The organism is Burkholderia sp. WTPI3, assembly GCF_021483755.1.
GTDB lineage: Bacteria > Pseudomonadota > Gammaproteobacteria > Burkholderiales > Burkholderiaceae > Burkholderia.
Map to the genome: position 1 here is coordinate 57,672 of NZ_JAGIXF010000009.1, position 56,472 is coordinate 114,143.

Consider the following 56,472-nt stretch of genomic DNA (forward strand, 5'->3'; position numbering starts at 1 on the left):
CGTCGTCACGAGACCGCCAACGGCGCCCGTGACCGGGGCGAGCGGTGACAGCGGGCCGCTGCCGAGGCTCGAGACCAGGGTGCCGGTTTGCGTGACCGCACCGCCGAGCTGGTTCACGACGGCGCCCGTGCTGGCGACCGTGATGCCGACAGGGTCCTTCACCGCGCCGAGCTGGCCGAGGCCGTTGCCGAGGCCATTGCCGAGCGCGGTGACCGCGCCGCCGACGTTCTGCACGATGCCGCCTGCTGCTTGTGTCGTGGCCGGGTTGACGCCCGGCAGCGACTGGCTGGCGACGACGCTGCCGAGGCCCGATACGGTTCCGCCGAGACTGGTGACGATATTGCTGCCGCTTGCGAGGACATTTCCTACCGGGTTCGCCGACACACCAGAGGTGCCGCTCGTACCGCTGGTCGTTCCGCTTGTCGTTCCGCTGGTGGTGCCGCTCGTCGAGCCACTCGTGCTGCCGCTGGTCGAGCCGCTGGTGCTACCCGACGTGCTGCCGCTCGTCGAACCGGACGTGCTGCCCGAGGTGCCGCCGTCGGAGGTCGAGATGGAGTCGCCGCCGCCCGAGCTCGAGCCGCCGCCGAGCCCCTGGCTGATTGAACCGGAACCGCCGCACGCGGAGAGTGAAAGCATGGCTGCCACGGTGGCCGCGATCATAGTCGCCCGGAACGTGCCATGAGGGATAACCTGAATGTCCATTTCGTCCTCGCATTGAAGCTGTGTTGTGTTGAGTAATGCGAGGTCTACTCTGCAACTGTCGTGCCACTTCGATGGTCGACAGTTCGACGATTGCCTTTAAACGGGGTAATTCCTTGTTGGAAAAGGAGTTCGCGGAAATTGAAAGAATGTTGAAATTATTTAAAAGCGGTCAGATGAGAACGGTTTCACCTGTTTCGTAACGTAACGTCACAACATTGGCGTTACGCGTGCGGCGTAACGTCGGGTTTATGCGGGGGAGCTGCAGGCTGGGCGGGCGATTGTTTTACTGGTGGATTGGATGTGCACATCTAACCTAGCGTAAGTCCTTATGTGTAAGGCGTACCGAAACGCCGTACAAATATGCTGTGCTTACGGAAAATATTTCGATCCCGATCGCTAAAAAGGGGTTGGAAATTGGAGAGAATCAGAGATAAGATTCAGGTCAGATGTAAGCAAATGTACAGATCGGTACACGACGTTCGAGGAGGGTTCCTATCGCGAATGTTAACTTGCATCAAATTGTGATACATGCCCCTCGGGGCGAACTATAAAGAAAGCGCACCTGGTCGTCGTTGCAGCAAATGTGACGAACCGACGCGGGGCAAGCGGCCAGATATGCGAGGATGTACGACGTATAAAAGGCCAAAAAACGTTATATAGGCACGAGGAAACAAAAATGAAAGCACTCATCAAGCGCTTCCTTAAGGAAGAAGACGGGGTTACCGCGATCGAATATGGGCTGATTGCGGGTCTTATCGCTGTGGCCATCATCACTGCCGCCGGTACGGTGGGCGGTAATCTCAGCAGCACCTTCACGAAAATCGGAACTTGTGTGTCGTCGCCCAGCGCAACGTGCTGGACAACTACGGGCGGCACTACTGGCGGCACTACGGGTTCATAAAAAAGCGCCGGTTCCGAATATCGTCTTGCGGCTGTGCGGCGGGCGAATTATTAACGTAATTCGCCCGCTGTCTCGGTCGAGGTGGATCGCTACGCGATGGCACGTCTTATTTTCATCGGGGTATTCCTCGGCTGGACTGCATTTGTTGCAGTCAGCGACATCCGCTTTCGGCGTATTGCAAATTCACTCGTCTTAACGGGGCTCGTCTGCGGTTTCGGTTGTGCTTTTTTGCGCGCGAATCCGTTTGATGTTTTACCGGCCCAGGCGTTGACAGGCATGTTGGCCGGACTGATCGTTTTTTTCCCGTTCTTTCTGCTGCGTGTGATGGGCTCTGCGGACGTGAAAGTCTTTGCGGTGCTCGGCGCGTGGTGCGGTGCGCAAGCGTTGCCGTGGCTTTGGGTCGTCGCCAGTCTGGCCGGGGGCGTTCATGCGCTCGTTCTGATGTTGCTGGCGCATACGTCGTTCGACGCGTTGTGGCGGCGTGGCGAACCTTCGTTGATGCTCGGCGGTCGTCGTGCAACGCCATACGCGGCGTGTCTCGTTGTACCTGCGGCCGTATGGCTACTGTATGTCGTTGCAATACGAGGTGTGAAATGAAGCGAGCGTGGCGACCGCGAGGGGGGCAGCGTCAACATGGCGCGACGGCGGTTGAGTTTGCGATCGTGTTTCCGCTGTTCTTCCTGGTTTTCTACGGAATCATCAGTTTTGGGATGATTTTCGTCATTCAGCAGAGTCTTACGTACGCCGCGAGCGAAGGAGCACGTGCCGGGTTGGTGTACGCCTCGACTCTCGGTTCCGGTCTCGGTTCGTCGGGTGCGTCGGGATCGGCAAGCGTTTCGTGTACATCTGCGTCGGTTTCCACCACGCGCACGCAAAACGCATGCAATACATCGCTGGGTGCGCTGGGTTGGCTGACCGGCAATGCGCAGCAATTGGCGGTAGTGGTGACGACGCCGTCGTGCGGATCGCTATTCAATAACAATTCGACGTCGACATGCCTGACAGTCACGATAAATTATTCCCCCCAGCAATGGATGACGACGATGCCGTTGCTTGTGGGGAAGGTGCTGAATGGACCGCTTACGAGTACGGCAGTCGTGCAGATCCCGCTATCCATGCAATGACACGCGCGGCATGAATCTCGCGACATAAGAATTCATTGGGCTTTTATCCCAGCATCGATATTCCAACATGGCCAACAAATTAACAAAGATCATCGCGGGGCTGCTGATTGCGATCGCAGTAATACTGGGGATCTACGCATGGATGCTCGGGCGTAGTTCATCGCATCCGGTTGCGCCGGCGGGACAGCCGATCGCGGCGAGTCCGATGCCCGTTGTGGTCGCGACACGCGCATTGGTTGCAGGTCAGCCTATTTCCGCAGATGCATTGAAAATTCAGCCGATCGCGCCTGCGCCAGTGGGGTCGTTCAGCGATCCGTCCGCAGTCGTGGGGCGCGTGCCGGCAAGCGATATTCCCGCGTCGTCGCCGGTGGTTGGCGGTGCGCTGGTGTCCGGGCTCGCGGAAGACGTGCAACCGGGCGAGCGTGCAGTCGCCATTCGCGTCGATGAGTCGAATGCGGTGGCCAACCGGCTGCGCCCGGGCAATTTCGTCGACGTGTTTCTGAATCTGAAGCGCGATCCCGGAGGCGCGATGCTCGACAGTGAGATTGGACAGACGCAGGCGCGGCTGCTGCTGTCCAAGGTGCGCGTGTTGTCGTTCGGTGATGCAACGCCGGATCGCGATGCCGGTGCCGCGAACGGCAATAACGGTCAGCCGACTGGTGTTCGGATTGCAGTCCTGGCCGTGCCGACGCCGCAGGTCGACGCGCTGACGCTCGGGGAAGGGAGCGGGCGGTTGACACTCGCATTGCGCAATCCGCGCGATGACGAAATGGCGGCGCAAACGGTCGCGGTGCGCACCACGCAGGCGAATCTGTCGCCATCTGCCATTGCGGCCACCGGCGTATCTCTGCAGCAGTTGTCGGGTACGCACGGCGGTAGTGTCGCGCCGAATCCGAGCGTGCCGCCGCTGCCGAGGTTGACACCGGCGGTGCGTCCGAGCGGTGGCGGTGGGATCGAGGTGATTCGCGGTGGCCGATCGGAAACGGTTGTGTATTGAGTGGCATGGACGGTCATCGACAGCAGCGACGGAAAGAGAACGGCCGCACGAGGGGCTTCAGAACAATGACAATGAAAAACACACTGATTGCATTTGCGATTGCTATCTGGACCATGACATTCGCATCACTGGCGAGCGCGAGCAGCACGATCGAGCTCGCGGTCGGCGCGCAGCGGCAAATTTCCGCCGGCCGCGCGTTGCAGCGGGTCGCCGTCGGTGATCCGACGGTAGCTGACGTAATGATCATGAAGGGCAGCCGTTCCGGTGCAGTCCTGGTGACCGCGAAGGCGCCGGGCGCGACGAACGTGATGTTGTGGGAGCGCGGGCACGACGAACCGACGATCTGGAATGTCGAGGTCGTCGACGCAGCCGCGCGCGCGGTGCTGGATAGCTCGACGCCGAGCGTAAACGCGTACGGAGGTACGGCGGTGCTGAGCGGCGCGTCATCGTCGCTCGAGGCACATCAGCGTGCCGTCAGCATCGGCAAGAACATGAGCGCGAAAGGCGTCGTGATCGACCGTTCGACGCTGGGTGGAAAGAGCGTCGTGCAGGTCGATGTGCGCGTTGTCGAGTTCAGCCGCTCGGTACTCAAGCAAGTCGGCCTGAACTTCTTCAAGCAGAGCAATGGCTTTTCGTTCGGCTCATTCTCGCCAGGCGGTGTGCAGTCGTACGGGAGCTCGAGCAACAGCACCGGGCCGACGGGGCCAGGCACTGCCTCATATATTCCGACGCTCGGCAACCCTGTTGCATCTGCGTTCAACCTCGTCGTGAACGCGGCTGGCCGCGGAATCTTCGCCGACCTGTCTCTGCTCGAGTCGAACAACCTGGCGCGCGTGCTCGCGGAGCCGACGCTTGTCGCATTGTCCGGCCAGAGCGCGAGCTTTCTCGCAGGCGGCGAGATTCCGGTTCCGTCACCGCAAGGGCTCGGCTCGACCGCAATCCAGTGGAAGCAGTATGGCGTCGGGCTGACGCTGACCCCGACGGTACTGAGTCCGCAGCGGATAGCGTTGAAGGTTGCGCCGGAGTCCAGTCAGCTCGATTTCGTGAACGGTGTGACGATCAGCGGTGTTACGGTGCCGGGCATTACGACGCGCCGCGCGGATACCACGGTCGAGCTTGGAGACGGAGAGAGCTTCGTAATTGGCGGCCTGATCGATCGCCAGACGACGTCGAACGTGAGCAAGGTGCCGTTTCTCGGCGACCTGCCGGTTATCGGCACGTTTTTCAAGAATCTGAACTACCAGCAGAATGATCAGGAGTTGCTGTTCATCGTGACGCCGCACCTCGTCGCGCCGATCGCGAAAGGGGCAGCGCTGCCTGCAACGCCGGGTGAGTTGTCCGAGCAGCACAATGCGCCGGTCTGGCAGTCGTATCTGGGCGGTGCCGCGGTGCCGGACGCCGTGCCGGGGTTTTCAAAATGAAGTATCGCACGTCGCGATACTTCGGCATACGTAGTGTAATCGGGGGTGTTCGACATGAACGCGCGAATCCAATCATTGTGTGAACCCGCCGTGACCGACTATTTTGTTTGTGCGTCTCAGAAGGAAGCGCATGTGCGCTGGTTGACCGATACGCTCGTGTCGGCCGGGGCAGTCGAGGCGTCGTCGCTGGAACCGACCCCGCTTGCGCAGCGCATCACGGGGCTCAATCCGGCGCTTGTATTTATCGATTTCTCCGAACGCAGCGAGGCGGCGAGCGTTGCAGTCGCCATGGTACGGGCCGCGCATCCGGGACTGCCGATCGTGGCGCTCGGCTCGCTCGCTCAGCCGGAGAGTACGCTTGCAGCGTTGCGCGCAGGCGTGCGTGACTTTATCGACGTATCGGCGTCGGCCGAAGATGCGCTGCGGACGACGCGTGGATTGCTGTCGCACGTCAGCGAACCGGCGAGCCGTCATGGCAGGGTCGTCGCATTGCTTGGCGCGCGCGCCGGCATGGGTGTGAGCACGCTCGCCGCGAACCTCGCCGTGTGGCTGCAGAAGCGCGCGCTCGGCCCGGGGGCGGCCGGTGTTCTGGACGGCGGCGCGCCGGCTGGGCGTCAAACCGCGTTGATTGATCTGGGACTGCCGGCTGGCGATGGTGCGCTGTTCCTGAATACGCGCTGCGAATTTCATTTCATCGACGCGGTGCAGAATCTGCGTCGCATCGACCGCACGTTCGTCAACACCGCGTTGAGCAGGCATCAGAGCGGCGTCGCATTGACAACGCTGCCGCAGGACCTTGGCGCGCTGCGCGACGTGTCGTACGCGTCATGTATCGGTTTGCTGAACCGGTTTCGCTCGTTCTTCGATCAGCAGGTCGTCGACCTCGGCGGATTCTCGAACCGTGAGTTCGTCACGCAGATTTCGGCGGCAGTCGACGAGGCGTGGCTCGTCTGCGATCAGGGTGTCGCGTCGATCGTGTCAGCGGCAGACCTGCTCACCGGATTGCGTGATGCGGGTGTCGACACCGACCGGGTCAAGCTCGTGGTGAACCAGTACGATCCGGCGCTGGACCTGATGCCGGGGCAGATCGCCGAGCGTCTCGGGCTATCGCTGGTCGGCACGTTGCCTGCGCGCCGCGTCGCAATTGGTCATGCAGCGAACCAGGGCCGGCTCATTGTCGATGCCGCGGAGCGCGATCCGTATGTACGCGCACTCGAATCCCTTGGTGCGCGCCTGCCTGGCGTGTCGGGCACGGTGAGCACGTCGCGCACCGCACCGGGCCTGCTTGCGCTCAAACGTTTCATTCAACCCTCGTCCAAGCGGTCGTAACCGATGGCACACGACATTCAATTCGCCGACGGCGCAGCGCCGTTCGCCCAGACGCAGCAATTCCACGACATCAAGAATGCGGCGCACGAGCACCTGCTGACCCGCATCGAAGAACTGGGAGCCGAGTTCGGCCGATGGTCCCGCCAGGCAATCAATCAATTCGTCGATCTCGAGATCGACAGTTTCGTGCGCCTGCGCCGGATTCCGCTCAACGAGAATGAGGTGCGTGCGATTGCCGAAGCGCTGACGAAGGAACTGGCGGGCTTCGGGCCGATCGAAGACCTGCTCGCAGATCCGGCGGTCGAAGACATCCTGATCAATGGTTACAACGACGTGTACGTGTCGCGTCACGGGATCCTCGCGAAGTTGCCGGTGCGCTTCACCGACAACGCGCATCTGCTGCGGATCGTGCGACGGATTCTCGCACCGATCGGACGCCGTCTCGACGAGTCGAACCCGATGGTCGACGCACGGCTGCCCGATGGCGGGCGCGTCAATGTAGTGATCGAGCCACTGTCGATCGACGGCCCGATCGTGTCGATCCGGAAATTCCGCAAGGATCCGCTCAAGCCGTCGGACCTGCTTGGTAACGGCACGTACAACGAGGAGATCGGTGCGCTCCTCGAGGCAGCAGTCGAGGCGCGCTGCAACGTACTCGTGTCCGGCGGCACGAGTTCGGGCAAGACCTCGCTCCTCAACGCACTTGCATTCCACATTCCGGAGGCCGAGCGTGTCGTGACGATCGAGGATACGGCCGAACTGTCGCTGAACCACCCGCACGTCGTGCGGCTCGAGAGCCGACCGGGTGGGTTTGACGGCACCGGGGTCGTGACGATTCGCGACCTGCTGCGCAACACGCTGCGGATGCGTCCGGACCGGATCATCGTCGGCGAAGTGCGCGGTGGCGAAGTGCTCGAGATGCTGCAGGCGATGAATACCGGTCACGACGGTTCAATGGGCACCGTGCACGCAAGCTCGCCGCGCGAATGTCTGTACCGCCTTGAGATGCTGGCAGGGTTTTCGGGCTTCCAGGGTACCGAGTCGAGCTTGCGGAGGCAGATCGCGAACGCAATCGACTTCATCGTGCAGATCGGTCGCCTGTCAAACGGGCGGCGCCGGATTTTGTCGGTCACCGAAGTTACCGGGCTCTCTGACAACATCATTGCGACGCAGGAGCTTTACCGCTACGAAGCGCGCGTGACGCCGGAGGGCGAGGAGATCGATCACTGGGAATCGCTGGGCATCCATCCGCATTCGCCCAAGCTTGCGCGCTTCCGCCAGGTATTGACGAGCGCCGGGTTTGGCGGCGGCGGATTTGGCGGTGGATTCGGCCGTGGCGGCGGAGGCTTCAATGTATAGCGTGATGGCCGCGATGCTGGCGTTCGCGATGCTGTGCGTCGCGGCGGCGCTGATGCTCTGGCGGCACGCGGACGTCCGGCGCGTGCGCGGGGATACACAGCGCTTCATCGACAGCCGGATTGAGCCGGGCGCGCGCACGTCGGTGACCACGCAGGCAATGCCGGCTGGTGCCCCGCGCGTGGCGCCGCCGCCCGGAGGCGTGTCACGTAACCCCGCAACCAGTTCGACCTGGATGCGTTGGCGTGCGACGCTCTCTGAATATCTGACCAATCTCATGAGCCGTGCCGGGATCGATGGCGTGCGCGGCAAGATGCTGGTCGCGCTCACGGCGCTGGTTGCGGTTGCAGTCATCGCTGGCAGTCAGGGAGGCGTGCTCGCGTGCGTTGCGGCGCTCGTCGGCGGCGCGGCGTTGGTCGGGTTTTGGCTCGTGTCGCGAATTCAGCGCAGGCGGGTGAAGATCGTTCAGCAGATTCCGTCGTTCCTCGACGGGATCGTTCGTCTCGTCACGCTAGGCAACAGTGTGCCGGCCGCATTCCAGGCCGCATTGTTGACGACGGAAGCGCCGCTTCGCGGTTGTCTCGATCATGTATCACGGATGTTGCGCAACGGTGTCGAGATTGATCGCGCGATGATGCACATTGCCGCGATCTATCAGACCAAGGAGTTCGAACTCGTCGGGTCGGTACTGCGGTTGTCGGTGAAATACGGTGGCCGGGCAGACGTCATGCTGGAACGCATGGCGGTATTCATGCGCGATCTCGAGCAGGCCGAGCGCGAGCTGACTGCCATGTCGGCCGAAACGCGGTTGTCCGCGTTCGTGCTGGTGCTGTTGCCGATCGGTATCGCTGCATTCGTTATCGCGACGAATCCGTCGTATCTGCACGGGATGTGGCATGACCCGAGCGGTCGGCGGATGCTGTTTTTCGCGTTCGTGATGCAGATCGTTGGCAGTGCTTGGTTGTATCGAATGGCTCGGCTCAGGTGATGTGATGACAGCTACTTTACTAGGATCGATTGCCTTGATTCTTGGCGCAGTCGGAGCGTTGCTGCTGGGATTGATCTCGTTGCAGCGCGCGAGCGCAGCGACACGGGCGGAGCGAGCGCTGCGCGATGCGCTCGACCGGCGCGCGGCTGCACTTGAGGCTGCGAAGCTGCGGGGCGCTCAGGAGGGCAGTGCGACCTCTGCGGAGTCGGATGCGCCACGTACCGGGCGCATTGCGCATTTTCTCGAGCGACTGTCGGCGGCTGGCATGCGCTGGCTCGATACGGGGCTCGGTCAGTACATCGTCGCGGACGAGGATCGTCGTTTGCTGGAACAGTGTGGCTATGTCGATACGCGCACGCGCGGGCTGTTTCTGAGCGCACGCGTCGCGTGCGCGATCGTGCTGCCGGCCTTGTTCATGCTGGTCGCGAGCGGGCGGATCGCAGGGGGCAACTGGGTACTCGGCGTGTTTGCCGCATTCGGTATTGGCTTCATGCTGCCGAAGCTGTACGTGCGGCGCCGAGCGGTGGACCGTCAGCAAAGCGTCATCGACGAGTTGCCGCTGCTCGTTGACATGTTGCGTCTGCTGCAGGGTGTCGGGTTGTCGCTCGACCAGAGTCTCCAGGTCGTGACGAACGATTTTCGCGGGATGATGCCGGTGCTGTCGTCGGAAATGGGAATCGCACAGCGTCAGTTCGCGGCGGGCCGCACGCGCGAGCAAGCGATGCAGCGGCTTTCCGGGGCGTTCGACAACGAGGATTTACGTGCGATCGTGCGGCTGATGATCCAGGTCGACAAGCATGGCGGCGCGGTGCAGGAGCCGCTCAAGCAGTTCGGCGACCGGTTGCGGGAGAGCCGTCGCTCGATGCTGCGCGAGCGGATCGGTCGATTGACGGTGAAGATGACGGGCGTGATGATTCTGACGCTGTTGCCTGCGTTGCTGATCGTGACCGCGGGACCCGGGATACTGTCGGTGGTGCGCGCGCTGTCGGCGATGAATCAGCACTGATGGACCGAAGGAAAGGCAGATCATGAAGCGAATCGGTGAAATCGTGGGGCGTGTCGGCACGGCGGCGATCGTGCTTGCGCTCGGCGCGTGTGCGACCAAGGAGGGCGGATACGGCGTCAGCGCACAGGCCGAGCGTGTGGCGTTGATGCAGGCGGCCGATCAGAAGCAGGCAGTGCCCGATACGCCAGCGATGTATCTCGGGCTGATCCAGCGGATGCAGTCGCAAGGGCTGTATTACGCGTCGCTCGCTCATATCGATGCATACGACACGAAGTACGGTGCATCGCCGGACTCGATTCTTCTACGCGCGGATGCGTTGCGGATGACCCAACAGCCGGCCGCGAGTGCGGCCGAGTACGCACGGTTGCTGAAGACGCCGCTCGCCGCGCGCGGTTACCGCGGACTTGGGCTGCTCGCGGGTGCGGCCGGCGATTTCAGCGCTGCGACGCGGGCGTTCGCGCAGGCGTCGGAGCTTGCGCCGACCGATGCGTCGATGCTGTCCGACCTCGGGTACGCCATGCTGCGGAGCGGCGACGTCGTCGGCGCGCGCGTGCCGCTGATGAAGGCAGCAGAGCTTGATCAACGCAGTCCGAAGATCGTCAGCAACCTCGCACTTTATCTGTTCGCGGCCGGCCGCACGCAGGATGCGCAACGGTTGATGACGGCGGAACAGTTGCCGACCGAGATCCGCAATGACATCAAAGGTGACGTGGCGAAAGTGATCGCCGCGTCACGCGCCCAGCAGCGCGCGGTCGCGATGCCGCCGGTGGTTTCGCGTGGTGGAGCGGCTACGCCAATCGCACCGGTTGCGCCGATGGCGAACAACCTTGGCTACGATTCGACGGCGCCGCTGCTGCAGCGGTTCGCACAATGAGAAGACATCGGGGAACGATATGAACGACAAGAATCAACGCATTGCACGCGTGGGCCGAATCGCGGCAGTCTGCGCAATCGTAGGTGCTGTGTGCGGCACGACGGCTGCGTACGGGCAGAACAGGACATTGGGCGCATCCGACGTCGGCCGCTCGACGAACGAGTGGCTGGCGCTGCAACGCGACAATCGTGCGGCCGCTCCGGCGCAGCCGGTGCTCGGGGATGTCGCGACGCTTGCCTATCAGCGTTATCTCGACTCGTTCAAGAGCAAGATTCCGAGTTCGATGAATTCGCAGATCGGGGCGGGTGGCGGGCAGGCGGCTCAATAACCGAGATGGCGATGAAGGCAGTTCGACCAAACCCGGCTCGGGCGCACCGTTTCGGTCTCTCGGCACCGCGCCGGGAGCGTGGCGCCGTTGCGATACTCGCGGCGATCTGGGTATCGATCGCGATCATCGTGCTTGCATCGATCGACATAGGCCATTTCTATGCCGAGCGGCGCCATATGCAGGCATCTGCCGATCTGGCCGCGCTTTCGGCCGTCACCACACTTGCGGTCGACTCGACGTGTGGCAGTGCTCAATCCGTTGCATCCGGCATGGCAAACCTCTCAACGAATCGTCTGCCGGCAAGCGCGACCGTTTCGGTGACGTGCGGCGTTTGGACTGCCCCGACGGCAACCGCGAATGCATTGTTTACGCCGACTGCCGGGGCATCGACGACCAATGGACAATGCGGTGGCTTATCGGCGGGAACGGTCGCGAGCGGTCAGCTTCCCAATGCCACGTGCGTAACCATTTCGGAGCCCGTTACCGGGCTCTTCCGCAGTGGCATCACGGTCAGTGCGTCGGCCATTGCCAAGAGCACGCCTTCCGACAGTTTTACGCTTCTCACGTCGCTTGCTACGTTGCAAGGTGGATTGGTCAATCAGTTGCTCACGACCCTCACCAATTCCCCGAATCCGTTGACGCTATCGGTAGTCGACTATCAGGGCCTGGCGCAGGTCAACCTCAACATGGCCGGTATTCTCGCCAATTTGCCGGTGGGTTCCAGCTCGTCCGTGCTGTCGGGGACCGTGACACTCGGTCAACTGCTCAATGCCGAATTGCAGGCGGCGACGCAACAGAATGTAGCAGGTGCGAACCTGACCGTTCTGAGCACAATCGTTGCCGCGATTTGTCCCAATTCCCAGAACTGCGGTGGTCCTTCCGTCTCGCTTGGCAATCTCGTTCAAACCGCTGTCTCCAGTGGAACGAGTGCGGTCAATGCCAGCGTCAATGCGCTTGGATTGTTGACGACGGCGTTGCAAGTCGCAAACGGCACGACACCGGTCAGCATTAATTCCATAACGGTCCAGACCCCGACTGCGCTCGCGCCGCTGCTGAATGCGACCGTGCAAGGTTCCGTGTCGCTTGCCGGCAATCAGCCATCTACGGCGAGCGGTCCACCCGGTCCGGCGAATTGCGGGACGACGGATTGCACGACTCATGCAACGGCTTCGCAGGGGACGATATTCCTCAATACGTCGCTGTCGCTGCTGACGACATGCTCCGATGGATCGTTGGTCTACGGTAACAATAGTTGCAAGACAGGCACCGCGACCTCTTTGGCGACCGTGCAATTGCCGATCACCATCTACGTAGCACCGGCGACGGCGGGTTTGCAGTCCGTCTGTAGCACCCCAGGCCAGAAAACCGCGGTAGTAAACGTTCAGACCGGCGTACTTGCCGCCTATCTGGGCGGCTCATCGAGCGGGCCAGCGCCGATCAAACTCACTGCTCCGACGGGCTATGTTCCCGACGGCAGCGGAACGACCCCGTTGATGACCGTCAATTTGCAGAGCCTGCTCAACCTGCTTAGCAGTCAGCCGAGTCTCGCCGGCTTGACAAATTTGACCTCGGTGCTGGGTACGCAATTGGGAGGCGGGGGCTTACTGTCTGGTTTGCTGTCGCAACTCGTGTCGTTGCTGGTTCCGCAGATTTCGGTCACTGTCGGACTGAAGTCCGGACAACTATCGGTTCCCGTCGCAAATCAAAGCGTGACGCCGCTTACGTTCACGGCATCCGATACGGCACCATATCAGCAGGCCTCGGTCACAACGACGCAGTTTTTGGCGCCCGCCGTGCAGGGAATCGTAAATAGTGGCCTCACGCTATCGCTACAGGTGAGCGGCGGTGTCACCGGAACATTGCTGAACTTGTTGAAGATATTGGGACTGGACGTGAATGCGATATTGAGCCAATTGCTGACCACGTTGACCGGCCCGCTTTTGACCGCTCTCGGGAACACGATCGTTCCGCTTCTTTTGCAACCGGTCGATTCGATCCTGAGCTCGATTACAGGCGTTCTGGGGCTCGGTCTGGGTAACGCCTATGTCGCAAATTCGCCGCTCGCGATCAAATGTGGCGACCCTATGCTCGTTCATTGAATTGACTGCGATACCACGCAACTCGCCACTAACTGAAGCTGCTCCCGAATCATGAGACCCACCCCCGCAATCGCAGAACTCGACCTCTACGTCTGGGAAGGCAAGGCGGACATCGTCGACCGCGTTGCCCGGTGCATGGCGAGCTTCGACGTCGAAGTGATCCGTGCGGACAACGCGGAGATCTCGCCCGAGCGCGCCGCATTGCGGCCGTCGCTCGCGATCATCAGCGTGACGATGATCGAAACCGGCGCGGCGTTCCTGCGCGACTGGCAGGCCAACATCGGCATGCCGGTCGTCTGGGTCGGCGCGGCGCGCGACCACGACGCGTCGCAGTATCCGCCAGACTATTCGCATATCCTGCCGCTCGACTTCACGTGCGCCGAACTGCGCGGCATGGTCGGCAAGCTCGTCACGCAGTTGCGCGCACACGCGGCCGAAACGCTGCAACCGTCCGAACTCGTTGCGCACTCCGAGTCGATGCAGGCGCTGCTGCGCGAAGTCGACACGTTCGCCGACTGCGATACCAACGTACTGCTGCACGGCGAAACCGGTGTCGGCAAAGAGCGCATCGCGCAACTGCTCCACGCAAAGCACTCGCGTTACCGGCAGGGCGAATTCGTGCCGGTCAACTGCGGTGCGATTCCGGACGGCCTGTTTGAATCGCTGTTCTTCGGACACGCGAAAGGCTCGTTTACCGGCGCGGTTGTTGCGCATAAAGGCTATTTCGAGCAGGCGGCGGGCGGCACGCTGTTCCTCGACGAAGTCGGCGACCTGCCGTTGTACCAGCAGGTCAAGCTGCTGCGCGTGCTCGAGGACGGCGCCGTGCTGCGCGTCGGCGCGACGACGTCGATCAAGGTCGATTTCCGTTTGGTCGCGGCCAGCAACAAGAAGCTGCCGCAACTCGTGAAGGACGGCCTGTTCCGTGCGGATCTTTACTATCGGCTCGCGGTGATCGAGCTTAGCATTCCTTCGCTGGAAGAGCGGGGCGCGGTCGACAAGATCGCGCTGTTCAAGTCGTTCGTCGCGGAGGTGGTGGGCGAGGAGCGGCTCGCGCAGCTATCCGACCTGCCTTACTGGCTCGCGGATGCGGTCGCGGACAGCTATTTCCCCGGCAACGTGCGCGAATTGCGCAACCTGGCGGAGCGCGTCGGCGTGACTGTGCGGCAGACGGGAGGCTGGGATGCGGCGCGATTGCAGCGGCTGGTCGCGCATGCGCGCAGCTCGGCACAGCCGGTGCCGGTGGAGAGCGCGGCGGAAGTCTTCGTCGATCGCAGCAAATGGGATATGAACGAGCGCAGCCGCGTGATCGCAGCCCTCGACGCAAACGGTTGGCGGCGTCAGGATACGGCGCAGCAACTTGGTATCAGCCGCAAGGTACTGTGGGAAAAGATGCGTAAATACCAGATATTCGACGAGGAGCCCGAGACGCGCGAAAGCGAGTAATTAATGAGATAAAATCGCGCTGAATTACAACGACACGGGCGGGTATCAAAATTGATGAGCCATATGACGGGGTTGGGGCGGGCGTGTGCGTTGCTCGCCGTGGTAGGGGGCATGCAGGGCGCGCTCGCGCAGGGGCTGGCAGGCAACGGGACGCCGGCAGTACAGCAGGCGTCCGCGCCGGTGGCGGCGATTCCGGTGATCGATCAGCAGGATCAGACGTCGGTGCAGCCGCAGGCAGGCGAGACGACCGGGCAGAGCACGGTTGACGAACTGCAGCGCCAGATCCAGGCGCATTCGCTGACGGAAATGCGCACGAACTATAACGGCAGTTATGGCGCGAGCCTGCTTTTCAGCGTCAAGGACGGTTCGTATTTCGTCGCGCTGTTCCAGCAGAAGGCGTTCTGGCGTGTGATCAAGACTTACGACGAAACGCGGGCGGAAGCGATCTATCGCGATTTCTCGCGTCAGGCCGAACGGCTGGCGGTCAACGAGTTGCGCGCGGCGAAGCTGGAATCGCAGAAGGTGCAAATGGACCAGCAGATCGAAGTCACGCAGGAGCGGGCACGACGCCTGCAAGCCGACATCTCGATCGCGCGTCAGCAGCAGGCAGCGGTCGCGGATCGCCAGAAGACGGTGCGTAACGAAACGGCGGCATTGCAGGCGCAGCAGGCGGAACTGCAATCGCAGTTGCGTGCATTGCAGCAGCAGGTGCGTTCCCTGCAGCGCGAGGCCGACGCAGGCTTGCCGACGACGGCACGCTGAGCAGAAACGGGATGGGGCAGGTGCGGCGACATGCCGCGCCGACCGACAAGAAAAAAGGGCAAGCCGGTTGGCTTGCCCTTTGTTTTACTGGCCGTCCGGCACGATTCGCCGGCGGCGCGTGACGATGACCGGCCCGTTGCCGCCGCGTGCATCGGACGGCGACGGGCTACTCGATGCGTCGCCGGCGTCGCGCGGTGCGCCGTAGCTTTCGCGCGGTTCGCGCGGGGCATAGCCTTCACGGGGTTCGCGCGGCGCGCCATATCCCTCGCGCGGTTCGCGGGAGCCGTAGCCTTCGCGCGGTTCACGCGAACCATAGCCGCCGCCGTCGCCGCGCGACTCGCGGGAGCCGCCGTGCGAGCCGTACGGGCTGTGGCCACCGCCTTCGCGACCGCCCGGCCGGCCGCCGGTGCGCGGACCGCGCGGGCCGCCGCCGCCGGGGCGCGAGCCGCCGGTGTCGAGCTGGATCGTGGAAATGGCGCGCTTGTAGATGCCTTGCAGACCCACGGGGGTGCGCAGCATCACCAGATACTGGTCGAACGACTCGATGCAACCCGTCAGACGAATGCCGTTGACGAGATAGATTTCAACGCGCTTACGTTCCTTGCGCGCCGCATTGATGAAGTCGTTTTGCGGATGGGATTCTGCGGGATTGGCCATTGAGGTGCGGCAGGAGCCTGCGTCAGAGAATATGTTGTGCGTGTGTGTGGCGTGTTCGCCCACCAAGTGTTTGGCGAGATTTTACCCTGTTCGTTCCGCCAGCGCGCGGTCGTGATTGTGTCGAACCGTAACCCACTATAGACGTTCCCGCGCGTTTTCGCGATTCGGTCGAATGGCTAAGTGCCCGTTCCATACGGTGCGTTACGAATCTCGCAGCAGCGCAGCACCTGACGATGCATATCGCGATTAAAGTCGTCGCGCAAGTCGGGCAGGCCTGCAGATCAGGGATACGGGACATGAGCACAAAGACAATCGAGGGATGGCCCGGGAGCGCAGCGTTGCTTGCTTCCGGCAGGGCAATGGCAGGGCACGTCGGCCTGTCGGCTGGTATCGGCGTGCCGGTCGCGCCAGTCTATGCCGAGACGGCACCGGTCTATGTGGCGCAGCAGCCGGCGGTGGTCGCGTAGCCGGATGACGGATACGGCTATTACGGCGACGATCGCTACCGGAAATGGCGCTGGCACCATGAGCGGCACTGGCGCGAGCATCGCGACGACGACTAAGCCGATTGTGCGTGTTGCCGGAGCACGGCCGGGATCGTCCCGCCGCGTCCCGCCCGGCTCGCTTAACCTTGCTTCCCGGCCTTGATCCTGGCCATTTCCTCGTCGCGCAGCGCGCGGCGCAGGATCTTGCCGACGTTCGTCTGCGGCAACGCTTCACGGAATTCGACGAATTTCGGCATCTTGTAGCCGGTGAGATTCTTGCGGCAGTGCGCGAGCACGTCCTCGACGGTCAGCGCGGGATCGCGGCGCACGACGAATACCTTGATCCGCTCGCCCTGTACTTCGTCAGGGATGCCGATCGCCGCCGCTTCGCTGATGCCGGGATGCATCACGAGCACTTCCTCGATCTCGTTCGGATACACGTTGAAGCCCGAGACGAGGATCATGTCCTTCTTGCGGTCGATGAGGCGGATGAAGCCGCGCTCGTCCATCACGCCGATGTCGCCGGTGCCGAGCCACCCGTCGGCATCGATCACCTTCGCGGTCTCGTCCGGCCGCTGCCAGTAACCGCGCATCACTTGCGGGCCGTGCACGCAGAGCTCGCCCGGCTCGCCGATGCCGGCCCAGGTGCCGTCCTCGCGTCGAAAGCGCACGACGGTCGACGGTGCGGGCAGACCGATCGAGCCGCTGAACGCGGCCATGTCGGTCAGGTTCACCGGATTCATCGTGACGATCGGCGAGCATTCGGTGAGCCCGTAGCCTTCGACGACCGGCCGGCCCGTGACCTGGTGGAAGCGCTCCGCGACCGCGCGCTGCATCGCCATCCCGCCCGCCATCGCGAGCTTGAGCTTCGAAAAGTCGCGCTTGCGGAATTCCTCGTTGTCGAGGAAGGCGTTGTACAGCGTATTGATGCCGGTGATCCCGGTGAAGGTCTCGTGGCGGATGATCTTCATCACCATGTTCGTATCGCGCGGGTTCGCAATCAGGATGTTGCGCCCGCCGAGTCCCATGAAGATGAATGCGTTCACCGTCAGCGAATAGATGTGATAGAGCGGCAGCGGTGTGAGCACCGTCTCGACGTCGCCGGTGACCTGGTCGGCGATCCAGGCCTTCGCCTGCAGCAGGTTGGCGATCAGGTTGCCGTGCGTGAGCATCGCGCCTTTCGCGACGCCGGTCGTGCCGCCGGTGTATTGCAGGAACGCGAGGTCGTCGCGCGTCATCGGCACCGGCTGCGGCTTGCCGCGCATGCCGAGCGCGAGTGCGGAGCGCAGCCGGATCGCCTGCGGCAACTGGTAGGCGGGCACGAGCTTCTTCACGTGCTTCAGCACGAAATTGATCAGGCGTCCTTTCGCATTGAAGCCGTCGGCGAGCAGGTCGCCGAGCGCGGTGACGATGATGTTCTTCACCTGCGTTTCCGGCAGCGCGTCCTGCAGCGTGCGCGCGAAATTCTCGAACACGACGATCGTCTGCGCACCGCTGTCCTTCAACTGATGCGCGAGTTCGCGCGCGGTGTAGAGCGGATTGACATTGACGACGATCGCGCCGGCCTTCAGCGTGCCGAACAGTGCGACCGGGTACTGAAACGAGTTCGGCAGCATGATCGCGACGCGATCGCCCGGCTTCACGCCCGTGCCTTGCAGGTACGATGCGAACGCGTCGACTTTCTGCGCGAGCGTGCGGTAGGTCATCGATGCGCCTGCGCTTACGTAGGCGACGCGTTCGGCAAAGCGGGTCGTGCATTCGTCGAAGAATTGCACGAGGGACGCATATTGCGTGACGTCGATCTCGTGCGGGACGCCGGGCGGGTACGACGCGTACCAGATGCCGTCGGTGTTCGGCGGGAGCTGGGCCGCTGCGGTGGCTGCGGATGCTGACATGATGGTTCTCCGGTGTCTCGGCGAGAGTGAGCGCGTCGGCGCTTGTTCCTGCCCGATATTGTGCAGTCGACGAAAGCCCGCGCGCCGGCACGGCGCCGCACGACATTCGTTCGGCCCGGGCCTGCGCGTGAACGCGGGCCGCATACATGGGCGCCGAACCGGCACGAACGCTTGCATGTCCGCGCGATCCCGCACCCCGCAAGTCATCGATGAAATGCCGCCTGCGCGGCCGTCGGTGGGATCAGTTCGTCGGGTGCAGCGTGACCGTATCGGCGCCTGCCATACCCGGTATCAGCCCGAATGCCTCGCTCGCGCCCGCATCGTCGAGCACTGCGGCGAAGATCGACAATTGCGCGCTGTCGGGCATCGGGGCCTTCAGCGCGGCGACGATCAGCGAAGACAGCCGCGCGATCATCTGCACGTCGTTCATCGTGCGGCCTTGCGAGAATTCGTCGATCAGGCTTTCGGTCTCGGCACCGGCGAGCGCGCCGGACAGCGCGCCGATCGCGAAGTGCAGCCGCCAGCCGAGCTCCGTGCGCGGCAGGTGCGGCAGCGCACGCTGGAACGCGTCGAAGAAACGGCCCGCGACGCTTGCGTAGTGGGCGGTCAGGAAGTTGCGCACGAATGGCGACGGGTCGGTGTACGCGCGGCCGATCAGCCGGAGGAACGCGGGGCCGCCGCGTTCGGGGTCGCGCGATGCCTTCAATGCGGGAATGAACATCGCGCCGAGCACGTGCTCGCAGGTGATGTGCTCACCGAGCTGCGCATCGAAGCGATCGAGGATGCCGAGACGTTCCTGGTTGAGCTGATCGAGCCGTCGAGACAGCATCGCGTGGATCAGCGCTTCCTTGCTGCCGAAATGGTAATTGACCGCTGCGAGGTTCACCGCCGCGCGCGACGTGATCTGCCGCATCGACATTGCCTCGAAGCCATGTTCGATGAACAGATCCTCGGCCGCATCGAGAATCCGCGCCTTCGTCCCGCCGGCCTGTCGAGTGCCGGATGACCGGCCGCCGGACGGCCGTCCGGCAGACGATCGCCCCTCCTGACTTACTGCCATGTTCCGCCTCCCACGCCGGTTTCCCGGCCGCGAACTGGTGATTTGATTATCTGATTCAAACAGCCGTTTTTATTAAGATAAAAAAACGCGGGCGGAGCGGGCAAGCGGGGAATCTGGACAAATTCCTCTAGTTCGATGTGCAGGTGCGGAAAGTCATTCGCGCGCCCCCGGCGGGACGGGGCGCGCGCGATGATGCGATGCGGCAATGCGTGCGATCAGTTCACGGTGGTACGCGTATTGACCGATTGCGTCATGTCGATGCCGCGCCGCTCGCGGCTGAACAGGATCAGCACCGCGATCACGACGGCCACGATGCCGGCGACGAGCGCGAGCGCGTAACCGTAGTTGTTGCCTTGCGAAACCGCGAACGACGCCTGCATCGTCGCGTTACCCGACGCAAGCAGGTTGCCGAGCTGATAGACGACACCGGGGAAGGTCGCGCGAATCTCGTCGGGCGAAATCTCGTTCAGGTGGACCGGGATCACGCCCCATGCACCCTGCACGGAAATCTGCATCAGGAACGCGCCGGCGGCGAGCGCGACCGGGCCGCTCGAGAATGCCCACAGCGGCAGCACCGGCAGCGCGATCAGTGCCGCGATGAAGATCGCGCGGCGGCGGCCGATGCGCTCCGAGATCGCACCGAACGACAGGCCGCCGACGATGGCGCCGATATTCAGCACGATCGTGATCCACGACACGGTGTGCGGATCGAAATGGTGTTGTTCGCGCAGGAAGGTCGGGTAGAGATCCTGCGTGCCGTGCGAGAAGAAGTTGAACGCGGTCATCAGCACGATCGCGTAGATCGTGAGCTTCCAGTTCTGCTGCAACGTGGCCCAGAGACTCGGCCGCGCACGCTTTTCCATCTGCTTCCAGGCCGGCGATTCGGGCACGTGCGTACGCACGTACAGCACGAGCAGCGCGGGCAGTACGCCGACCATGAACATCCCGCGCCAGCCGATGTACTGGTAGAACAGGCCGAACACGATCGACGCGAGCAGGTATCCGCTCGGATAGCCGGCCTGCAGCAGGCCCGACACGATGCCGCGTGCATGGGTCGGCACGGTTTCCATCGTCAGCGCGGAGCCGACGCCCCATTCGCCTCCCATCGCGATGCCGAACAGCGCGCGCAGTACCAGCAGGGCGGTCAGGCTCGGCGCGAAGCCGGATGCGAGTTCGAGCACGGAGTAGCACGCGATGTTGACCATTAGCGTCGGACGGCGACCGAAACGATCGGCGAGCCGGCCGAAGATCAGTGCGCCGAGCGGGCGCATGGCGAGGGTCAGCGTGAGCGCGAAGGCGACGGCGGGGATCGTCGACGCGAATTCGGCGGCGATGTCCTTCAGCACGAAAACCATCAGGAAAAAATCGAACGCATCGAGCGTCCAGCCCAGATAGGCGGCGATCGTGACGTTGCGTTGTTCGCGGGTCCAGCTCATGTCCGAAGTCTCCTCGTTGGCTAGCGCGCTTACGATGTGCAGAGGGACGCCGACCCGGCTGCGCGCGGCGCGGGGGCATGGATCGAGTGTAGGCCGCAGCGTCGTGCGATGTGGGGCGCGATAACGTCGAATCGGGAATAATCCCTACGAAATGAACTGTTGCGAAAGCGAAAACGGAGGGCGGCGAGCAAAGCGACAGGCGGATGTATCATTGTGGAAGGCTTTTTGTATCAATTATGTAATGTGCTCGATGCACATCGCCGTCGAATCAGGAGTCCGGATGACCGAACGTTGTGCTGTTGCGTTGCCCGTGTTCGAGACCGAGAGGCTGTGGCTGCGTCCGCGCGTGCTGGCCGATCTCGACGCGAGCATCGCGATGGATCGCGATCCCGAAGTCACGCGGCATATCGCGGGTCCGTGGCACGATCCGGTCGAGCATCGTCGTTTCGTCACGCACCGGATCACGCGCGACTATCCGCCCGGCCTCGGCTACTGGTCGATCTTCGAGAAGCACGCGCCCGACGTGTTCGTCGGCTGGATCCTGCTGATTCCCGACTATGCCGACGGCGCCCGCGATGTCGAGATCGGCTGGCGGCTCGTGCGCGCGGCGTGGGGGCGCGGCATCGCGTGTGAAGCCGCGGCGGCCGTCGTGCGTCACGCGTTCGACACCGTGCGGCTGCCGCGCGTGATCGCCGATATCGCCGAGGCGAACACGGGTTCGCTGAACGTCGCGCGCAAGCTCGGCATGCGTCGCGTGAATGTCGTGCACGACGGGATTCCCTACGTTCGCCACCGTCTCGAACGCGACGATCTGCGCGCGTAATTGCCGTGTGCCGGCGCGGCCGGTTGTCAGAGATGGTCAATCACGCGCGCATCGAGGTCGTGACGTATTAACGGCTCGCAGGATCAGGAGTATCGTTGCCGGAAATCAGCAACATGGGGTACGACCATGGCACTCGGCAACGACGTTCATCTCATTCCCCTCAGGCTCGACGCGTTGCGTCCCACGCAGATGACGGTCGGCTATCGCGAAGTGAAAGCGAAGCGCAAGCACTGGAAGGCGCTCGACAAGCGCGCGCGCAAGGCCGCAATCGAATCGCACTGGTTCCCGGCCGTCCTCGGCCCGGACGGCCTGCATTACATCACCGATCACCATCATCTCGGCCTCGCGCTGATCGAGGAAGGGGAGTCGCGCATCAACGCGATGCTGCTGAAGGATCTGTCCTGGCTCGACGACACGATCTTCTGGCGGATGATGGAACACAACCAGTGGGTGCATCCGTTCGGCGCGGACGGCTCGCGTCGCGACTACGCGCATCTGCCGAAGGCGCTCACGGGGCTAGAGGACGATCCGTATCGCAGCCTCGCGGGCGAACTGCGCACGGCGGGCGGTTACGCGAAGGACGCGACGCCGTTCAGTGAATTCCTGTGGGCCGACTACCTGCGCCAGCACGTCACGCTCGACCAGATCCGCAAGAATTTCGCGAAGGCGCTCGACGTCGCGCTGCATCGCGCGCACGACCAGGACGCGCGCTATCTGCCCGGCTGGTCGGGCGTCATCGCCGTCAAACCCTGAAACGCGCACGGTGCCCATCGCTCCATGACGACCGTCCCGATCCGCCCGGATGCCGGCCCGCAGCATGCCGACCATTTCGCTGCAGTCGTTGCGGCGCCGCCACCTCCGACGCAGCGCATCGGCCTCGATGCGCTGGCCGGCCTGTCGATCGCGGGCCTGCTGATTCCCGAGGCCGTCGCGTATGCGGGCCTTGCCAACCTGCCGCCGCAGGCGGGCCTCATCGCGCTGCTGTCGGGGCTCGTCGTCTATGCGCTGACGGGCAGCAGCCGTTTTGCGATCGTGTCGTCGACGTCGTCGTCGGCAGCTGTGCTTGCGGCGACGGTGCTGGCCGAGTCGGGGATGGCGCTTGCCGCGCAGCTCGCGCTGGCAGCTGCGCTCGTCGCGATGACGGGCGTGCTATTCATCCTCGCGGGTGCGGCGCGGCTCGGCGGCATGTCGGACTTCGTGGCACGTCCGGTCCTGCGCGGCTTCACGTTCGGGCTGGCGCTGACGATCGTCATCAAGCAGTTGCCGAAGATTCTCGCGATCTCCGTGCAGCATAGCGATGCGCCGCGCGTCGCGCTCGATCTCGTCACCGGAGCGCCGCATGCGAACCTCGCGAGCGTTGCGCTCGGCGCGGCCGCGCTCGCACTGCTGTTCGTGCTCGGGCGCCGCTCGCGCGTGCCCGCGACGCTCGTCGTGATCGTGCTGTCGATCGCGGCCGGCTACGTATTTGACTGGCAGCACTACGGGATCGCGATCGTCGGGCACATCGACTTCCGGCACCTCGAATTCGGGTTGCCGCACCTCGACCGCAATGCGTGGATGCAGACGGTCGAGCTCGCGTTCGCGTTGATGCTGATCCTGTATGCGGAATCGTACGGATCGATCCGCAACTTCGCGCTGAAGCATGGCGACAGCGTGTCGCCGAACCGCGATCTCGTCGCGATCGGGTGTGCGAACCTCGTGTCGGGATTGCTGCACGGAATGCCGGTCGGCGCCGGCTATTCGGCGACGTCCGCGAACGAGGCAGCCGGCGCGCAATCGCGTTTCGCGGGGCTGTGGGCCGCCGGCGTGGTCGCGCTGATCGTGTGGTTGCTGCTGCCGCAGCTCGCACGCACGCCGGAGCCCGTGCTCGCGGCGATCGTGATCTTCGCGGTCAGCCATTCGCTGCATCCCGCGGTGTTCCGGCCGTATTGGGTGTGGCATCGCGACCGGCTCGTCGTGATTGCCGCGCTGCTCGCGGTGCTCGTGCTCGGCGTGCTGCACGGGCTGCTTGCGGCAATCGGTGTGAGCCTGCTGCTGACGTTGCGCAAGTTGTCCGAGCCGAATGTCAGCGTGCTCGGCCGGTTGCGCGACGGTCACGACTTCGTCGACGTCGCGAACCATCCGGATGCGAAGCCCGTGCCGGGCGTGTTGATCGTGCGGCCCGAAGCGCAACTGTTCTTCGCGAATGCGGACCGCATGCTCAATCGCGTGCGTGCGCTGATGAAGGCCGCACCCGATACGCATGCCGTGATGCTGAGCCTTGAGGAAACGCCGGACGTCGACGGCACGACGATCGAGTCGTTGCGTACGTTCGCGGCCGAATGCGCGGCGCGCGGGCTGCTGTTCTCGATCGTGCGGCTCAAGGAGCACGCGCTGCATGCATTGCGTCGTGCGGCCGACGATACGCTACGCGATGATGCAATGTCCGAACTGAGTGTCGACGAGAGTCTGCAGGTGCTGCAGGCGGGCGGCAACGGCGCGAAGGGCGGTGCGTGACGATGCGGCGAGCGCCGCGTAGTGCCGCCCAGCGCCGTCTAGCTGGATAACGCGGTGTCGGCCGGTTCGACGGCAGCACGGTTCGCGATGACGTCGGCCACCTCGGCGGCCGTCGGCGCATACGCGCCTGCGTGCGCACAGGCGACCGCGGCACAGGCTGCCGCATAGCGCAGATGCCCGGCAGCCGTTGCGTCGGGGCAGGCGAGCTGGCTGGCGAGCCAGCCGCCGATGCTGGCGTCGCCGCAGCCGACGGTGTCGGCAACCTCGGTCGCGAACGCCGGCTGAAACAGCACGGTATCGCGATGCAGCAACTGCATGCCGGACGCACCGCGCGTGACCAGCACGGCCGCATCCGGCGCCCACGCGCGCAATTGCGCGAGCGCGGCGGCTTCGTCGAGTTCGGGGAACAGGCCGCGCAGATCCTCATCGGATACCTTGATCCAGTCGGCGAGTACGGCCAGCCGGCGCAGCGTGTCGCGATACGACGGCGCGGCCATCGGTGCCCGGTAGTTCGGGTCGAACGAGATCCGCTTGCCGGCTGCGCGCGCGGCCTGCACGAGCTCGATCAGCCGCGCCGCGAGCGGCTCGCGCACGACGCCGAGCGAGCCGACATGCACGATCTCGGCCGCCTCCAGCGCACCGTCGGGCAGGTCGGCCGGATCGAATGCGAGATCGGCGCTGTGCTCGCCGATGAAGAAGTAGTCAGGCGGCTGCTTCGACACGACCATCGCGAGTAGCGGCGCGCGCTCGACCTGCCGGATGAAGCGCAGGTCGAGCCCGGCATCGGCACTCTTGCGCACCAGTTCATCGCCGAAGATGTCGCTGCTGACCGTGCCGGCGAATGCGGTCGGCACACCGAGCCGCGCGCCGACGCGCGCCACGTTCCAGCACGAGCCGCCGGCGACGCTGCGCCAGTGCTGCGCGTCGTCGCGGATGAAATCGGTCAGCGCTTCGCCGAATACGATCAGGCGGGGAAACGTCGTCGTCATGTCGAAACCTTGTGCCGCGGCGTGTCGCACGGCACAGCAGCAGTTGAGGTGAACGGGCGCGCGCCGACGTGTGGCGCGGCCCGGTACGGCGGGCACGTGGCGCGATCAGCGCGGGCTGCTCCAGCCCTTGTAGCTCTTCACGTTGTCGCGCGTGATGAGCGTCGGCTCGATCAGGATCATCGGATTGGCCGGTTTCTGGCCGTTCATGATCCCGTAGCCGACGTTCACGGCCTGCTGCGCCATCGCCCACGGATCCTGGCTCGCCGACGCTTGCACGAGCGTATTGGACTTCAGCGCCACTTCGATGTCGGGCGCGCCGTCGACCGACGTGATGACGATACCCGGGCGGTTCAGCTGTTTCGCCGCGAGATCGCTGCCGATCGCCTGCGGATCGTTGATCGTGAACACGCCGTCGAGCTTCGGAAAGCGCGTCAGGTAGCCCTGCATCGCATTCATCCCGCCTTCGCGCGAGCCCTTGCCGTCCTGGTCGCTCGACAGCAGCTTGATGCCGGGGTTCTTCGCGAGCACGGCCTTGCAACCGTTCACGCGGTCGATCACGGCCGACACCTGCGGGCCGTTCTCGATGATCACGTTGCCACGGCCGTTGAGCTTCTTCGCGAGGAAGTCGCACGCGAGTTCGCCGGCCTTCACGTTGTTGGTCTGCACAGTCGCGTTCGCGCCGGCGGCCGCGACGTCGACCGCGACGACCGTGATGCCGGCCGCCTGCGCCTTCTTCACCGCCGGCTCGATCGCCTTCGGGTCGGTCGCGTTGAGCAGGATCATGTCGACGTGCGCGGAGATGAAGTTGTCGATCTGCGTGAACTGCTTGTTCAGGTCGTAGTCGGCCGACACCGCGGTGACCTTGGCGTTCGGATTGATCTGCTTTGCGCGCGCTTCGGCGCCTTTGACGATCGTGACGAAGTACGGATTGCCGAGCGACCCGACCGTGACGCCGATCGATTTCAGCGGCTTGTCGGCTGCGTGGGCGGCGGCAGTGCCGAAAGCGAGTGCGCAGGCGACGGCGGTCAGGGCGGCTTTGTGCTTGAACATGTCGTTGTGTCTCCGGATGGTTGTTTGGCGGACGGGCGCGGGAGGATCGGCCTGCGTCCCGGGGTTGAATGGTGAGGAAACGATGTCAGGTGCGGGCGGAGTCGCGCTGGCGATAGCGGTCGAGCGCAACGGCGCCGATGATCACGAGGCCCTTGATGATGTATTGCCAGATATCGGATACGCCGAGCAGCACCAGGCCGTTTGTCAGCACCGCGATGATCAGTGCGCCGATCAGCGTGCCGACGATCGAGCCGACGCCGCCGACGAAGCTCGTGCCGCCGAGGATTACCGCGGCGATCGCGTCGAGTTCGTACGACTGGCCGAGCTGCAGGCCGTTGGCCGCATAGAGCCGTGCAGCGGACATCACCGCGCCGAGACCGGCGAGCAGGCCCGACGCCGCATACACGAACAGCTGGATCGCGCGCACGTTGATGCCCGACAGCCGTGCCGCTTCCGGATTGCCGCCGACCGAGTAGATCCGCATCCCGAGCACCGTGCGGCGCAGGATGAACCACGACAGCGCGATCACCGCGCAGGCGATGACGACGAGCCACGGCACGCCGAGGATTGTGCCGTTGCCGATGAACGCGAACGGCAGTTGCGGATTGAAGATGGTCGTGTCGTTGCCGATCAGTCGGGCGACGCCGCGCACGGCGGTCATCGCGCCGAGCGTGACGATGAACGGGGGCAGGCGCAGGAACGAGATCAGGCCGCCGTTGATTGCGCCGAACACGAGGCCGACGACAAGTGCGAACGGCACGCCGAGCCAGCCCCAGCCGGGAATGGTCGACGCGAGCAGGGCGGCGACGGCCGACGCGGCGAGCACCGAGCCGACCGACAGGTCGATGCCGCCCGTCAGGATCACGAAGGTCATGCCGGCGGCGAGCACGATGTTGATCGATGCCTGCTGCGTGACGATCGACAGGTTCTGCAGCGTGAAGAAGCCGTCGGTCATGAACCCGAAGCCGATGCACAGGACCAGCAGCACCGGCAGCATGCCGGCGGTGCGCATCAGCGACTGCATGCGAGCGCGATGATCGGCGCCGCGCATCAGGGGGGTACGGTTGGCGACCGGATGGGCCGTCGCGGAAGCGAGATTCCGCTGCTTGGTCGGGTTGATCATTTCGGTACCTTGAATGAAGAGGGAAATGAAGGGGGCGTGGTCAGTGCGCGTCGGCGAGTTCGGCCTGCGAGCCGGTCGCGAGCGCGATGATCGCTTCCTGCGTGATGGGGGTATGCGTGTGGCCGCCGAGTTCGCCGGCGATCTCGCCTTCGCGCATCACGAGCACGCGATCGGCGACGCCGATGATTTCCGGCAGTTCGCTCGAGATCACGATCACGCCCACGCCCGCGCGGGCCAGTTCGTTGATGATCCGGTAGATCTCGGATTTCGCGCCGATGTCGACGCCGCGGGTCGGCTCGTCGAGGATCAGCACGCGCGGCTTCGTCTCCAGCAGGCGCGACAGCAGCACTTTCTGCTGGTTGCCGCCCGACAGCGCGCCGACGTTCACGTTCGCGTTCGGCACGCGGATCGACAGCGATGCGATCGCGTCGCGCGCGCGTTCGGCGCCGCGTGCGAGATCGAGCGCGCCGAGGCGTGCATCGCGGTTGCACACGGAGATGTTGATGTTGTCGCGCACGCTCATGTCGAGGAACAGGCCCTGGCGCTTGCGGTCTTCCGTCAGGTAGACGAGGCCCGCGTCGATCGCGTCGCGCGGCGAATGCGCGCCGAACGTGCGATCGACCAGCTTCACGTCGCCGCGTGTGCGCGGTTCCGCGCCGAAGATCAGCCGTGCGAGCTCGGTGCGGCCCGCGCCGACGAGCCCCGCGATGCCGAGCACTTCGCCGGCATGGAGATCGAGGCTGCAGCCGCGCACGCGCTCGCCGTCGGCGATGTCGCGGACCGATAGCAGCAGGTGGCCGGGGTCGTACGGCGCATGTTCCTTCTTGTAGAAGCCGGAGATGTCGCGGCCCACCATCATCGCGACGAGCCGCTCGGCCGACAGCACGTCGCGCTCGAGCGTGCCGACGTAGGAGCCGTCGCGCAGCACCGACACGCGATCGGACAGTTCGTAGATTTCCGCCATCCGGTGGCTGATATAGATGATCGCGAGGCCTTCCTCGCGAAGCTGGCGAATCAGGCCGAACAGGTGCTCGGTTTCGCGCGACGATAGCGGCGTCGTCGGTTCGTCCATCACGAGGATGCGTGCACGGGTGTGCACGGCGCGCGCGATTTCGACGAGTTGCTGCTCGGCGATCGACAGCGTGCCGACGAGCGTGCCTGGGCCGAAAGGTGCGCCGAGACGCTCGAGCACGTCCTGGCAGCCGCGCGCCATCGCCGCGCGGTCGATGGTGCCCCAGCGCCGGTTGCCGCGGCGCAGTTCGCGGCCAACGTAGATATTTTCCGCGACGGTCAGGTTCGGCGCGAGGCACAGCTCCTGGTAGATCACGGCGACACCGGCATCGCGCGCGGCGAGCGGGCCGTCGATGTCGATGCGCTCGCCGTCGATCAGGATCTCGCCGCCGGCGTCGGCACGATAGGCACCCGACAGAATCTTCATCAGCGTCGATTTGCCCGCGCCGTTCTCGCCCATCAGGGAGTGGATCTCGCCCGGATAGACGGTCAGGCTGACGTTGTCGAGCGCGCGCACGGCCGGGAACGTCTTGCTGATCCCGCGCATCTCGAGCAGCGGCCGGGGCGACTCAGATCGCGACATGGTTGACCTCCTGCGATTCGGTGCGGGCGCCCTTGAGGATGCCGGCCCGCGGAGAGAAGTTGAAAAACATCGGCAGCGTCGCGGCGCCGATCGCACCGGCGTCGGCGCCGAACGTGCCGCGCACGAGTGTCGGCGTGCCGCGCGCTTCCGGGGCGGTGGCGACGAGTGCGGCGCGCAGGCGGCTCGTCACTGCATCGAGCAGGCCTGCATCGGTGTCGGCGTCGAGCACGACCACCGGCGCATCGACGACGCACAGCACCGCGCGCAAGGCCGGCGCGAGCGCATCGACACAGTCGTCGATCCATTCGTCGACTGCCGGCAGGCCGCGATGCAGGCCTCGAGATCGGCGTTTCGACCGTCTCGCCGTGATGGTGCAGGTGACGCAAATACGCATGCAGCGACGCGCGCGAGCAGGATGTCCCACGGGTCAAGCGGCGGGGCGCCGACACGAGCCGGCTCGGCGGCACCGGAATCACGGCGATGTCGCCGGCGTTGCCGGTCACGCGCAGGCAGTCGCCGTCGATCGCGATGCCGCCGCCGATCGCGGGTCCGATGAACAGGTAGACGGTCGTCGCACTGCCGGCTGTATCCGTAAACAGTTCGGCGATCGCGGCTGCGTTGCCGTCGTTTTCACCGAACACGGGTAGCGACAGCGTGCGCCCGAGATCGCTCGCGTAGTCGACGTCTTCCCACGCACGGAACGTGTCGGGCGCGAGGCCCAACTCGCGCATCCATGCGCCGAGGTTGTAGGGCTGGGCGACGCCGACACCCGTCAGGCGTGCGCGCTCATGGTCGGGCAGCAGGTCCTGCATCGCGTCGATATCGCGCCGAACGATGTCGAGCACGTCGGCGGGCGGGGGGAGCAGCGTGTCGTGCGAGCGGCGGCCGAGCACATCGCCGGCGAAATTGACGAGCGCCGTTTCGATGCGCATCCGGTCCAGATGGACGCCGATGCCGAACGCGCCGCGCGATCGAGACGGATCAGCGACGGGCTGGCTGCGCTGGCCTCGGTGCGGCCGGCGAATGATCAGCTCGCATCGGCGAAGCGTACGGCGATGATGCTGCCGACCGCTGTGCCCGTCATGTTCGCGAGACGCGTGAGGTCGGTTTCTCGACGCGCTGCCGGCACGGCGCAGCGTCTTCAGCAGCAGGCGCTCGTTATAACGGCGCACGCTGGCCGAGCGTTTCCCGGCTGATGCGGGCTTTCGCATGGCCTCCATGGGGCGTTGCCGACATCGCATTAAATAAATCATGTTGATTTATTTAACCGCGTGACAGACTGCATGTCAGCCTAGGGAAATCCCGGTTTCGTTCGGGGATGCGGGAGAGGGGGGGCTTTCGCCCTGGGGCAATCGAGGCGGGAGAGAGGGTGTTTCAGGCGTGCAGCGGCGTGTCACGCGCATCGCGGACAGGCTGCATGTCCGCGCGGGGTGATGTCTGCCAGTGCAGCGTTTCAGCGTGATCTCGTGGGTCGGCGATTTGCGGTTGCGCCTGATGTGGAGGTCGGCCTGTTAGGCTTCAGCGCGGATGTCGGGATGCGAGGATGGCGAGAGAGGGGATTCGGCGCGCCGTGCCCGTTGTCGGGGCGATGTGGGGCGCACCGTTGTATTGCTTCCGGGAGCGGAAATGAAAAAAGGCCGGCTAAAAGCCGACCTTTTTAAAAACAGATGGTGCCCAGGAGAGGACTCGAACCTCCACGATGTTGCCACCGCTAGGACCTGAACCTAGTGCGTCTACCAATTCCGCCACCTGGGCACGTTTCGCTTGCTGCGATGCGAAGACCGCTATTCTAGCGTGTTCGGGAGATCTGTCAACACAATTTGAGGTCGCGAACGCAAATAATTTCACGACGGGCTGGTTTGCTTGCTGCGCCCGAAGAGAGGGCGTCGAAGTGCAGGGGTATGGGCGATGCGACAGGATTTCGCGGATGTGAACCAGGACATGTGCGCAGGCATACGTAGCAATTCGGCGCCGGAAATGAAAAAAGGCCGGCTAAAAGCCGGCCTTTTTAGAAAACAGATGGTGCCCAGGAGAGGACTCGAACCTCCACGATGTTGCCACCGCTAGGACCTGAACCTAGTGCGTCTACCAATTCCGCCACCTGGGCACGTTTCGCTTGCTGCGATGCGAAGACCGCTATTTTAGCGTGTCTGACGAGACTGTCAACACAATTTCTTCGATGACGATAAAAATATCGCGCATTGCGTGTTCGGGACATCAGGCGCCGATCGGATCCGCGCGCTTCGACGTGAAATTCCAGCGCAGCGCTTCGCTCGTGTCGATGCGGGCGGGCAGGAGGCCGGCCGCGAGAAACGTATCGGCGATCTTCTGCTGCTCTCCGAAGTTCTGCGCGACCACGGTGCGTACGAGATAGCTGCGTCGCGCATTGGCGCGCGCGATCGTCGGTGCGTCGAGCCCCCAGATCGGCGCGAGCGTATTGGCCGCTTCCTGCGGGTGCGCGCGCAGCCATGCGCCGGCCTGCGACAACTGGTCGAACACGATCTGCATGACGTCGGGGCGGGCGGCTGCAAAGCCGCTCGATGCGAGGTAATAGCGCTGGTATGAAGGAGCCCGCTGCTGCCGTCGGCCAGAATCCGCACGTCCGGATTTGAGTCGACCGACGCGACATAGATCCCACGTGATCCACGCATCGACGCTGCCGCGCTCGAACGCCGCGCGGCCATCGGCCGGCGTCAGGTAGTGGATCGCCGTGTCGGCAGGGGCGAGCTGCGTGCGTGCGAGCGCGGCGAGCAGCAGGTAGTGGCTGCCGGCAGCCTTCGTGACGGCGATGCGCTTGCCCTTCAGATCGGCGAGCGTATGCAGTGTGCTGTCCTTCTTGACGATGATGGCCTGTGCCTTCGGCGACGGCGCCTCCTGAGCGACGTATACGAAGCGTGCATGCGCGGCCTGGGCGAATACGGGTACCGTGTCGGCCACGTCGGCGCTGAAATCGACGGCGCCGACGTTGAGCGCTTCGGTCAGCGGCAAGCCGCTCGCGAATTCATGCCACGACACGCGCAGCCCGAGCGGCGCCAGCGACTGTTCGAGCGTGTTGCGTGTCTTGAGCAACGTGATGAGCGTCGACGATTTCTGGTATCCGATGCGCAGCACGGAAGGCGTGCTCTCGGCGTGCGCCCGGATGCCGGCGGCGCTCAGGCCGGCGGCCAGCATAGCGCGCGTGAACGCACGGCGGTTCATCGGCGTCATGGGTTGTGCTCCTCGTTGGGTTCGTTGCGAACAAGGCGGCTAACGTACCAACGGGGGAGGGCGATCGATAAACGATTAATTCTGCTATCGATCGGAGTGGCCGGCATAAGGGCGAGCCGGTGCGCGATGTGCGACTTGAAATGGAAAAAGGCCGGCTAAAAGCCGGCCTTTAGAAAAACAGATGGTGCCCAGGAGAGGACTCGAACCTCCACGATGTTGCCACCGCTAGGACCTGAACCTAGTGCGTCTACCAATTCCGCCACCTGGGCACGTTTTGCAGTAGCTGCTTGCTGCAAAGAAGCGAAATTATAGCGCCCCAATTATTCGTGTCAACACTTTTTTGCGATGGGCCGCAAACGGGCCGCCGAGGCGCCTGCACGCGGCATTCGCGTCATTTGGCAACACAGGCGGGTGATAGAATGATCCGTCGCCGTCACTATAGAACTGTCTGACGGACACTTCTATGTTGATGCCGTGCACCATCAGTCAACGCAACGAGAACAATCATCGACAAACCCTTGAGCAAATATCCGTACCCCATTCCGAGCCGTGAAGAAATTCTCGGCGTGCTGCGTACGAGCGACGCGCCGCTGGCCGCCAACGATATCGCCGAAGCGCTGTCGATCAAGCGTCAGGAGCGCGAGGGGTTCTTCCGGCGTGTCGCCGCGATGGAACGCGACGGCCAGATTCGCCTCGACAAGCGCGGTCACTACCAGCTCACCCATCCGTCGAACTTCGTTGCCGGTCGCGTGCAGGGGCATCGCGACGGCTACGGGTTCGTGATCCGCGACGACGGTCAGGACGATCTGTTTTTGCCGAACGGTGAAATGCAGAAGGTCATGCATGGCGATCGCGTGCTTGCGCGGATCGTCGGCTACGATCGCCGCGGCCGTCCCGAAGGGCACGTCGTCGAAGTCACCGAGCGAGCGAACAAGCGCGTGATCGGTCGCCTGCTCAATGAAAACGGCGCGCTGATCGTCGCCCCCGAAGACAAGCGCATCGGCCACGACATCCTGATCACGCAGAACGTGAAGAAGGCGAAGGTCGGGCAGGTCGTCGTCGTCGAGTTGACCGATTTTCCGAGCCGTCATTCGCAACCGCTCGGCCGCGTCGTCGAGGTACTCGGCGACATCGACGATCCGGGCATGGAAATCGAGATCGCGGTGCGCAAGTACGGCGTGCCGCACGAATTCAATCAGCCGGCGCTCGACGAAGCCGCCGCGCTGCCGGACAAGGTACGCCCGGCCGATCTGCGCTTCCGCGTCGACCTGCGCGACGTGCCGCTCGTGACGATCGATGGCGAGGATGCTCGCGACTTCGATGACGCCGTCTACTGCGAGCCCGTCAAGGTCGGCCGTGGCGACGGTTTTCGCCTGATCGTCGCGATCGCCGACGTTTCGCACTACGTGCAACCGGGCAGCGGCCTCGACGCCGACGCGCTCGAACGCAGCACGTCGGTCTATTTCCCGCGCCGCGTGATCCCGATGCTGCCGGAGAAATTGTCGAACGGCCTCTGTTCGCTGAATCCTCAGGTCGACCGCTGCGTGCTCGCGTGCGACATGGTGATTACCGCGCGCGGCGAGATCAAGGCGTACCAGTTCTATCCGGCGGTGATCCACTCGGCCGCGCGTCTGACGTACACTGAAGTCGCGGCCGTGCTGTCGAACACGAAGGGGCCGGAGGCCGCGCGTCGCGCGGACCTGCTGCCGCACCTGCAGGACCTGTACGGCGTCTACAAGGCGCTGTTCGCCGCGCGGCAGAAACGCGGCGCGATCGACTTCGACACAACCGAGACGTACATCGTCTGCAACTCGCAGGGCAAGATCGAGCAGATCGTCCCGCGTCAACGCAACGATGCACACAAGCTGATCGAGGAATGCATGCTGGCCGCGAACGTCTGTGCGGCCGACTTTCTGAAGCGCAACAAGCATCCGGGGCTGTACCGCGTGCATGCGGGGCCGACGCCGGAGAAGCTCGAGAACCTGCGCGCGTTCCTGCGCGGCATGGGTCTGTCGCTCGGCGGCGGCGACAAGCCGCATGCGAGCGATTACGCGGCGCTGATGGCGCAGATCCGCGACCGGCCCGATGCGCAGATGCTGCAGCCGATGCTGCTGCGCTCGATGCAGCAGGCCGTCTACAGCCCGGACAACATCGGCCACTTCGGTCTCGCCTACGAGGCGTACGCCCACTTCACGAGCCCGATCCGCCGTTATCCCGACCTGCTCACGCATCGCGCGATCTACGCGATCCTGTCGGGCAGGAAATACACGCCGAAGGCGCCGGACGGCTTCGAGCTGAACACCGCGCTGTCGCCGCGCGCCCGCGCGATGCAGCAGGCCGACGACGAATCGCACGGCCGCTCGCGCTTGAACACGGCGATCTGGGAAGAGCTCGGCCTGCATTGCTCGGCGAACGAGCGACGTGCCGATGAAGCGTCGCGCGACGTCGAAGCGTGGCTCAAGTGCTACTTCATGCGCGACAAGCTCGGCGAGGAGTACGGCGGGATGGTGAACGGCGTCACGTCGTTCGGCATCTTCGTGCAGCTCGACACGCTCTTCATTGAAGGCCTCGTGCACGTCACGGAACTCGGCTCGGACTACTTCCAGTACGACGAGATCAAGAACGAGCTGCGCGGCGAGCGTACGGGCATCCGTTATCGCCTGTCGGATCGCGTGCGCGTGCAGGTGAGCCGCGTCGACCTCGACGCGCGCAAGATCGACTTCCGCCTCGTGCGCGACACGCCGGTGAAGGCACCGCGCCCGGCACCGGCACCGGCGCCGGCTGCTACCGGCAACGATCGTGGCGGTCCGCGCGTGCGCTCGTTGCCGCCGGCGGAGGATGCCGTGCCGCGCCGCAAGAAGGCGGCTAGCGCGCCGACCGTCGCGGTGAAGGAAGCGCGTGCTGCGCGTGCAGCGAAGAAGAAGGGCGGTACCGCGGCGAAGACGGCAGCGAAGAAGCCGCACCCGCGCAAGAAGTATTGAGCGTTAGGGGCCGCGCGAAGCGCGTGCCCTTGCAGTATCGAGAGACGCCGCGTTCTACCGGTCACCGGCCGGCAACGCGGCGCTTTCCTTTTCCATGGATCGCGGCTGCGCGCGTTGCGCGGCCGCACGTTTGATCGAAGGTTGTTCCAGTCATGTCACGTCTGAAGGTTCTTTACGGTTTTCATGCGGTGACCGCACGTTTGCGGCACGATGCATCGACGGTTGCGGAGGTGCTGTACGACCAGACGCGCCGCGACCGCCGCATGCAGGACTTCCTGCACACCGCGAAGGAAGCGGGCGTGCGGCTGATCGCGGCTGACGAAACGCGTCTGTGGGGGCTCGCGCATACCGAGCGCCATCAGGGCGTCGTCGCGCGCGTCGAGGACATTCCGCTCGCGCAGAACCTGTCCGAGCTGCTCGACGGCATCCAGGGCCCGGCGCTGCTGCTGGTGCTCGACGGCGTCACCGATCCGCACAACCTGGGCGCATGCCTGCGGGTGGCCGATTCGGCCGGCGCGCACGCGGTGATCGCGCCACGCGATCGCGCGGTCGGCCTGAACGCGACGGCTGCGAAGGTCGCGAGCGGCGCGGCCGACACGGTACCGTACATCACGGTGACGAACCTCGCTCGCGCGCTGCGCGAGTTGAAGGAAGCGGGCGTGTGGATCATCGGCACGTCGGACGAAGCGTCGGCGACGCTGTACGAAACGAAGCTCGACGGCCCGGTCGCGCTCGTGATGGGCGCAGAGGGCGAAGGCATGCGCCGGCTCACGCGCGACACTTGCGACGAAGTAATGAGCATCCCGATGGCCGGCAGCGTGGAAAGCCTGAACGTGTCGGTTGCCAGCGGCGTGTGCCTGTACGAAGCGGTGCGGCAGCGACGCGTGAAGGGATGATGCATGCGGCCCGGCGCGATGCGCGAGCCGCCATGACCCGAACGACGTGTGCCGCGATCGCGCGCGGCACACGTCTCTCTGGAACGCGCGAACCATGACCCTGTTCCGTCTCGGCGCATTGTGCGCCGTTCTCGGCCTGCTGTCCGCCTGCACGTCGCCGTCGCTGGTCGAGCGCGGCACCTACTACGCCGACACGAGCCTGCACGCGCGCGGCGCCGATTCGCGCATTCGGTTTCTCGTGATGCACTACACCGAAAGCGACGAAGCGAAATCGCTGCGCACGCTGACGGGCGATTCGGTCAGCGTGCATTACGTCATCCCGCCGCAGCCGCGCATCGAGCACGGGATGCCGGTCGTCTATCAGCTGGTTCCGGAAGCGAAGCGCGCGTGGCATGCCGGCGTAAGCGAGTGGCAGGGCACGACCGAACTGAACGCGGCGTCGATCGGCATCGAGAACGTGAACCGCGGCCCGCTCGATCCAGAGAATCGCACATGGCAGCCGTATCCGCCTGCCCAGGTCGATGCGCTGATCCGGCTGTCGAAGGACATCGTCACGCGCTACGCGATTCCGCCGACGCGCGTGGTCGGGCACAGCGACATCGCGCCGCAACGCAAGATCGATCCGGGCCCGCTGTTCCCGTGGCATGCGCTCGCGCAGGCCGGCGTCGGCGCGTGGCCGGACGACGCGACCGTCGCAGCACGGCTCGCGGGTCGGGATCCGCACGCGCTCGTCGACGTGCGCGAGTTGCAGCTCAAGCTCGCGCGCTACGGCTACGATGTGCCGACCGACGGCGTGCTCGATGCACGCACGCGGCGTGTATTCGCGGCATTCCAGATGCATTTCCGGCCGTCCGACTATACGGGCAATCCGGATGCCGAAACCGACGCAATCGCGCAGGCGTTGCTCGACAAGTATTTCCCCGGCGCGGCGCCGGCCGACGACGCATCCGCGACGGGTGCGCCCTGACGATCGGCGCGCAGGGCGCAGCCGCAGCCGCAGCCGCAGCCGCAGCCGCCGAAAAAGCGTGGCCCGTCAGCCGAGTCCGGTAAACTGGCGGTTTTCCGCAATCCCGCAGCATTTCCTTCCCATGACTCAAGACGAACTCAAACGCCTGGTCGGCCAGGCGGCCGCCGATTATGTGATCAACAACGTGCCGGAAGGCGCGGTGATCGGCGTCGGCACCGGCTCGACCGCCAACTGCTTCATCGACGCGCTCGCCGTCGTCAAGTCGCGCTATCGCGGCGCCGTATCGAGCTCCATCGCGACCACCGAGCGCCTGAAGTCGCACGGCATCAAGGTGTTCGACCTGAACGAGATCGAATCGCTGCAGGTGTACGTCGACGGCGCGGACGAGATCGACGCGAGCGGCGCGATGATCAAGGGCGGCGGCGGCGCGCTGACGCGCGAGAAGATCGTCGCGTCGGTGGCCGATACGTTCGTGTGCATCGCGGATGCCAGTAAGCGCGTGCCGGTGCTCGGCGGGTTCCCGTTGCCGATCGAGGTCGTGCCGATGGCGCGCACGGCGATCGGCCGGCGCGTGACTGCGCTCGGGGGCGTGCCGGTGCTGCGCGTGACGAAGGACGGTGCGCCGTACATTACCGACAACGGCAACGAAATCATCGACGTGAAGGGCCTGCAGATCGCCGACCCGCGTGGCTTCGAAGCGCAAGTGAACGCATGGCCCGGCGTGGTGACGGTCGGCCTGTTCGCCGAGCGCGGCGCGAATCTGTGCCTGCTCGGCACGGAAGCCGGTGTTGAAACGATCGTTTATTCGGTTAATTGAAAGAATTGAAATGAAATTGGCAGGTTGAAATGCACGTTATGGCGGGAGGTAATAACCCGTAACGGATTGCATGTTCAAATCGTGTCGAAATCGCGGCCCGGCAAGCGCAGAGCGCTTCCCGGGCTTTTTTTGTGGCCTTATAAATCACCCCTTCATAAAGAGGGATAACCCTGTCAGGTGTTTACCAGATAGCGAAATATCCCCGAACTCGCCAACTTATAGATCATAAGAACAGTTGTAACCAGGGCCGGCGGAACTGCGGAGCAGGTGTTCGCAAATCGACGCACGGGGAGGTGTCATGGAGCAGGGCAAAGACCGGTCACTGGTCGCCAAAGTGATGGATGGGCTTGTCGCGGGTATCGTCGAAGACAAGTACGGCGGCATTCTGCCGCCGCAGGACGTGCTGTCGAAAGAGTTCGATGTGAGCCGTACGGTAATGCGGGAAGCATTGTCGATGTTGCTTGCGCGCGACATGCTGGACGTGCGTCCGAAAGTCGGTACGCGCGTTCGACCGATGCGCGACTGGCGCATGATCGATGAGGATGTGGTGAGTTGGCGGTTTCGCGCGAAACCCGATCCCCAGTTCATGCGCGACGTCATCGAATTCCGGATGCTGATCGAACCGCGCGCTACCGCGCAGGCCGCGGTACGCGCGACGGCTGTCGACATCGCGGGCATTCGGGAAGCGTTCGAGGCATTCAAGGTGTTGCAGCCCGGCGATCCCGGCTACGACACCGCGGACGAACTGCTGCACACGCGGATCGTCCAGGCGAGCGGCAATCAGTTCTTCCAGCAGATGGCGGCGATCGTGCGCGGTGCAGTGCGTCTCGTGAATCCGCGCGTCGTGCAGAAGGACGGTGCGCACGACATCGCGGTGAAGGCGCATGCGCGCGTCGTCGACGCGATCGAGCGGCGCGATCCGCGCGAGGCCGAAGCGGCGTCGCTCGCATTGATCGATTTCAGCGCCGACGAGATCTCGCGCGATTTCTTCGTCGACGTGCCCGTGCGCGCTTGAATCGGCGCGCATCGTCGTCCGTGCTTCATCCGTGAGTCGTCGAGCCGTTTATCATGACGGCCGGCCGGCAACATGCCGGCCGCCGTTATACGACCGACACGGAAGATCCGGATGAACGACCTCGACAAGCGCCCGGTGCGCTTCGGCATCATCGGCGCAGGCAGCATCGCGCGCCGTTTCGCACAAAGCCTCGCTCACGTGCCGGGTGCCGTGCTCGCCGGCGTGTGGGCACGCCGGCCCGACGCGGCAATCGCCTTTTGCGACGGTAGCGGCGCAACGCCTGCCGCCAGCCTCGATGCACTCCTCGCGAGCGAAGTCGATGCAATCTACATCGCCACGCTCCACGACAGTCATGCGCAGTACGCGCTGGCCGCGCTCGCGGCCGGCAAGGCCGTGCTGTGCGAAAAGCCCGCGACGCTGAACGCCGCACAACTCGACACCGTGCTCGATGCGGCGCGCGCCGCCGGACAGCTCTTCATGGAGGCGATGAAGCCGCCGTTCTTTCCGCTGTACCGGCAGTTGCGTGCGCATCTGCAAGACGACCCGATCGGCGAGATCCGGCTTGTACGGGCGGGTTGCGCATCGTCGTCGGTGCCGGAAGATCATTCCGTCTATCGTCTCGATCGCGCCGGCGGCGCGCTGCTCGACATCGGGATCTACGAAGCGTTTCTCGCGGTCGACTGGCTTGGCGCTGCGCGCGACGTGCAGACGCTCGGCCGTATCGGCGCGACGGGCGTCGACATGTTCGCGAGCCTGAACAGCCATCACGCGAATGGCGGGATCGCCCAGCTCTTTTGCGGGCTCGACGTGATGGGGCGCGGCGACGCGCTGATCGCCGCAGCGGGCGGGCACGTGACGATTCACGAGAAGTGGTGGAACCCCGCGCGCGCGACGATCCGCTATGCCGATGGCCGCACCGTCGAGCTCGATGCGCCGGTCGACGGCGGCGGCCTCAACTACGAGACCGAACATTTCTGCGATTTGCTGCGCGCGGGCAAACTCGAGAGCCCGATCATGACGCACGACCATTCGCGACAGATGATCGCGATGACCGATGCGGCACGTGCGGCGCTCGGCGTGCGTTATTCGGGCGAGTAAGCGGGAAGAACGGCGGGCGGGAAGAACGGCGGGAAAAGCAGATGCCGGGGCGCGCAAGCGCCACCCGGCCGATGATGTGCGTTCAGTGCCGCGCGGGCAGCGACAGACGTTTTTCGTACCAGCGCTGGACCCATTCGAGGATCTGGCACAGCACCCAGTACACGGCTGCGGCGGCGAGGTACAGCGGCAGCGGCTGATAGGTTGCCGCGATCACTTCCTGCGCGCTGCGCAGCAGTTCGGTCACGGTGATCACCGACACGAGCGAGGTGTCCTTGATCAGGCTGATCAGGCTGTTCGACAGGCTCGGTACCGCGATGCGCAGCGCCTGCGGGCCGATCACGTAACGCAGCGTCTGGCTCCACGACAGCCCGAGGCTGTACGCGGCGAGCCATTGGCCGCGCGCGATCCCGTTGATCGCACCGCGCATGCTTTCCGACATGTAAGCAGCGACGTTCGCCGACAGGGCGATGACGCCGGCGGGCGTCGGGTCGAGCGAAATGCCGAGGCTCGGCAACCCGTAATAGATCACGAAGATCTGCACGAGCAGCGGCGTGCCGCGCATCAGGCTTACGTAGCCGCGCGCGAGCCACGCAAGCGCGTTCACCCAGATGCGCTCGAAGCCTTCGAGCGGTTCGCTTTGCCGGATGCCCATCATCGCGAGCACGACGGCGCCGAGCAGGCCGAACACCATCGACAGCACGGCGAACTTGACGGTCAGGACGGCACCTTGTGCGAGCACGGGCAGCGATTGGACGAGCAGGGACGTTGTCGACATGGAATACGAATCGAATGCGTGCGCGAAAGCGCAATCATAAACCGGACCGATAAAACAAAGGGCGGCATCGTTGCGGATGCCGCCCTTTCCGGCCCGCCGTCAGGCGGGAAACAGAGGCGTGCTTACTTGATCGGTTTCGTCACGTCGATGCCGAACCACTTGTCCGAGATCTTCGTGAACGTGCCGTCGGCTTCGAGCTGCGCCATCGCGTCGTCGATTGCCTTCTGGAACTTCGGGTTGCCCTTCTTGAACGGGATGCCCGACGGGTTCGCCGAACCGACGTTCGCGCCCGGGCGCAGCGGCAGTTGCGCGTTCTTCGTCAGATACGCGAGCATCAGGCGATCGTTCAGTGCCGCGTCGAGGCGGCCGGCCGAGAGGTCGCGCAGGTATTCGGGCGCGCCCGGATAAGTCTTCACGTCGATGCCGGGCACCGACTTCGCCATGTCCATGTAATTGGTGCCGAGCGCCACGCCCAGCTTCTTGCCCTTCAGGTCTTCCAGCGACTTGAACTGGCGCGGGTCGTCCTTGCGCTGGATCAGCTGCGCGGACGAATACGTGTATGCGGGCGAGAAGTCGAGCGTTTCCTTGCGCTGGTCGGTGATGCCGACCTGGTTGGCGATCACGTCGAACTTGCCGGCCTGCAGGCCCGCGATGATGCCGCTCCATTCGGTCGTGACGAATTCGGCCTTCACGCCGAGCTTCGCGGCCACCGCCTTCGCGATGTCGACGTCGAAGCCGACGAGTTCACCTTGCGGGTTCTTCGAGTTGAACGGCGGGAACGTGCCTTCGAGGCCGACACGCAGCGTGCCGCGTTGCTTCACCTGGTCGAGGAGGTCGGCCGCGTGCGCGGTGGCCGCGGCGAACGACGTGCCAATCAGGCCGGCAACCAGCAGCTTCTTCAGCAGCGAAATTTTCATCGTGTGAGCTTCCTTGCCCCAGCGGGGCTCATGATACTGACTGTGTGGCCGATGATAGCAAAAATGCAATCGACCACTAAATATCGTTTGTTTATGGCTATATTACGCGGCGCGTTCGCGCGCGATGGCCTTCACGCACTCGGCGACCAGCGCCGGGCCGCGATAGATGAAGCCTGTGTACAGCTGGACGAGCGATGCGCCGGCAGCGAGTTTCGCGCGCGCGTCGTCGCCGGAGAAAATGCCGCCGACGCCGATGATCGGCACTTCGCTGCCCACTTGCGCATGCAGCTTGCGGATCACTTCGTTCGACGCGTCGAACACCGGGCGGCCCGACAGGCCGCCGGCTTCGTCCGCGTGCGGCAGGCCCTGCACGGCTGCGCGCGACAGCGTGGTGTTGGTGGCGATGACCGCTTCGATCTTGTGGCGCAGCAGCGTGTCGCCGATTTCCTTGACCTGTTCGTCGTCGAGATCGGGGGCGATCTTCAGCGCGAGCGGCACGAGCTTGCCGTGCAGGTCGGCGAGGCGCTGCTGCTTGTCCTTCAGCGCGGCGAGCAGGGCGTCGAGTTCGCCCGCGCCCTGCAACTGGCGCAGGTTCTTCGTGTTCGGCGACGAGATGTTGATCGTCACGTAGCTCGCGAATGGGTAGACGCGTTCCAGGCAGTAGAGATAATCCTCCGCTGCGCGCTCGATCGGCGTGTCGGCGTTCTTGCCGATGTTCAGGCCGAGGATGCCGCGATAGCGGGCCGCCTGGACGTTCTTTACGAACTGGTCGACGCCGTGGTTGTTGAAGCCCATCCGGTTGATCAGCGCCTCGGCCTGCGGCAGGCGGAACATCCGCGGGCGCGGGTTGCCCGGCTGCGGGCGCGGCGTGACCGTGCCGACTTCGATGAAGCCGAAACCGAGCGACGCGAGGCCGTCGATGGCCGCGCCATCCTTGTCGAGGCCGGCGGCGAGGCCGACCGGGTTGCGGAACGTGAGCCCCATCACGGTGCGCGGCGCGTCGGGCACGCGGGCCGACAGCGCGCAGGCGAGGCCCGTGCGGCCGGCCGCGCCGAGCGCGCGCAGCGTGAGGTGGTGAGCGTCTTCCGCATCCATCTTGAACAGGGATGCGCGGGCCAGCGGATAGAGGGAACTGAACACGGGAATTGGGCGGACGGCCGGAATGAATGACAACCCGCTATTTTACCGGGAGTTGCGCGGCAAGGGCGGGGTTCGGTTCGCTGGCGCCTGTGGCGTGCTTCTCGCGCGGTGCGGCGGCCCTTGCATCGAGCCCAGACAGTGCCCGTTGCCGGAGCCGTGCCGTGTTGCCGGTGCGCGCGTCAGTTCGATCCGGAATGCCCGCCGGGAAGCGGCGCACGGGCGAGCGCGGCGTCTACCGGCGGCAGGTCGACGCGATCCGGATCGAGTATCTTCCAGCGGCCGTCGAGCAACCCTTCTAGTGGATGGAAGTTCGCCTTGTAGGCCATCTTCGGGCTTTCGCGAATCCAGTAGCCGAGATACACGTACGGCAGGCCGAGGCTCTTCGCCTGCTCGATCTGCCACAGGATGTTGTAGGTGCCGTAGCTTGCGTGCTGGTCGTCGGGCTCGAAGAACGTATAGACCGACGACAGCCCGTCGCCGAGGATGTCGATCATGCTGACCATGCGCAGCTTGCCGGGCTCGCCGCCCGGGGCGTCGAGGTCGCGGAATTCGACGAGGCGCGAATTGATCCGGCTCTGCAGCAGGAACTGCTCGTACTGGTCGCGGCTGTCGCGATCCATTCCGCCGCCTGCATGACGTGCGGACTGGTAGCGCATGTAGAGCGCGTAGTGTTCCTCGTCGTAGTGCAGCGGCGAGACCGTCGCGACGAGCGAGCGATGCCGCTTCCACATCCGGCGCTGCGTGCGCGACGGCGTGAACGCGCCGACGGGCACGCGTACGGGGACGCATGCACGGCAGCCGTCGCAGTACGGGCGATAGGTGAACACGCCCGAGCGACGGAAGCCGGCCTTCACGAGCTCGGTATAGATGTCGGAGTTGATCAGATGGCTCGGCGTCGCGACTTGCGAGCGCGCGATACGGCCGTCCAGATAGCTGCACGGATAGGGCGCCGTTGCATAGAATTGCAACGCCGAAAGCGGTGAAAGCGGCAGCTCAGTCGGGTGAGTCATGGGCAGCTCTCGATGCAGGGAAGGAGTGCCGCGCTAGCGCTCGATCCCGGAGGGCGCCGCCGGTTCGGCGGGGCCCGTCAGCGCGGCGAGCACGCGCTTGTCGAACTGCCACGGAATCGGCGGTTCGGTTACCGCGCGGCGCACGTGAGCGACAAAGGCTTTGCGTGCGATCTCGCGGCCACCGAGCGACGCTAGATGCGACGTATTCTGCTGGCAGTCTATCATCTCCAGCCCCTGGTCGCGAAGGTGGGCGACGAGCGCGGCCAGCGCGATCTTCGACGCGTCGGTGGCGTCCGCATACATCGACTCGCCGAAAAACATCCGTCCGAACGAAACGCCGTACAGGCCGCCGACACGGCGTCCATCGCGCCATGTCTCGATGCTGTGCGCGTTGCCGGAGCGATAGAGCGACGTATACGCGTCGATGATTTCGGCCGTGATCCACGTGCCGCGCTGTCCGCGCCTCGGCGCCTGCGCGCACGCGCGCATCACGCCCGGAAAATCGTAATCGACGCGCAATTCCCACGCCGGCTCCCGCAGCACGCGCCTGAGCGTCTTGCGCAGCGACGGCGCCACCTTGAATTCATCCGGCGCGAGGATCATTCGCGGGTCGGGGCTCCACCACAGCACGGGCTGGCCGTCCGAATACCACGGGAAGATGCCGCGCTGGTACGCGTCGATGAGGCGTGAAGGCAGCAGGTCGGCGCTCGCGGCGAGCAACCCCGGCGCGCCGGTTTCGGGGCCGAGCGCGCGTTCGATGGGCGGGAACGGGTCGTCCGGACCGAGCCAGGGGACCATGGGTCGCGGGCTCAGCCGTTGCGCAGCGAGCGGAAGATATCGCCGGTATGCACGCCGTAATCGCCGGCGGCGCGATCGGCGAAGAAGAAGCGCAGGGTCTGGCTGACGGTCGGGAACGCGATCTCGTCCCACGGAATGTCTGCTTCGTCGAACAGTTTGACTTCGAGGCTTTCCTCGCCGGCCTCGTAGGCCGGATCGACGAGCCGCGCCAGGTAGAACAGATGGACCTGGTGCACGTGCGGTACGTTGAGCAGCGTGAACAGGTTCTGCACCTCGACGCGCGCACCGGCTTCCTCGAGCGTTTCGCGCGCGGCGGCTTCGGCCGTCGTCTCGCCCATTTCCATGAAGCCTGCCGGCAGCGTCCAGAATCCGTAGCGCGGTTCGATCGCGCGGCGGCACAGCAGAACCTGATCGCCCCAGACCGGCACCGTGCCGACCACGTTACGCGGATTCTGGTAATGGATCGTGCCGCAGTGATCGCAAACGAAGCGCTCGCGGTTGTCGCCCGGAGGAATGCGCGCGATGACTTCGTGACCGCAGACGGAGCAGAATTTCATGTCGAGTGGAGGGGACGAGGTGATGCGAGTGTATCACCGGGGCGGGGCATTCTCGAACGGCCGCGCATGTGTGCCGCATGCTGTGCGAAGCGCAACGGGTAGTGCGCAGGATCGTGCGCGGAAAACAAAAAGCCCGGCGCTGAGCCGGGCTTTTTGCATCGAGTCGGGACGTTGGTTGCGGGGGTAGGATTTGAACCTACGACCTTCGGGTTATGAGCCCGACGAGCTGCCAGACTGCTCCACCCCGCGTCCGTCGAAGAATTGAATTATATGGACTAACCCTCATGCATGCAAGCACTTTCTGACAATCGCGTTGCGATCCCTTGGACATCGCTTGTGGGGCCGGTACGGCGGGCGCGTGCGCTAGAATCGAGCGGTTTGCTTGTGTCGTCATTCCTGTAGCGGTGCCGTGCGCGATTGCGTCGGTGCCGTCGCAACCCTCACTACTGCATCGACGGATTCATGGACATCGCTCACGATCTGCAATCGATCGGCGCGCAGGAACAGGCGCTCGTATTTCCCCATTTCGATCCGGCTCGCGCGTGGGCGCTCGGCAACCGCATGCATGCGCTCGCGACGTCGCGGGGCCACGCGGTCGCGCTCGACATCGTCACGTTCGGACAGCCGCTGTTCTATGCGGCGCTCGCGGGTGCGACGCCCGACAACGCCGACTGGGTGCGCCGCAAGCGCAACGTCGTCGCGCATTTCCGCCGCAGCTCGTATGCGATCGGCCTGCGCATGCAGCAGGCAGGCGCCACGCTCGCCGACAAACACGGGCTGCCGCTCTCCGAATACTCGGCGCACGGCGGCTCGTTTCCGCTGACCGTGGCGGGGGCGGGCGTGATCGGCTCGATCACCGCATCGGGGCTGCCGCAGCGCGCGGATCACGAGTTCGTCGTCGAAGCGCTCTGCGCCGAGCTCGGGCAGGACTACGCCGTGCTGGCGCTCGCAAGGAGCTGAACGATGCAACTGCCGGGTTACGCATGGCTCGCGATCGCGATCGTCGCGGAAGTAATCGGTACGTCCGCGCTGCGCGCGGCCGACGGCTTCACGCGCTTCTGGCCTTCGGCGCTCGTCGTGGCCGGTTACGGCGTCGCGTTCTACTGCCTGTCGCTCACGCTGCGCACGATGCCGGTCGGCATCATCTATGCAGTGTGGTCCGGCGCCGGCATCGTGCTGATCACGCTCGTCGCGATGCTCCTCTATCGTCAGGTGCCGGACGTGCCGGCGGTGATCGGCCTCGGGCTGATTGTCGCGGGCGTCGTGGTGCTGAACCTGTTCTCGAAGATGCAGGCGCACTGAGCGTGCGCCCGCGATACGCCGGATGGCTCACATGACCGATTCCACTTCCGCCGAGTCCGCCCAGCCCGACGTGCGCACGTATGTCGCGAACCGTATCGGGTTTCTCGAACTGAACCGGCCGAAGGCGCTGAATGCGCTGTCGGTCGGAATGATTCGCTTGATGCAGCGGGCGCTCGACGCATGGCGCGACGATCCCGAGGTGGTCGCGGTCGTCGTGCACAGCCCGCATCCGCGCGCGTTCTGCGCGGGCGGCGACGTGCGTTTCTTCCACGACGCGTGGCAGCGCGGCGATCGCGATGCGGTCGACACGTTCTTCATCGAGGAATACACGCTCAACCACACGATCTTTGCTTATCCGAAGCCGTACATCGCGCTGATGCATGGCGTCGTGATGGGCGGCGGCATGGGCATTTCGCAGGCAGCGCGGCATACGGGCGGCCTGCGCGTCGTCACCGATTCGACGAAGATGGCGATGCCCGAAACGCGCATCGGCCTGTTCCCGGACGTCGGGATGAGCTGGTTTCTCGCACGTACGCCGGGTGCGCTCGGCCGCTATCTCGCGGTGACCGGCGCGACGCTCGACGCGGCCGGCGCACTGTATGCACAGCTCGCAGATGTTTATCTCCCGGACGTCGCGCTGCCGGCGCTGCTCGACACGCTGCGCAGCGCGCGCGTCGACAGCGGTGCGCAGGTTGTCGCGTGCGTGGCCGATGCGGCCGCCGTGCACAAGGTCGTGCCGACGCCCGACACGTCGGCGCTGGCCGACGCGCGCGCCGGGATCGATCGGCATTTCGCGCAACCCGAGATCGGTGCGATCCTCGCGTCGCTCGATGCCGAGCAGGATTGTGCGGCGGTGGACGGATGGATCGAGAAGGCGACGCACGCGATGCGCAGCCAGTTGTCGCCGCTGTCGATGGCCGTGTCGCTCGAAGTCGTCGAGCGGGCCCGTGGTGCGACGATGGCCGATTGCCTGCGGCGCGACCTCGACCTCACGCGTTCGACGTTTGCGCAGGGCGACGTGATCGAAGGCGTGCGCGCGCTGATCGTCGACAAGGATCACCAGCCGGCCTGGCGCTTCAAGACGACGGCCGATGTCGACCGGGGGGCCGACGTGCTCGCGATGTTCGACGGCCCGTGGACGCCCGACACGCATCCGCTGCGCAACCTGAAGGATTGACGCGGCGCGGTATCCGGCCACGAAGCGACAAGGCCGCCTGCATGCGCAGGCGGCCTTGTCATTTGCGGATGCTGATTCGATCCGGCTGCGACGGGCGGGGGCCGAGCCGAAGCCGTGCGTCTTACTCGTCGCGGGCGTCGTCCGACATGAAGGCGCGCATGAACACGAGCGCACCGAAGCCCCAGACCGCGTTCGCCGCGAAACCGGCCGCGAGCACCGGCATCATGTTGCCCGACGGCCAGATCCCGCGCAGCGGATCGATCGCGAACACGCGCGCGGCCGTCAGCACGATGCCGCCGAACACCAGCGCGCCGATCCACGGCGCTTCGCGCTCCGGCGACACGCGCAACAGCCATGCCATCGGAACCGCGCAGCACGCGCTGATCAACGCGTTCGCGACAAATTCAGGAATGCCGAGCGGCGCGAATGGTTGCGTGGAGAACCCGGCTGCGGCGATCAGATCGGCCGTGTGCAGCAGCGCGAGCGTGGCTTCGCGGAAGAAGAGGGCGGCCAGGAAGCCGGACAGGAACGGCAGGATGACTTTCTGCATCGATGAGTGCATTGCAGGCGCGGCTGGCCGGGGCCGTCCGCGCGAAGTTATTCGGATAGGTGCGTCATTATAGGGCCCGGCTGCTGCGATATTCGCTGGAGCGTCGTGCTAATCACGAAAGCGGAAAACCTAAGCTCAAAAAAATCGTTCCAAAGCCCTGCGCCGATCCCTAGACTGAGTTCCCAGAAGCAGCCGTGCAATCGCGTACTCGCCCGCTGCACGGCCTGACCGGCGAACCATCCCGACTCGAACGCACACCATGCATGCGTCGCTCACCCGCGACGCGAGCAGGGCCTCGTTTTATCCAGATTCCGGCAAGGACAGTCAAGCAGGAGCAGCAGATGAATGTTTTCTGGTTTATTCCCACGCACGGCGACAGCCGTTATCTCGGCACCGCCGAAGGCGCGCGCGCCGCAGATTACGATTATTTCAAGCAGGTCGCCGTTGCGGCCGACACGCTCGGTTACGACGGCGTGCTGCTGCCGACCGGTCGTTCCTGCGAGGATGCGTGGGTTGTCGCGTCGAGCCTGATTCCGGCGACGCAGCGCCTGAAGTTTCTGGTCGCCGTGCGTCCGGGTATCGCATCGCCCGGGCTGGCGGCGCGGATGGCTGCGACGTTCGACCGTCTGTCGGGTGGCCGCCTGCTGATCAACGTCGTGACGGGCGGCGATTCGGCCGAACTCGAAGGCGACGGCCTGTTCGCCGATCACGATACGCGCTACGAGATCACCGACGATTTCCTGCACATCTGGCGCGGGCTGCTGTCCGCGTCGCACGAGAACGGCGGCTTCGACTACATCGGCAAGCACATTCAGTCGAAAGGCGGCAAGGCGCTTTATCCGCCCGTGCAGCACCCGCATCCGCCGCTGTGGTTCGGCGGATCGTCGCCGGCTGCGCACACGATCGCCGCGGATCACATCGACACCTATCTGACCTGGGGCGAGCCGCCCGAGGCCGTCGCGAAGAAGATCGCGGACATCCGCGCACGTGCGGAAGCACGCGGCCGCACGATCAGGTTCGGCATTCGCATGCACGTGATCGTGCGCGAAACCGAGGACGAAGCATGGCGCGATGCCGAGCGCCTCATCAGCCGTCTCGACGACGACACGATTGCCCGCGCGCAGAAGGCGTTCGCGAACATGGATTCGGAAGGCCAGCGCCGCATGGCCGCGCTGCACGGCGGCAAGCGCGGCGGCCGCGAGGCGCTCGAGGTTTATCCGAACCTGTGGGCTGGCGTCGGTCTCGTGCGCGGCGGCGCGGGTACCGCACTCGTCGGCAACCCCGAGCAGGTTGCGGAGCGCATGCGCGAATACGCGGATCTCGGCATCGAGACGTTCATCCTGTCCGGCTATCCGCATCTCGAGGAGTCGTACCGTTTCGCCGAACTCGTGTTTCCGCTGATCAAGGGCAAGGGCGCGGAAAAGGCGGCCGGCCCGCTGTCGGGCCCGTTCGGCGAGATCGTCGGCAACAACTACCTGCCGAAGGCTGGCCAGAGCTGAACGAAGGAGGCCTGCGATGACAACGAAAACGTCGACGACGGGCGCCGTGCTGGCCGCCCGCGCATGGCGCGCCATCGCGCCGTGGCTCGTGCCGCTCGCGTTGCTGGTCGCATGGGAGGTCGGCGCGCGCGCCGGCTGGCTGTCGACCCGCGTGCTGCCCGAACCTGTCGCGGTCGTGCGTGCGGCATGGTCGCTCGTGACATCGGGCGAGATGTGGGCGAACGTGAAGGTCAGCACGTGGCGTGCGCTGTTCGGCTTTGCGATCGGCGGCGGCGTCGGCCTGGCGCTGGGGCTGGCAACCGGTCTGTCGAAAGCGGCGGAGGTCGCGCTCGATTCGACGATCCAGATGATCCGCAACATCCCGGCGCTCGCAATGATCCCGCTCGTGATCCTGTGGTTCGGCATCGACGAGAAGGCGAAGCTGTTCCTCGTTGCGCTCGGCGTGTTCTTCCCGGTGTACATCAACACCTATCACGGGATCCGCTCGGTCGACGCGAACCTGATCGAGATGGCGAAGAGCTATGGCGTGCGCGGTTTCGCGCTGTACCGCGACGTGATCCTGCCCGGTGCGTTGCCGTCGATTCTCGTCGGTGTGCGTTTCGCGCTCGGGTTGATGTGGGTGATGCTGATCGTCGCGGAAACGATTTCCGCGCAGTCGGGCATCGGCTATATGACGATGAACGCGCGTGAATTCCTGCAAACCGACGTGGTGGTGGTCGGCATCCTGCTGTATGCGGTGCTCGGCAAGCTGGCCGACGTGCTGGCGAAATGGATCGAGCGCGTGACGCTGCGCTGGCACCCCGCTTATCAATCAGGAGCAAAGGCATGAATGCGACGACTTCGGCGGCCGTCTACGGCCCGCTCGCCGGCGCAGACCTCGAGGCCGAACTGGCGCAGGCACGCGTGACCGACGGCGACGCGCGAGACGCGGCGATCGTCGACCGGGACGGCAGTGCATCCGTCGTTCCGCTCGCGCGGCGGCGCACGGGCAGCCCGGCGCCGGACGATGCGGTGACGCTGTCCGGCGTCAGCAAGCGCTTCGGCGAGCGCACGGTGCTAGACAACGTCGAACTCGGCATCGCGCGAGGCAGTTTCGTCGCGATCGTCGGGCGCAGCGGCTGCGGCAAGTCCACGCTGCTGCGTCTCGTCGCGGGGCTCGAGCAGCCGAGCAGCGGGGCGCTCGTGACGCGTGGCGAGGGCGGCGGCGTGCTCGATACGCGGATCATGTACCAGGACGCGCGGCTCTTGCCGTGGAAGACCGTGCTGCAGAACGTGATGCTGGGCCTCGGGCGCGGCGCGCGCGATCAGGCGCGTGCGGTGCTCGACGAAGTCGGCCTGCTCGAGCGCGCGAACGACTGGCCTGCTCGGTTGTCGGGCGGCCAGCGGCAGCGTGTCGCGCTCGCGCGTGCGCTCGTGCATCGGCCGCAGTTGTTGTTGCTCGACGAGCCGCTCGGCGCGCTCGACGCGCTGACTCGCATCGAGATGCATGCGCTGATCGAGCGGTTGTGGCGCGAGCACCGGTTTACCGCTCTGCTCGTTACGCACGACGTGCAGGAAGCCGTCGCGCTCGGCGACCGGATTCTGCTCATCGAGCAGGGCCGTGTCGCCCTCGATCAGCCCGTGCCGCTCGAGCGGCCGCGCGCTCGTGCGTCGGCCGCGTTCGCGGCGCTGGAAGATCACGTGCTGCAACGCGTGCTGGCCGATGGACCCGGGGCAGCCGATCAGCGCGCGGCGCTTGACGTCGATACCGTACGACCGGTCGGGCAGATCCGCTGGGCCGTTTAAATCCGGGCGGCACCCGCCGTTCGTCCTCAGACTTTTTCTTCGGAGCGATCAACCCGATGAGCATCACTGCAATCAACGTGCGTAACCAGTTCAAAGGCAAGGTGAAGGAGATCATTCGCGGGCCCGTGGTGTCCGAGGTCGACGTCGAGACGCCGTTCGGCATCGTCACGTCGGTGATCACGACCCGTTCGGTCGACGAACTCGAACTGAAGGTTGGCGCGGAAGTCGTCGCGCTCGTGAAGTCGACCGAAGTCTCGATCGCGCGCCTCTGAGTGCGTGCCGCCGCCGGGCGGCGCGGACGGGCCGACCGCTCGTCCGTCCGCCTGGCCACGGCGCGTGGTTATTCCGTCGCGCGTTTGCCGCGGTATTCGATGTCGATATGAAGTGCTAGGATGGAACGACACCGATGCCGGAGGCCAACGCATGACCCCCATCCTTTCTCCTGAAGCCATCGAGGCGCTGAAGTGGATCGACCAGTTCGGCGACAGCCGGCCGGTTCCTGCTGCGTTCGACGACGTCGTCTATGCGTTGCTGAACGAAGGGCTGATCTATCAGGCGGCTGCCGACCGCGTCGACCTCACCGACGACGGCAAATCCGTTTTGTCTAACGAATATGATTGAGGGCACGGCGCCGGCCGCAGGGCGGCCCGGCGCTGCGTCGTCACGGAGCGAGCGATGGAACCGAGAGGTAGCGATCTCGGCGATTTCAGCGAGCCGTACCGCGGCTTCGAGATCGAGGTAAAGACCGAGCAGGTCTGGGACGGCGAGCATGCCCACTATCGCGTGCTGCAAGGTGGTGTCGTGCGGATCGACTGGCGGCTCGTGAAGGTCGACGGGGTGCTGCTGACCGAACGGCGCGTGATCGAACGCGTGCTCGAGGAGGCGCGGCGAGCCGTCGATGCCGAACTGGGCGAGGGCGGCCAGGCCTAGCCGATTCCGGCTGGCGGGCCGGCCCGACCGCGTTGCGGTAGAATCCCGGGTTGTCTCCCGCGCCCGCTTGCTGCCCCGATTCCATGTCCGCACCGTCCTCGCTTCCTCCCCGCCGCGTTTCCGTGGCGCCTATGCTCGACTGGACCGACCGTCATTGCCGGTCGTTCCATCGCACGCTGACGCGCGACACTTGGCTGTATACGGAAATGATCACGACGGGCGCGCTGCTGTTCGGCGATGCCCAGCGGCACCTCGCGTTCACGCCGAACGAATCGCCGGTCGCGCTGCAACTCGGCGGCAGCGAACGGGACGACCTCGCACGCGCGGCGAAACTCGGCGAGCAGTGGGGTTATGACGAGATCAACCTGAATTGCGGATGCCCGTCCGAGCGCGTGCAGCGTGGTGCATTCGGCGCGTGCCTGATGAACGAGCCGCAACTGGTGGCCGACTGCGTGAAGGCGATGCGCGATGCGGTGTCGGTGCCGGTGACGGTCAAGCACCGGATCGGCGTCGACGCGGTCGAGGATTACGCGTTCGTGCGCGACTTCGTGGGCACGGTTGCGGAAGCGGGCTGCGAGACGTTCGTCGTGCACGCGCGCAATGCGATCCTGAAGGGGCTGTCGCCGAAAGAGAACCGCGAGATCCCGCCGCTCAAGTACGACTATGCCTATCAGTTGAAGCGCGATTTCCCGTCGCTGGAGATCGTGATCAACGGCGGGATCAAGACGCTCGACGAAGTCGCGCTGCATCTCGAGCACGTCGACGGCGTAATGCTCGGGCGTGAGGCGTATCACAATCCGTATGTGCTCGCGGCAGTCGATGCGCGCTTCTATGGGTCGACCGCAGCGGTGCCGACGCGTGAAGAGGCCGAGGCGCAACTGATCGAATACTGCGCGGCGGAACTGAAGCGCGGCACGTATCTCGGTGCGATCGTCCGGCATGCGCTCGGACTCTATCGTGGTGTCGCCGGGGCACGCGGCTGGCGTCGCGTGCTGTCCGACAACAAGAAACTCGCGCGTGGCGATCTGGCCGTGTTCGACGAGGCACGCATGCATCTGAACGACGCCATCGAAAATTTTGAAAAAAATGCTTTGCAAGACGGAAAAGTCTTCGTATAATCTTGTTCTTCGCTGCTGAACACGAAACGAAACAGCGAAGAAACAAGGCAGTATCAGTGGTGGCTGTAGCTCAGTTGGTAGAGTCCAGGATTGTGATTCCTGTCGTCGTGGGTTCGAGTCCCATCAGCCACCCCAAAATTCTCAAGCAAAACAGGCGCTTCGGCGCCTGTTTTGCTTTCCGCGGACGCTCGGGGCAATCGCGCCGATTCGAACCTCGCTTTTCTCCAGAGCGTTCTGCTCGCCATCACTTCATTTCGCGTTCGTTGCCACGAACATCTCGATGTCGTATCCGAGTCGCTTCGCGCAAACGGCCGCCGTCATCGCCGACGCATGCTTGTAAAGCGTGCATCGATCGTTTCGGTGGCGGGCGCTAGGCTGTTTCTCTGCTACGCCACTGATTGTCGCGGCGCATTCACCATCAGGCGACAGGAAGACTCTTGCGCAGCCAGCGGCGCACAATCATGACCGACGTTACGGAAAGCGCCAGCCCGGCCACGATGTCGACCAAGCAATGCGCGCCGAATTGAATGGCGGAATAAATCATCGTGGTGTTCCAAACGACGGAAGCGGGAAAGAGCCATCGAACGTGCCGTAATGCATACTCAAACAGAATGGCATCGGCAGCATGCAGGGAGGGTATCGAGATGATTTCCCGTCGCTTTTACAGATCGAATGCTTTTAGCGATCCATCTCGTAACGTCTGAAACAGCGAAACCAGGGAATCGTCGTATGGTCCCTGGAGTCCGAAGTGGATCATGGGATTCGATGCGGGAAACGGCGCAGACAGCAGGACCGTGACGACGGCAATTCCCACGAACAACAACAGAAACTCCGTGAGATCCCGATCGCGCTTCGCCGATCCAAGTACGGCGATCGTCAGTAGCGCCTGCGGGATATAGCTCTCGTAAATCGTCACAACGACACGACTGGCGGCAAGGTGCTGTATTTGCCACGCAAGGCGGACAGGCAAGTCTTGAACGCGCAGCCTGATGTCGACGCCCATCATTCGCACATTCCAGGTTGACCGATTCAGCATTCGTTCGTGAATCCGCGGCGTAAAGCGGTGATCGTAAAACGATCATCGGCACGCAAATTGGCGGAATAGAACCGAGGTGTGGCGCAAATCGCCAACGCTTCACAGTCTTGCATTCGTGTAACCTGTCGAATTCCTCGTGCCCGCAGCTTTGCAGGGCCGTTCGGTCCCGACGCCCGGAAGGCGTCGGGACATTTTTTTGCTGCTCCATCTCGCCCGATTCGCCATTCAACTCGCCGTTGAAATATCGTAGCTTGCTACACTTTCCCGACCACGATCACACAACGGGAGTGACCACGCATGCCGGAAAACCGAACCGTCATTCTGCGCAGCGCGACACCACACGATGCCGAACACATCGCTCGCTTGCACACGCTGAGCTGGCAGAGCGCGTATAGCCATATCCTTCCGGCAACGTTTCTGTCGGACGACGCGCCGACGGAACACGCAACCCGCTGGCGAAATTATTTCGATCGCGACGAAGCGGAGTGGGGCCTCGTGCTGATTGCGGAATCGGATCGCGTTCCGGTCGGTTTCGTGAGCGCCGAAAGGCCGGTCGATTCGGCGCGTGGCGTTCTGCTCGATTGCCTTCACGTGCATCCTGCCCATCACGGAGGCGGTACGGGAAAGCGGATGGTCGAAGCCGTTCGCGGGTGGGCCCGAAATATCGGCTCGGACAAGGTTCATCTGTCCGTGCTCGACGACAATGTTCGCGCGATCGGTTTCTACGAACACAATGGCTGGCAATTACTCACTGTCGAAACGAGCTACATCGGCCGGACGGAGGTTACCGACCGGGTCTACGTAATCGAGGCGTAAAGCCGGAGATTGGCAGGCAGTAAACAGAACGGCTGCACGCGACATGTCCTTCCCGGAATACCGCCGTCCATAGGCTGTTATTCGCCGCAATAACGCACGAGCAAATCCGCCTCGGTTTCATGTACTTCGACGGGTAGGCTCGTCGCTCCCGCATACGCGAGATAACGCGCACGATGCTGGCCGTTGCGGAACGACGCGACACCGATTTTCGACAGGCCCGTGATGCCGAGCAGCGTCCGCGCTCTCGTCTCGCGAAACGTGATGAACGGCATGTCCGGAATCCTCGCCGCCTCCGGGTCGAGGAATTCGCGAATGCCGGCAGCCTTGCCCGGCGCCCAGTACTGCACCGACGGCAGCACATAATCGGTCGTGTCGCGGTCGGCGCAGGCCAGCAGTTTCCGCAGGTCGACCGTCACGACACGATGTCGCGAATCGTCGGAGGCGAATACCCGCTTCAGATGCGTATAGGCATAGGCAGCGTGCCCGGGAAGCTGGACGATCCAGACCTCCACGCCGTCTTGTTGTGCCCGAGCGAGTGTCATTATTTTCTCTGATGGCGCGTGCGATTTTTTGTGGGGGAGTGTAGTAGCGCGATCACGGCTACGGCCACGGCCGCGTAGCCGGCGGATACCCGGAATACGAACGGCGAAATCATGTATGACCGAACGGCGCAAGGAACCGTTCTCGAAGCAGTTGCTGGAGCGATCCGGTCGTGCGTATTCAGTCGACATCTTGCGAGAATATCGCGATACCGCCGGTCCGAATGACACGTGCTACGAAAGTCACACAAGATTCACACAGCGAGTGAAACCGGACAGGCATGAGACATCACAAGCACCAACGGGCGGAGTGGCCGGAGAAAAATGATGTCGCCGGGACTTGAGATAGAGTATCCCGATTGCCGCTTCATCTTCCACCTGCCCGGGCATCTCGGCGGCAGTGCTGGCACCGGCCGCCGCTCCTGCATGCGGGCGCGTATCGCGCGTATCGCAATTCGCACGGCACACGGGCTTTCCGGTTGAAAGGGTGAGTTGCCGCACAGACGATTGCACAGACGGCGATTCACAATTTGACCGGTTGACCGATCTACCCCGGCCCGGTCAACCGTTTCCCCGCTCGCTCGCGCAGGAGCGGGGCTTTTTG

The 56,472-nt window shown here is 64.4% G+C and carries 52 protein-coding genes, 5 tRNA genes and 3 pseudogenes (1 of these 60 cut by a window edge); 36 read left to right on the forward strand and 24 right to left on the reverse strand.

Features of this window, described 5'->3' with window-relative positions:
• Positions 1–702: the beginning of a collagen-like triple helix repeat-containing protein gene (locus J7024_RS07360; protein ID WP_124825835.1), read on the reverse strand. 888 nt of this gene lie to the left of the window's left edge; 702 of the gene's 1,590 nt are visible here — the first part of the coding sequence; its start codon is at positions 700–702; the stop codon falls past the left edge of the window.
• A 676-nt stretch (positions 703–1,378) separates the two neighbouring features.
• On the opposite strand from J7024_RS07360, the gene J7024_RS07365 reads away from it, so the two are divergent.
• The 14 genes from J7024_RS07365 (at position 1,379) to J7024_RS07430 (ending at position 15,330) form a co-directional block, all read left to right on the forward strand.
• Positions 1,379–1,603 carry a Flp family type IVb pilin gene (locus J7024_RS07365; protein WP_175858816.1) on the forward strand — a complete coding sequence of 75 codons (225 nt, stop codon included), beginning with the start codon at positions 1,379–1,381 and terminating at the stop codon, positions 1,601–1,603.
• 96 nt (positions 1,604–1,699) lie between these two features.
• A complete protein-coding gene (locus J7024_RS07370; protein WP_175858815.1) occupies positions 1,700–2,200 on the forward strand; it encodes an A24 family peptidase in 501 nt (166 codons plus the stop codon).
• The gene (locus tag J7024_RS07375; RefSeq protein WP_175858814.1) at positions 2,197–2,727 is read left to right on the forward strand and encodes a TadE/TadG family type IV pilus assembly protein; all 531 of its coding nucleotides are present in this window, start codon (positions 2,197–2,199) and stop codon (positions 2,725–2,727) included. The genes J7024_RS07370 and J7024_RS07375 overlap by 4 nt, the downstream gene beginning before the upstream one ends.
• A 67-nt stretch (positions 2,728–2,794) precedes the next feature.
• Entirely contained in the window at positions 2,795–3,724 is a 930-nt protein-coding gene (gene cpaB, locus J7024_RS07380) for a Flp pilus assembly protein CpaB (protein ID WP_175858813.1), read from the forward strand.
• A 71-nt stretch (positions 3,725–3,795) separates the two neighbouring features.
• Positions 3,796–5,145 carry a type II and III secretion system protein family protein gene (locus J7024_RS07385; RefSeq protein ID WP_175858812.1) on the forward strand — a complete coding sequence of 450 codons (1,350 nt, stop codon included), beginning with the start codon at positions 3,796–3,798 and terminating at the stop codon, positions 5,143–5,145.
• Positions 5,146–5,199: 54 nt separating this feature from the next.
• Complete coding sequence (locus J7024_RS07390) at positions 5,200–6,474, forward strand: fimbrial protein (RefSeq protein ID WP_175858811.1); 1,275 nt, start codon at positions 5,200–5,202, stop codon at positions 6,472–6,474.
• 3 nt (positions 6,475–6,477) lie between these two features.
• Positions 6,478–7,833 carry a CpaF family protein gene (locus J7024_RS07395; RefSeq protein WP_175858810.1) on the forward strand — a complete coding sequence of 452 codons (1,356 nt, stop codon included), beginning with the start codon at positions 6,478–6,480 and terminating at the stop codon, positions 7,831–7,833.
• Positions 7,826–8,818, forward strand: coding sequence for a type II secretion system F family protein (locus J7024_RS07400; RefSeq protein WP_175858809.1), 993 nt, complete (start codon positions 7,826–7,828; stop codon positions 8,816–8,818). Before J7024_RS07395 ends, J7024_RS07400 begins: the two co-directional genes overlap by 8 nt.
• Positions 8,819–8,822: 4 nt before the next feature.
• The gene (locus tag J7024_RS07405; protein ID WP_175858808.1) at positions 8,823–9,824 is read left to right on the forward strand and encodes a type II secretion system F family protein; all 1,002 of its coding nucleotides are present in this window, start codon (positions 8,823–8,825) and stop codon (positions 9,822–9,824) included.
• A 22-nt stretch (positions 9,825–9,846) separates the two neighbouring features.
• Positions 9,847–10,698, forward strand: coding sequence for a tetratricopeptide repeat protein (locus J7024_RS07410; RefSeq protein WP_175858807.1), 852 nt, complete (start codon positions 9,847–9,849; stop codon positions 10,696–10,698).
• Positions 10,699–10,825: 127 nt separating this feature from the next.
• A complete protein-coding gene (locus J7024_RS07415) occupies positions 10,826–11,026 on the forward strand; it encodes a DUF3613 domain-containing protein (RefSeq protein ID WP_442861898.1) in 201 nt (66 codons plus the stop codon).
• 11 nt (positions 11,027–11,037) lie between these two features.
• Positions 11,038–13,125, forward strand: coding sequence for a pilus assembly protein TadG-related protein (locus J7024_RS07420; RefSeq protein ID WP_175858805.1), 2,088 nt, complete (start codon positions 11,038–11,040; stop codon positions 13,123–13,125).
• 51 nt (positions 13,126–13,176) lie between these two features.
• A complete protein-coding gene (locus J7024_RS07425) occupies positions 13,177–14,568 on the forward strand; it encodes a sigma 54-interacting transcriptional regulator (RefSeq protein ID WP_124825822.1) in 1,392 nt (463 codons plus the stop codon).
• A gap of 54 nt (positions 14,569–14,622) precedes the next feature.
• Positions 14,623–15,330, forward strand: a complete 708-nt coding sequence (locus tag J7024_RS07430; RefSeq protein ID WP_175770615.1) for a DUF2968 domain-containing protein — start codon at positions 14,623–14,625, stop codon at positions 15,328–15,330.
• An 84-nt stretch (positions 15,331–15,414) separates the two neighbouring features.
• Here the strand turns inward: J7024_RS07430 and hfq are convergent, their stop codons facing one another.
• Positions 15,415–15,987 (reverse strand): RNA chaperone Hfq, encoded by a 573-nt coding sequence (hfq, locus tag J7024_RS07435; protein ID WP_175770617.1) that lies wholly within the window; start codon positions 15,985–15,987, stop codon positions 15,415–15,417.
• Between the two features lie 296 nt (positions 15,988–16,283).
• Here hfq and J7024_RS07440 point away from each other — a divergent pair.
• Positions 16,284–16,550, forward strand: a pseudogene (locus tag J7024_RS07440) (hypothetical protein).
• A 62-nt stretch (positions 16,551–16,612) separates the two neighbouring features.
• Here the strand turns inward: J7024_RS07440 and J7024_RS07445 are convergent.
• From J7024_RS07445 to J7024_RS07455, 3 genes are all read right to left on the reverse strand, one after another.
• On the reverse strand, positions 16,613–18,367 hold the full coding sequence (locus J7024_RS07445) for an AMP-binding protein (protein ID WP_175750828.1): 1,755 nt from the start codon (positions 18,365–18,367) through the stop codon (positions 16,613–16,615).
• Between the two features lie 241 nt (positions 18,368–18,608).
• Complete coding sequence (locus J7024_RS07450; protein ID WP_124825819.1) at positions 18,609–19,427, reverse strand: TetR/AcrR family transcriptional regulator; 819 nt, start codon at positions 19,425–19,427, stop codon at positions 18,609–18,611.
• 215 nt (positions 19,428–19,642) lie between these two features.
• Entirely contained in the window at positions 19,643–20,863 is a 1,221-nt protein-coding gene (locus tag J7024_RS07455) for an MFS transporter (RefSeq protein WP_124825818.1), read from the reverse strand.
• 280 nt (positions 20,864–21,143) lie between these two features.
• On the opposite strand from J7024_RS07455, the gene J7024_RS07460 reads away from it, so the two are divergent.
• The 3 genes from J7024_RS07460 to J7024_RS07470 all read left to right on the forward strand — a co-directional run bounded on the left by J7024_RS07460 (position 21,144) and on the right by J7024_RS07470 (position 24,182).
• Positions 21,144–21,686: a GNAT family N-acetyltransferase gene (locus J7024_RS07460; protein ID WP_175770616.1), complete on the forward strand. Its 543-nt coding sequence runs from the start codon at positions 21,144–21,146 to the stop codon at positions 21,684–21,686.
• Positions 21,687–21,812: 126 nt separating this feature from the next.
• The gene (locus J7024_RS07465) at positions 21,813–22,439 is read left to right on the forward strand and encodes a ParB-like protein (protein ID WP_124825816.1); all 627 of its coding nucleotides are present in this window, start codon (positions 21,813–21,815) and stop codon (positions 22,437–22,439) included.
• A 24-nt stretch (positions 22,440–22,463) separates the two neighbouring features.
• Positions 22,464–24,182 (forward strand): SulP family inorganic anion transporter, encoded by a 1,719-nt coding sequence (locus J7024_RS07470; RefSeq protein WP_175760447.1) that lies wholly within the window; start codon positions 22,464–22,466, stop codon positions 24,180–24,182.
• A gap of 38 nt (positions 24,183–24,220) precedes the next feature.
• On the opposite strand, the gene J7024_RS07475 is transcribed toward J7024_RS07470, so the two are convergent.
• The 9 genes and pseudogenes from J7024_RS07475 to J7024_RS07515 all read right to left on the reverse strand — a co-directional run bounded on the left by J7024_RS07475 (position 24,221) and on the right by J7024_RS07515 (position 32,414).
• Positions 24,221–25,171, reverse strand: a complete 951-nt coding sequence (locus tag J7024_RS07475) for a carbohydrate kinase family protein (protein ID WP_175750829.1) — start codon at positions 25,169–25,171, stop codon at positions 24,221–24,223.
• A gap of 105 nt (positions 25,172–25,276) precedes the next feature.
• Positions 25,277–26,221, reverse strand: coding sequence for an ABC transporter substrate-binding protein (locus J7024_RS07480; protein WP_124825813.1), 945 nt, complete (start codon positions 26,219–26,221; stop codon positions 25,277–25,279).
• Between the two features lie 85 nt (positions 26,222–26,306).
• Entirely contained in the window at positions 26,307–27,344 is a 1,038-nt protein-coding gene (locus J7024_RS07485; protein ID WP_124825812.1) for an ABC transporter permease subunit, read from the reverse strand.
• A 40-nt stretch (positions 27,345–27,384) separates the two neighbouring features.
• A complete protein-coding gene (locus J7024_RS07490) occupies positions 27,385–28,938 on the reverse strand; it encodes a sugar ABC transporter ATP-binding protein (RefSeq protein ID WP_124825811.1) in 1,554 nt (517 codons plus the stop codon).
• A pseudogene (locus J7024_RS07495) lies at positions 28,925–30,149 on the reverse strand (ROK family protein). Before J7024_RS07495 ends, J7024_RS07490 begins: the two are co-directional and overlap by 14 nt.
• Positions 30,150–30,606: 457 nt before the next feature.
• Positions 30,607–30,693, reverse strand: a tRNA-Leu gene (locus J7024_RS07500).
• Between the two features lie 265 nt (positions 30,694–30,958).
• Positions 30,959–31,045, reverse strand: a tRNA-Leu gene (locus J7024_RS07505).
• Positions 31,046–31,155: 110 nt separating this feature from the next.
• Complete coding sequence (locus tag J7024_RS07510; RefSeq protein ID WP_234744955.1) at positions 31,156–32,145, reverse strand: aliphatic sulfonate ABC transporter substrate-binding protein; 990 nt, start codon at positions 32,143–32,145, stop codon at positions 31,156–31,158.
• Between the two features lie 182 nt (positions 32,146–32,327).
• Positions 32,328–32,414, reverse strand: a tRNA-Leu gene (locus J7024_RS07515).
• A 249-nt stretch (positions 32,415–32,663) separates the two neighbouring features.
• Between J7024_RS07515 and rnr the strand changes: the two genes are divergently transcribed.
• The 6 genes from rnr (at position 32,664) to J7024_RS07545 (ending at position 39,919) form a co-directional block, all read left to right on the forward strand.
• A complete protein-coding gene (gene rnr, locus J7024_RS07520; protein WP_124825808.1) occupies positions 32,664–35,126 on the forward strand; it encodes a ribonuclease R in 2,463 nt (820 codons plus the stop codon).
• A gap of 152 nt (positions 35,127–35,278) precedes the next feature.
• Positions 35,279–36,022 carry a 23S rRNA (guanosine(2251)-2'-O)-methyltransferase RlmB gene (gene rlmB / locus J7024_RS07525; RefSeq protein ID WP_011351846.1) on the forward strand — a complete coding sequence of 248 codons (744 nt, stop codon included), beginning with the start codon at positions 35,279–35,281 and terminating at the stop codon, positions 36,020–36,022.
• A 94-nt stretch (positions 36,023–36,116) separates the two neighbouring features.
• On the forward strand, positions 36,117–36,989 hold the full coding sequence (locus J7024_RS07530; protein ID WP_175770114.1) for an N-acetylmuramoyl-L-alanine amidase: 873 nt from the start codon (positions 36,117–36,119) through the stop codon (positions 36,987–36,989).
• A 121-nt stretch (positions 36,990–37,110) separates the two neighbouring features.
• Positions 37,111–37,806, forward strand: coding sequence for a ribose-5-phosphate isomerase RpiA (gene rpiA, locus J7024_RS07535; protein WP_124825806.1), 696 nt, complete (start codon positions 37,111–37,113; stop codon positions 37,804–37,806).
• 298 nt (positions 37,807–38,104) lie between these two features.
• Complete coding sequence (locus tag J7024_RS07540; protein ID WP_234744957.1) at positions 38,105–38,821, forward strand: FadR/GntR family transcriptional regulator; 717 nt, start codon at positions 38,105–38,107, stop codon at positions 38,819–38,821.
• Between the two features lie 111 nt (positions 38,822–38,932).
• Entirely contained in the window at positions 38,933–39,919 is a 987-nt protein-coding gene (locus tag J7024_RS07545) for a Gfo/Idh/MocA family protein (protein WP_124825805.1), read from the forward strand.
• Between the two features lie 82 nt (positions 39,920–40,001).
• Here J7024_RS07545 and J7024_RS07550 read toward each other — a convergent pair whose 3' ends face one another.
• The 7 genes from J7024_RS07550 to J7024_RS07580 form a co-directional block, all read right to left on the reverse strand.
• On the reverse strand, positions 40,002–40,694 hold the full coding sequence (locus tag J7024_RS07550; RefSeq protein ID WP_096508325.1) for an amino acid ABC transporter permease: 693 nt from the start codon (positions 40,692–40,694) through the stop codon (positions 40,002–40,004).
• A gap of 122 nt (positions 40,695–40,816) precedes the next feature.
• Positions 40,817–41,611 (reverse strand): cystine ABC transporter substrate-binding protein, encoded by a 795-nt coding sequence (locus J7024_RS07555; protein ID WP_124825804.1) that lies wholly within the window; start codon positions 41,609–41,611, stop codon positions 40,817–40,819.
• 102 nt (positions 41,612–41,713) lie between these two features.
• A complete protein-coding gene (locus tag J7024_RS07560; RefSeq protein ID WP_098556950.1) occupies positions 41,714–42,751 on the reverse strand; it encodes a quinone-dependent dihydroorotate dehydrogenase in 1,038 nt (345 codons plus the stop codon).
• A 179-nt stretch (positions 42,752–42,930) separates the two neighbouring features.
• Positions 42,931–43,761, reverse strand: a complete 831-nt coding sequence (locus J7024_RS07565; RefSeq protein WP_124825803.1) for an arginyltransferase — start codon at positions 43,759–43,761, stop codon at positions 42,931–42,933.
• Positions 43,762–43,794: 33 nt separating this feature from the next.
• The gene (aat, locus tag J7024_RS07570; RefSeq protein WP_234744958.1) at positions 43,795–44,559 is read right to left on the reverse strand and encodes a leucyl/phenylalanyl-tRNA--protein transferase; all 765 of its coding nucleotides are present in this window, start codon (positions 44,557–44,559) and stop codon (positions 43,795–43,797) included.
• Positions 44,560–44,570: 11 nt separating this feature from the next.
• On the reverse strand, positions 44,571–45,116 hold the full coding sequence (locus tag J7024_RS07575; protein WP_098556944.1) for an NUDIX hydrolase: 546 nt from the start codon (positions 45,114–45,116) through the stop codon (positions 44,571–44,573).
• 172 nt (positions 45,117–45,288) lie between these two features.
• Positions 45,289–45,365: transfer RNA gene (locus J7024_RS07580), tRNA-Met, on the reverse strand.
• A 213-nt stretch (positions 45,366–45,578) separates the two neighbouring features.
• Here J7024_RS07580 and J7024_RS07585 point away from each other — a divergent pair.
• From J7024_RS07585 to J7024_RS07595, 3 genes are read left to right on the forward strand one after another with little or no spacing between them, the layout of a single operon-like run.
• Positions 45,579–46,076 (forward strand): heme-degrading domain-containing protein, encoded by a 498-nt coding sequence (locus J7024_RS07585; protein WP_124825801.1) that lies wholly within the window; start codon positions 45,579–45,581, stop codon positions 46,074–46,076.
• A 9-nt stretch (positions 46,077–46,085) separates the two neighbouring features.
• The gene (locus J7024_RS07590) at positions 46,086–46,418 is read left to right on the forward strand and encodes a DMT family transporter (protein WP_390678929.1); all 333 of its coding nucleotides are present in this window, start codon (positions 46,086–46,088) and stop codon (positions 46,416–46,418) included.
• Positions 46,419–46,449: 31 nt separating this feature from the next.
• On the forward strand, positions 46,450–47,595 hold the full coding sequence (locus tag J7024_RS07595; RefSeq protein ID WP_175750832.1) for an enoyl-CoA hydratase/isomerase family protein: 1,146 nt from the start codon (positions 46,450–46,452) through the stop codon (positions 47,593–47,595).
• Between the two features lie 121 nt (positions 47,596–47,716).
• Here the strand turns inward: J7024_RS07595 and J7024_RS07600 are convergent, their stop codons facing one another.
• Positions 47,717–48,145, reverse strand: coding sequence for a hypothetical protein (locus J7024_RS07600; RefSeq protein WP_124825799.1), 429 nt, complete (start codon positions 48,143–48,145; stop codon positions 47,717–47,719).
• A gap of 341 nt (positions 48,146–48,486) precedes the next feature.
• On the opposite strand from J7024_RS07600, the gene ssuD reads away from it, so the two are divergent.
• From ssuD to J7024_RS07640, 8 genes are all read left to right on the forward strand, one after another.
• On the forward strand, positions 48,487–49,644 hold the full coding sequence (gene ssuD, locus J7024_RS07605) for an FMNH2-dependent alkanesulfonate monooxygenase (RefSeq protein WP_124825798.1): 1,158 nt from the start codon (positions 48,487–48,489) through the stop codon (positions 49,642–49,644).
• 16 nt (positions 49,645–49,660) lie between these two features.
• Positions 49,661–50,473 (forward strand): aliphatic sulfonate ABC transporter permease SsuC, encoded by an 813-nt coding sequence (ssuC, locus tag J7024_RS07610; RefSeq protein WP_124825797.1) that lies wholly within the window; start codon positions 49,661–49,663, stop codon positions 50,471–50,473.
• Positions 50,470–51,429, forward strand: coding sequence for an ATP-binding cassette domain-containing protein (locus J7024_RS07615; RefSeq protein WP_124825796.1), 960 nt, complete (start codon positions 50,470–50,472; stop codon positions 51,427–51,429). Before ssuC ends, J7024_RS07615 begins: the two co-directional genes overlap by 4 nt.
• 56 nt (positions 51,430–51,485) lie before the next feature.
• The gene (locus tag J7024_RS07620; RefSeq protein WP_006400187.1) at positions 51,486–51,701 is read left to right on the forward strand and encodes a TOBE domain-containing protein; all 216 of its coding nucleotides are present in this window, start codon (positions 51,486–51,488) and stop codon (positions 51,699–51,701) included.
• A gap of 151 nt (positions 51,702–51,852) precedes the next feature.
• Entirely contained in the window at positions 51,853–52,050 is a 198-nt protein-coding gene (locus J7024_RS07625) for a hypothetical protein (protein WP_124825795.1), read from the forward strand.
• A 54-nt stretch (positions 52,051–52,104) separates the two neighbouring features.
• Entirely contained in the window at positions 52,105–52,359 is a 255-nt protein-coding gene (locus J7024_RS07630) for a hypothetical protein (RefSeq protein ID WP_124825794.1), read from the forward strand.
• Between the two features lie 131 nt (positions 52,360–52,490).
• Positions 52,491–53,477, forward strand: coding sequence for a tRNA dihydrouridine(20/20a) synthase DusA (gene dusA, locus J7024_RS07635; protein ID WP_233409964.1), 987 nt, complete (start codon positions 52,491–52,493; stop codon positions 53,475–53,477).
• Positions 53,478–53,536: 59 nt separating this feature from the next.
• Positions 53,537–53,612: transfer RNA gene (locus tag J7024_RS07640), tRNA-His, on the forward strand.
• A 283-nt stretch (positions 53,613–53,895) separates the two neighbouring features.
• On the opposite strand, the pseudogene J7024_RS07645 reads toward J7024_RS07640, so the two are convergent.
• A pseudogene (locus J7024_RS07645) lies at positions 53,896–54,513 on the reverse strand (phosphatase PAP2 family protein).
• Positions 54,514–54,810: 297 nt separating this feature from the next.
• Here J7024_RS07645 and J7024_RS07650 point away from each other — a divergent pair.
• On the forward strand, positions 54,811–55,329 hold the full coding sequence (locus J7024_RS07650) for a GNAT family N-acetyltransferase (RefSeq protein ID WP_124825790.1): 519 nt from the start codon (positions 54,811–54,813) through the stop codon (positions 55,327–55,329).
• Between the two features lie 77 nt (positions 55,330–55,406).
• Here J7024_RS07650 and J7024_RS07655 read toward each other — a convergent pair whose 3' ends face one another.
• Entirely contained in the window at positions 55,407–55,871 is a 465-nt protein-coding gene (locus tag J7024_RS07655; RefSeq protein ID WP_124825983.1) for a plasmid fertility inhibition factor family protein, read from the reverse strand.
• Positions 55,872–56,472 lie beyond the last annotated feature (601 nt).

Bases quoted from the DNA above. Each gene is read 5' to 3' on its own strand.
- J7024_RS07445 (WP_175750828.1), bottom strand. From the start codon at position 18,367: ATGTCAGCATCCGCAGCCACCGCAGCGGCCCAGCTCCCGCCGAACACC.
- J7024_RS07555 (WP_124825804.1), bottom strand. From the start codon at position 41,611: ATGAAAATTTCGCTGCTGAAGAAGCTGCTGGTTGCCGGCCTGATTGGC.
- J7024_RS07565 (WP_124825803.1), bottom strand. From the start codon at position 43,761: ATGACTCACCCGACTGAGCTGCCGCTTTCACCGCTTTCGGCGTTGCAA.
- aat (WP_234744958.1), bottom strand. From the start codon at position 44,559: ATGGTCCCCTGGCTCGGTCCGGACGACCCGTTCCCGCCCATCGAACGC.
- J7024_RS07655 (WP_124825983.1), bottom strand. From the start codon at position 55,871: ATGACACTCGCTCGGGCACAACAAGACGGCGTGGAGGTCTGGATCGTC.
- J7024_RS07540 (WP_234744957.1), top strand. From the start codon at position 38,105: ATGGAGCAGGGCAAAGACCGGTCACTGGTCGCCAAAGTGATGGATGGG.
- J7024_RS07410 (WP_175858807.1), top strand. From the start codon at position 9,847: ATGAAGCGAATCGGTGAAATCGTGGGGCGTGTCGGCACGGCGGCGATC.
- J7024_RS07370 (WP_175858815.1), top strand. From the start codon at position 1,700: ATGGCACGTCTTATTTTCATCGGGGTATTCCTCGGCTGGACTGCATTT.
- J7024_RS07550 (WP_096508325.1), bottom strand. From the start codon at position 40,694: ATGTCGACAACGTCCCTGCTCGTCCAATCGCTGCCCGTGCTCGCACAA.
- J7024_RS07375 (WP_175858814.1), top strand. From the start codon at position 2,197: ATGAAGCGAGCGTGGCGACCGCGAGGGGGGCAGCGTCAACATGGCGCG.
- ssuD (WP_124825798.1), top strand. From the start codon at position 48,487: ATGAATGTTTTCTGGTTTATTCCCACGCACGGCGACAGCCGTTATCTC.
- J7024_RS07600 (WP_124825799.1), bottom strand. From the start codon at position 48,145: ATGCAGAAAGTCATCCTGCCGTTCCTGTCCGGCTTCCTGGCCGCCCTC.
- J7024_RS07395 (WP_175858810.1), top strand. From the start codon at position 6,478: ATGGCACACGACATTCAATTCGCCGACGGCGCAGCGCCGTTCGCCCAG.
- J7024_RS07585 (WP_124825801.1), top strand. From the start codon at position 45,579: ATGGACATCGCTCACGATCTGCAATCGATCGGCGCGCAGGAACAGGCG.
- J7024_RS07545 (WP_124825805.1), top strand. From the start codon at position 38,933: ATGAACGACCTCGACAAGCGCCCGGTGCGCTTCGGCATCATCGGCGCA.
- J7024_RS07530 (WP_175770114.1), top strand. From the start codon at position 36,117: ATGACCCTGTTCCGTCTCGGCGCATTGTGCGCCGTTCTCGGCCTGCTG.
- J7024_RS07470 (WP_175760447.1), top strand. From the start codon at position 22,464: ATGACGACCGTCCCGATCCGCCCGGATGCCGGCCCGCAGCATGCCGAC.
- J7024_RS07450 (WP_124825819.1), bottom strand. From the start codon at position 19,427: ATGGCAGTAAGTCAGGAGGGGCGATCGTCTGCCGGACGGCCGTCCGGC.
- dusA (WP_233409964.1), top strand. From the start codon at position 52,491: ATGCTCGACTGGACCGACCGTCATTGCCGGTCGTTCCATCGCACGCTG.
- J7024_RS07465 (WP_124825816.1), top strand. From the start codon at position 21,813: ATGGCACTCGGCAACGACGTTCATCTCATTCCCCTCAGGCTCGACGCG.
- J7024_RS07620 (WP_006400187.1), top strand. From the start codon at position 51,486: ATGAGCATCACTGCAATCAACGTGCGTAACCAGTTCAAAGGCAAGGTG.
- rpiA (WP_124825806.1), top strand. From the start codon at position 37,111: ATGACTCAAGACGAACTCAAACGCCTGGTCGGCCAGGCGGCCGCCGAT.
- J7024_RS07420 (WP_175858805.1), top strand. From the start codon at position 11,038: ATGAAGGCAGTTCGACCAAACCCGGCTCGGGCGCACCGTTTCGGTCTC.
- J7024_RS07365 (WP_175858816.1), top strand. From the start codon at position 1,379: ATGAAAGCACTCATCAAGCGCTTCCTTAAGGAAGAAGACGGGGTTACC.
- hfq (WP_175770617.1), bottom strand. From the start codon at position 15,987: ATGGCCAATCCCGCAGAATCCCATCCGCAAAACGACTTCATCAATGCG.
- J7024_RS07650 (WP_124825790.1), top strand. From the start codon at position 54,811: ATGCCGGAAAACCGAACCGTCATTCTGCGCAGCGCGACACCACACGAT.
- J7024_RS07480 (WP_124825813.1), bottom strand. From the start codon at position 26,221: ATGTTCAAGCACAAAGCCGCCCTGACCGCCGTCGCCTGCGCACTCGCT.
- J7024_RS07485 (WP_124825812.1), bottom strand. From the start codon at position 27,344: ATGATCAACCCGACCAAGCAGCGGAATCTCGCTTCCGCGACGGCCCAT.
- J7024_RS07510 (WP_234744955.1), bottom strand. From the start codon at position 32,145: ATGACGCCGATGAACCGCCGTGCGTTCACGCGCGCTATGCTGGCCGCC.
- J7024_RS07575 (WP_098556944.1), bottom strand. From the start codon at position 45,116: ATGAAATTCTGCTCCGTCTGCGGTCACGAAGTCATCGCGCGCATTCCT.
- J7024_RS07595 (WP_175750832.1), top strand. From the start codon at position 46,450: ATGACCGATTCCACTTCCGCCGAGTCCGCCCAGCCCGACGTGCGCACG.
- cpaB (WP_175858813.1), top strand. From the start codon at position 2,795: ATGGCCAACAAATTAACAAAGATCATCGCGGGGCTGCTGATTGCGATC.
- J7024_RS07385 (WP_175858812.1), top strand. From the start codon at position 3,796: ATGAAAAACACACTGATTGCATTTGCGATTGCTATCTGGACCATGACA.
- J7024_RS07625 (WP_124825795.1), top strand. From the start codon at position 51,853: ATGACCCCCATCCTTTCTCCTGAAGCCATCGAGGCGCTGAAGTGGATC.
- J7024_RS07490 (WP_124825811.1), bottom strand. From the start codon at position 28,938: ATGTCGCGATCTGAGTCGCCCCGGCCGCTGCTCGAGATGCGCGGGATC.
- J7024_RS07405 (WP_175858808.1), top strand. From the start codon at position 8,823: ATGACAGCTACTTTACTAGGATCGATTGCCTTGATTCTTGGCGCAGTC.
- rlmB (WP_011351846.1), top strand. From the start codon at position 35,279: ATGTCACGTCTGAAGGTTCTTTACGGTTTTCATGCGGTGACCGCACGT.
- J7024_RS07430 (WP_175770615.1), top strand. From the start codon at position 14,623: ATGAGCCATATGACGGGGTTGGGGCGGGCGTGTGCGTTGCTCGCCGTG.
- J7024_RS07400 (WP_175858809.1), top strand. From the start codon at position 7,826: ATGTATAGCGTGATGGCCGCGATGCTGGCGTTCGCGATGCTGTGCGTC.
- J7024_RS07455 (WP_124825818.1), bottom strand. From the start codon at position 20,863: ATGAGCTGGACCCGCGAACAACGCAACGTCACGATCGCCGCCTATCTG.
- J7024_RS07390 (WP_175858811.1), top strand. From the start codon at position 5,200: ATGAACGCGCGAATCCAATCATTGTGTGAACCCGCCGTGACCGACTAT.
- J7024_RS07475 (WP_175750829.1), bottom strand. From the start codon at position 25,171: ATGACGACGACGTTTCCCCGCCTGATCGTATTCGGCGAAGCGCTGACC.
- ssuC (WP_124825797.1), top strand. From the start codon at position 49,661: ATGACAACGAAAACGTCGACGACGGGCGCCGTGCTGGCCGCCCGCGCA.
- J7024_RS07425 (WP_124825822.1), top strand. From the start codon at position 13,177: ATGAGACCCACCCCCGCAATCGCAGAACTCGACCTCTACGTCTGGGAA.
- J7024_RS07615 (WP_124825796.1), top strand. From the start codon at position 50,470: ATGAATGCGACGACTTCGGCGGCCGTCTACGGCCCGCTCGCCGGCGCA.
- J7024_RS07630 (WP_124825794.1), top strand. From the start codon at position 52,105: ATGGAACCGAGAGGTAGCGATCTCGGCGATTTCAGCGAGCCGTACCGC.
- J7024_RS07460 (WP_175770616.1), top strand. From the start codon at position 21,144: ATGACCGAACGTTGTGCTGTTGCGTTGCCCGTGTTCGAGACCGAGAGG.